Origin of the sequence: Ochrobactrum sp. Q0168 (assembly GCF_016427605.1) — a bacterium.
Classification (GTDB): Bacteria; Pseudomonadota; Alphaproteobacteria; order Rhizobiales; family Rhizobiaceae; genus Brucella.
In genome coordinates, this window is record NZ_JAELXQ010000019.1 from 1 (window position 1) to 57,083 (window position 57,083).

Genomic DNA, 57,083 nt, shown 5'->3' on the forward strand with positions numbered 1-57,083 from the left:
TCTATTCGAGCTTCCTGCGTCATGCGGAAAACGCCTCGAAGCTCTATGGCGTCGATACGCGTGAAATCCTCATCGAACTTGGCAAGCGCCGCATGGTCGGCGGCCAGGAAGACATGATCATCGACGTTGCGCTCGACATTCTCAAAAACAAGGCCGCGTAAAGCATTAAAGTGTCCAATGCTCGACTGAAAATAGGTAAACTACGGTGAAAGGAAACATATGGCAAAAGGGCGGGCATATGTCACTCCGATTGCTGAATGTCAGCTTTGCGCTTTATGTCGGACGTTCGAGCTGTCGAAAAGTTTGCTGAAAGCGGTGGTTTCTCTTTTCATATTACTAGCGACCGCGAAGGGGTGTAAAGCGGATAGCTTGCTCTTTAACTACCTATTCGAGAGCGGACGTCGCTTCGCGCTCGCCGTAGTTTAAAGGCATTGCTGCAGTCGGTTGTGGGGGGCGCCGCAAATCACATTCTGGCTGACAGCTTTGTACCCCATAGTTGCCGGACTGTAGCGGGCGAAAAGCTCGTCGACTAAGGGGATCCGATTAATACCACATGCAGACCTTCTGTTTTGATTGGCAGTTCATCCGAAGTAAGTTGGAATGCGCAGCAGAAGTGCTATCCGCGAACGGAAATAGAAATTGGAACGAACGGATTCTTTGACCCCGTTAACATCGCGGGTTGTCAAGATAATTGCCATGTCCTTTACGCCTAAAAAGGGTTGGATGTTCAAATATCCCTTCGAAAACTTAGTTGTCGCTTCGCTGAGAATGCTAGATCTGCGACTACCGGAAACATTCCACAGAATCTTTGGTGTTTTTTTAAATAACTATTTTAGATATATTTTAGAAACGATTAAGAATACGTTTTATTTGCAGATTTTAATTGGTATTATAGGGTTTTCGAATGGTTGATAAAAAAGTATTTCAATATATGATGAATAATAATTATCTAAATTCTGACAATTAACGTACTTAAGTCCGCTGATAATAATAGCTGCCAGAGGCTTATAGCTTTTGGATGGAGAAAAACCGCTGACTCCATGACAGTCGGCGGTTTTTCATTTCAAGAAACCCAAAGTGGCTTTTAAAGTCGATTATTTGTAAGCGGAAACCACGATCTCAATCAGCGTATCCCCACCCAGATCAGCAACGCCAACGGTTGCACGGGTTGGCAGCAGCGACGGGTCAATCCATTCTTTCCAGACCTTATCCATTTCAGGCTTCTTGTTGAGGTCTGTTACGAAGATGGTTGCTGCCAGAAGCTTGGTCTTGTCGGTGCCTGCCTGTGCCAGATAGCTGTCGAGCTTGGCGAGGATTTCGCGGGTCTGACCAGCCATATCCAGGCTTTCGTCATCACAGGTGGTTCCGCCGACATAGACAATGCCATTGTGCTCGACGACGCGATGCATGATCGGCGTCTGAATGAAACGCTCAGCCATAGTTTAATCCTTTCAGATGGTTGGGGAATTTCCCGGTTGCTCGCCGGTAACGGCCAAGACAGCATCGGGGGTTTGGGGTAGTGCTGCGATTTCGCCGAGCGGCACCGGTTTCACCGGCGCACGCAGACGATAGAAGCCGACTGTTTCCGGCGCGCGGTTTTGCACCTCGGCCAGAATTTCCGTGACGGTGGAACTGCACATGCGGCCCTGACAAGGCCCCATGCCACAGCGAAACATGGTTTTCAGCTGGTTTGGGCCGGCGATATTGCAGGCTGCCGCGTCGCGGATTGCACCCGCAGTCACTTCCTCGCAACGGCAGACGATCGTTTCCCGATCCGTTGGTGCGCGAAACGCCTGTGCAGGCAGGTAGAGCGCGTCGATAAAGGACCGACCACGTTCGAAGCGCCGCGCTTGCGCACGCAGCTTTGCGATTTTCGAACTCAACGTTGTGGCCAATGTCGGAAAGATATCCTGACAGGCCGCGAGCGCAGCGATACGCCCGCTCTGCTCGGCAACCAATGCACCACCAATGCCGCTGCCGTCACCAGCAATGTAGATGGACGGAACAGACGAACGACCATTGTCGTCGAGTTGCGGTTGAAAACATTTCTGATCGTCGTTCCAAACCAGAGCGCAGCCGGAAGCATTGGCGAGATTGTTGTTGGGGATCACACCCTGATGCAGGAAGACGCTATCGACAGCAAGCCTGTGAGTCTTGCCTTTGGCCGAAAAGTAGATCGCCTCGGCTTCGTCTTTTCCTTCAATGGCTATTTTGGTGACACCGGAATAAACCGGCACCGACTTGCGCACCTTCAACAGCAGGGAAAGCCCCTTCAAGGCATAGGGCGAGAAAAGGAATGAAAGCAGGTTCGGCGCAGATTTCAGGTAATTTGCGCCGGGCGTCGTATCGAGCAGTGCTGCAACCTTGCCGCCTGCCTGCAACAGCTGCGCGGCGAACATGTAGAGGAGCGGACCGGTTCCTGCCAGAACCACACTTCCGTTGGGCAGGAGGCCGGAAGCCTTCAACGCAATCTGTGCTGCGCCGATGGTCATAACACCCGGCAATGTCCAGCCCCTGACAGGCATCGGGCGCTCCATCGCGCCGGTCGCGAAGATCACACGGCGCGCGGAGACAATCCCGCTCTTGCCGCCCATGGACACGCGCAGCTCGACGCTGTTGCTGTCGTCGCCATCCTGTGGTTCCACACTCCAGACGAGCGCCTGCGGCACATAGGTGGCCTTGCTGGCGATAAATGCTTGCAGGACTTCTTTGCCCCGCCAGTAGTCGGTGCCGAGAAACGGTCTGCGGGCAGTCGTATTGTGTTCAATGCCACGGTAAATCTGGCCGCCGGCGGCGGGGTTCTCGTCGAACAGGACCACGTTAGCGCCAGCGGTACTGGCCTCTGCGGCTGCCGACATGCCTGCCGGTCCCGCGCCGATAATGGCAACGTCGTAGGCCGCGTCGAGCGCATGAATATCGGAAGTTCTTTTGAACATTGTCGTCATGGTTCCACCCGACGCGCGCCGGTCTGCGAAGAAATGACCATTCCATCGACCACAGGCGTCATGCAGCCTTGGCGGTTCTGAATACCATCAATAGTGACCAGACATTCAAAACAGATACCCATCAGGCAATAGGGCGCTCGCGGCTGATCACTAACGACGCTGTTTCTGAGCCGGGTGATGCCCTCTCCAAGCAGCGCTGCGGCGACAGTTACATTGGCAGGTACCGTCAAGGTGCGCGCATCGAATGTGATCGTCACGGTTTCCTCTGGTGTCTCAGTTTTCAGGAACATTTTAGGAGACATGAAACCTCCGGCCGGAGAACGCATCACCAGCAAGTTGTTTGGCATCGGCTGCTATTTCCTTAGCCACGATCAGGGCGTGGTTGGCTGCAAGCGTGACGCCGGAATGGCACATGACGGCGTAAGCGCCCTTGTGGCTTTCGGATTGTTCGTAGACAGGCATGCCGTCCGGTGTCTTAACCCGAAACCCGGCCCAACTGCGAATGACATTGACATTGGCCAGATGCGGAAATGTCCGCACTGCCCTATTGGCCAGAACCGCGCTGATATCTTGATTGGTGGCAATCCGGTCCGTATGGGTTTCCTGACTGTCGCCGATCATGACGCCGCCTTCATCCGCCTGCCGCAGCGTGGCAGCTGTATAGGGGAAGAAGGGCGCGCATTTCTCCGTTACAAGAATTTGACCTTTGCTGCGCACGACCGGCGCTTCAAGACCGACACTCTTGGCAAGCTCTGCATTGCCGTTGCCCGCAGCCAGAATGATGCGTTCGGCAAAGACCTCGCCCCATGGACCGCTTAACAGAAAGCCACCGTTTTGCGGGGTGATGGACGAGACTTCACAATGCGGTTCATAGGAAGCGCCGAGTTTGATCATGCCGGTATGCAAGGCGCGAAACAGGCGCAGTGAATTCACATCGCCGTCCATCGGCGAATAGATCGAGCCGATCACATCTCGCCCGATGGAGGGCACCATTCTGGCCGTTTCCTGATGGTCGAGCACGACATGTTCCGGGGCGTCATTGCCTAGTTCCCGCGCTACTGTCGCGACGTCTTCGGCAAACATTTGAAGCTCGCGCTCGTCGAGGCAGAAGGTAAAGGCACCGGTCTGTTTCAACGCCACATCAAGCCCGGTGACATCCCGCAATTCATCTGCAAAAGCCGGCCACAGGCGCGCAGATTGCATTGTCCAACGGGCATAGTGTGGTGCGCCTACGCCTTTGCCCTGTACCCAGATGAGCGCGAAATTGGCGCGGGATGCGCGCAGGGACAGGTCTTCCCCATCGAGAAGCATTGGACGCAGACCAGATCGGGCGAGACCCCAGGCGATGGCAGAGCCAACCAGTCCCGCTCCGATAATGACTATGTTTTGGTCCGGCAATCTGCGCATTCGTAAATTCAATCTGTTGTCACAGCGTCGTCAGGGTTGGGCCTGACGAGCGTCAGGCCCGATTGTGTTGGCTCAGTTTTGCGGGCTTACGTCCACCTTGAACCACTTCTCGGAAAGTTTTTTCACCGTGCCGTCGGCAATCGCGGCCTGAATGGCAGTATCGAAGCGACCCTTCAGGGCGGTATCTTCCTTGCGCAGACCGACACCGATCATGCCGAAGACCTTGCCCGAAAACAGCGGGCCAGCCAGCTTTGCGCCCTTCATGTCATCCTTTTCCAGCGCAGCCGCAAGAACTGTGGCATTGGCGACAACCGCATCCACGCGACCGCTGGTCAGGTCGAAATTGTGTTCTTCGGCGGTCTTGTACTCACGCACATCCGCGCCATCCTTGAAATACTGTTCCATGAAGGCGGAAGCGGTTGTGGAACCCTGAACGCCGACGGTCTTTCCGTTGATTTTCTTGGCGATTTCTTCGAGCACCGGCTTGGCCGCATCGGAATCGACATTCAGCGGTTTGCCGTCTTCCGGCAGATCGGCGAGGTCGCTGTCATCCATGACTGCGAAGGAGTTGATGGCTGCCGCATAAGGCGACGAAAAGGCAATCACTTCCTCACGCTTCGGCGTGATGCTCATACCCGCCATGATGGCATCATACTTGCCAGCAGTCAGCGATGGAATGATGCCGTCCCAGTTTTGAGCTGTGATTTCGCATTTCGCTTTCAGGCGTTCGCAAAGATCTTTGGCGAGATCGATCTCGAAGCCTTCCAGCACGCCGTTCGGGCCGGAAAAATTCCATGGCGCATAAGCACCTTCGGTCGCGATGCGCACAACATCTTCGGCATGCGCGGTTGGGGCAACGGCGAGAACGCCAAGGACGGAAAAGACGAATTTCAGTTTCATATGTTCACCTCTGTTAGAAAACCGATTGATCGGTTCATGCGTTTTGTTTGGAAATGAATTGCCGGAACCGTTCGCTTTTGGGGTTTCCAAAAACCTCGTCGGGCGTGCCTTCTTCTTCAATCACGCCCTGACGCAGAAACACCACACGGCTGGAAACATCGCGGGCGAAGCCCATCTCGTGGGTCACGACCAGCATGGTGCGCCCCTCTGCCGCCAGATCGCGCATGACCTTCAGCACCTCGGCCACCAGTTCGGGGTCAAGTGCGGAGGTTGGTTCATCGAACAGCATGATCTTCGGACGCATCGCTAGCGCGCGGGCAATCGCAGCGCGTTGCTGCTGGCCACCGGAAAGATGTGCGGGATAGAAGTTGCGCTTATCGGCTATGCCGACCCGCTCCAGCAGCGCTTCAGCCTCGGCAATGCACTCCGACCGGTTTCGCTTTTGCACATGGACAGGCGCTTCGATCAGATTTTCAAGGATGGTCAGGTGCGACCACAGATTGAACGACTGGAACACCATGGTGGCCTGACCGCGCAGGCGCTGAACCTGTTTCACATCGGCTGGACGAGGCGCGCGTCCCGGGTGTTGGTCGAGCTTATACGCCTCTCCATGAATAGCCACGCTACCCGCATCCGGCACTTCCAGCATATTAATGCAGCGCAGCAGTGTGGATTTGCCTGAACCTGATGCTCCCAAAATGGAGATGACTTCACCCTGGTGGGCCTGCAAGGAAACTGAATGCAGAACCTTGTGCGCGCCGTAGCATTTTTCGAGGTTCTTGATCTCGACCGCAGGCGTTTCGAAATGTTGCATTATGAGTCTCCTCCGGCGGCATGCACGATGACAGGCTGACGCTGGGCCGCCGACAGGCGGTATTCCAGCAATTTGAAGATCCTGGTGACCACGAAATTCAGGAGGAGATAAATCGCGCCTGCACAGATGAAGACTTCGACAGGGCGATAGGTGGCAGAAATCAGCTTGGCTGCCAGCCCTGTCACTTCCATCATGGTGATGGTTGATGCCAGCGCCGTGGATTTTACCATCAGGATGACTTCATTTGAATAGGCGGGTAGCATCTGCCGCAAGGCCTGCGGGGCCAGAATGCGACGGACGAGGGTGAAGCCGCTCATACCATAAGCGCGCGCTGCTTCGATCTGCCCGGTCGCGACCGACAGAACGCCGCCACGTATGATTTCGGCGCTATAGGCAGCTGTATTGAGCGCCAGAGCCAGCACCGCGCACCAATAGGGTTCGCGCAGAAATGGCCAGAGAAAGCTCCGGCGCAGTTCTGGAAACTGGCTGAGGCCGTAATAGATGATGTAGAGCTGGACCAGCAGCGGAGTGCCGCGCAGCACGAAGATGTAACCCCGTGCAATGAGATCCAGAATCAGATTGCCCGACAGACGCATCGTGGCCAGTATGGTCGCCAGCACGGCGCCACTGATAACCGACAGCGCCATCAGTTGAAGCGTCAGCGGGACACCCCGGCATAGCTGAACGAAACCGTCGAACATGAACGGTAGGTCGAGAAAGCTCATACCGCCCTCCGGATGCCGCGCATGGCGCGCTTTTCGGCATTCTTGAACAACACGCCCGATATGAATGTGATGCCGAGATAAAGCAGCCCGGCGGTCAGAAAGAAGGTGAAAGGCTTGCGGGTTGATCCAGCGCCGATTTGCGCCTGACGCATCAGTTCAACCAGTCCAACGACCGAGATCAGTGCGGATTCCTTCAAGACAAGCTGCCACACATTGCCGATGCCCGGAATGGCGAAGCGCGCCGCCTGCGGAACCATGATGCGGCGAAACAGCAGACGCGGCGGCATGCCATACGCTTTGGCAGCCTCGATTTCGCCTTTGGGGAGTGCAAGCACTGCGCCACGATAGACTTCGGCCTGATATGCGCCCGATACCACACCGATGGCCAGTGCACCGGTGATGAAGATTGGCGCACTGACGAAACCTTGTCCGCCGAACAACGCGCCAATTTGGCTCAACACAGCGCTGCTGCCGAAATAGAACAGATAAATGACCAGAAGATCGGGGATGCCGCGAAGCACAGTCGAATAGCCGTCAGCCACAATTCTGAGAATGCGCTGCGATGAGAATGAAGCGGCAGCGGCAATCATGCCGAACACTGTGCCTGCCGCGAAACCGCAAAAGGCTACCGCGAGTGTCATGCCAGTGGCCCGGAGCATATCGTAGCCCCAGCCGTCTTCGGCAAAACCCATCAAATCCAGATATGCGCTGACCGCACCCAACTGCCTAGTTCCCTTTTTATGTCCGGTGCTTTCACCGCGCCGATACGTTTATGGGAGTGGTTTGACAGCGGGGCTCAATACAGTCAAATTCGAAATGAAGCCTCAAGCATAACCAAATATTATGGTGAAACATGAACCTGCGTCAGGTCGAAGCGTTCCGAACCGTCATGCTGACTGGAAAAATGACGGCAGCAGCGGAACTGATGTCGATCACCCAGCCCGCTGTGAGCCGCCTGATCCGCGACTTTGAGATCGACACGAAACTCAAGCTCTTCAACCGTCGCGGAAACCAGTTGATCCCCACGCAGGCGGCCATGACGCTGTTGCAGGAGGTCGAGCGGGCCTATGTCGGGCTCAATCGCATCCGGAGTTTCGCAGACGAGATCAGCCGTCAGAATGCGGGCATGTTGCGGATCGCGGCCATGCCTGCGCTTGCAAACGGGATCATGCCGCGCTTCCTTGCGCGTTTTCTCAAGGAGCGGCCCAATATCCACGCCTCTCTCAACGGTATTCCTTCCGCGATGGTGGTCGAAGCCGTTGCATCTGGTCAGGTCGATTTAGGCTTTGCCGATGGTCCGCTCGACCGGCCCGGTTTCAATATTGAAACCCGTGCGATACCGGCGGTTGTCGCAGTCCCGCTGGGGCATCGTCTCGCGGACTATCCGGAGGTTTCACCGGATGATCTCGCCGATGAACGTATGATCACGCTGGAGCCGGGGTCGCTGTTTGCCATGCGTGTGGAAGTTGCGCTTGCGCGCATTCCACGGTCCGCCACCATTGAGACTCGCCTGTCGCACACGGCGCTGACGCTTGTGGCCGAAGGTGTTGGCATAACGATCATCGATCCGTCTTCGGCAACGGATTTTCGCGGACGCGGCGTGGCGATCCGGCCTTTCACGAGCTTCGTCGATGCTGGTTTTCTGGTCATTCGCCGCAGTAACGGCCCCGACAACAGTCTGGCGCAGCGCTTCATAGACGAGTTCTGGGCCTATCATGAAACGCTGCTTGCGCAGCCGTGAAGATAGGGGGGCTTTGGGGGGCTCAATCCTGGTAGATGCGCTCCTCAAGGGGCGTTGATGCAATGATAGATTTCAGTCCGGCTAGCATGGCCTTTTCCGCCTTGTTGAGGTTGGCTTCAGGATTGTGGATCAGGAAAACATCGATGGCTGGCGGGTTGTCGTAAGGCGGCAGACGCCAGAGAAGGCCATCATCAATCTCGCGCCGCGCGACGTGCAATGGAAGTGGGCCGATGCCAAGCCCGGTGATGATCATCCGGCGCACTTCCTCAAGGCTCGACGAGGTGCCGACAACATCAGGTGAAAGTCGCGCCTCACTGCGCAACAGGGCTACGGGTCGCAGCGCGTCTGCAATATGATCGGTCTGGAACGAAACCGATGGTTCTCCCCTCAGATCGGCAAGGGTCAGTCCGGACTGGCCGAACATCCGGTGCCGGGGCCCGCAGAAAAACCCGAAGAACTCGCGATAGACCATTGTGTAGTCGAGCGCGGGGTCGCGATTGCTCACCAGACCGAGGCCGAAGGAAGCGCGCTTCTCGCGCACAAGCCGCGCGACTTCCGTACTGGCGGATACGTTGATCGTCAGTGTCGCATTGGGATGCTGTTCATGAAACAGCGCGAGCGCCTGATCGAAGATCGGCGATATGATGTGGCTGGCGACAGAGATGGTGACATGGCCAGTCACATTGTCACCGACCCCGCGCACCAGTTGCGGCAGCTGTGAAATCGCGCCAAACACCTCGATACTTTGTTCGTAGAGCAGTTTGCCAACGTCCGTCAGCTCAAAATGGGTTGCGTCACGCTCCACCAGCCGCTGGCCGATGCGGTCTTCCAATCGGCGCAATGCATTGCTTACGCTTGGTTGTTTGAGGTTAAGGCGCTCTGCCGCGCGGGTAATGCTTTTGACCTCCGCGATTACCACAAAACTGCGCAGAAGGTTCCAGTCCAGATCCCAGACAAGGCGTTCAGGGCGATGCAGCGACATGGGTCATCCATTCATGAAATCTATGCAATCCATTCCCATTATCTATTTGCGAAATGCATCCATAAAAGCAATCATCAATATTGGAAGGCATCAAAAAGCTTCAAGAAAAACAAACAAAGGGAAGTCGGGAACAGCATGTTTAACAAATTCACGGGTTTCATTGCCGCAGCCGCAATTGCCGCCACTGCAGTTTTTGCGGTTGCGCCTGCACAGGCGGATGATCTTGAAAATATCAAGGCAGCGGGCGAGTTGAAGATCGCCATGAGCGGCCAGTACCCGCCGTTCAATTTCGTCAATGAGAAGAACGAAGTCGTGGGCTTCGACGCTTCGATCGGTTCGGCGATTGCCGAGCGCATGCAGCTCAAGCCACAGCTTATTACCACCGCATGGGATGGTATCGTCGCCGGCCTTCGGGCAGGTAAGTTCGACACGGTGGTTGGCTCCATGACGATTACGCCGGAACGCGAGAAGGCCGTGGATTTCGTGGGACCTTACTATCATGCGGGCCGCGCGGTTTTCGTGAAGGAAGACTCCGCAGTTCAAAAGCTCGACGATCTCAAAGGCAAGACACTGGGCGTCACGCTTGGTGAAACCCATGAAAAATGGGCGCGCGAACAGGGCGGCTGGACCATTCGCACCTATAAGGGGCTGCCGGAGCTGATGCTCGAACTGAATGCCGGTCGCGTCGACGCCATCGTCGTCGACAACATCCCGGTCATGGTGGCGATCAAGGAAACCGGCCAGAAGGTCCGTAGGCTCGATACGCCTGATATCGAAGGCGGCAGCGTCGCCATCGGCATCGCCATCCGCAAGAATAATCCAGAGCTGAAGGCTGCGATGCAGAAGGCTCTCGACGAGATCATGGCCGACGGCACCTATGAGAAGATCTCGATGCAATGGGTCGGCAGCGATATTCGCTGATACGTCATCCCGGCCTGGCATATGTCCGGGCCGGTTGAGAACCGATTGACCGGAGTTTTCCGATGGATTTTGCGTTGATGCAGCGCGTCCTCCCGTTTTTTCTGGAGGCGGCATGGGTGACTGTCAAAATTTCTGCTCTGGCCCTGGTGTTGGGTCTGGCCGTCGCGGCGGTCCTCGTTAACGGGCGTCTGTCCCGCTCGGTCATCCTGCGATGGATTGCGGCAGCCTATGTGAGCGTCTTTCGCGGCACACCTTGCCTTGTACAGCTCTTCATTCTCTATTTCGGCGGTCCACAGATTGGCATTAATCTGGAGCCGTTTGCCGCTGGTGTCATCGGACTGGGTCTGAATATCGGCGCATACATGTCGGAATCGATCCGCGGCGCAATTCAGAGCGTTGATCGCGGCCAGACGGAAGCCGCTCGTTCCATCGGCTTCGGGCGAGGGCAGACGATGCGGTTCGTCGTGCTGCCCCAGGCAGCCCGGCTGATGATCCGCCCTCTCGGTGTCAATACGATTGCGCTCCTGAAGGGCTCTGCGCTGGTTTCCACCATTTCAGTGGTTGAACTGACCTATACGGCGCAGCGTTTCATCGGTTCAACCTACAAACCGTTCGAGATTTTCGGCGTTGCAGCCGTTCTCTACATGATCATCATTTATGTCGTGGCGCGCGGGGTCGATCTGCTCGACAAGCGCTTCGCGGCGCAGTGAGGGGATGGGGATGCAAGCTCTCGATTTCAGCATCGTCGCTCCCTATACGAATCTGCTTTTGACCGGCCTTTGGTGGACGCTTGTTCTGACCGTTGTTTCGGCATTCTTCAGCTTCGTGTTCGGCATCGCGTTTGCGCTGGTGGTGCTTTATGCGCCCGCAATCCTCGCATGGCCGGTGCGGTTCTTCATGTGGCTGTTCATGGGAACGCCGCTTCTGTTGCAGCTGTTCCTGATTTATTTCGGGCTGGTGCAGGTCGGCATCGATATTCCCGCCCTGGGCGCGGGCATTATCGGCCTCAGTCTGCACTTTGCCGTCTACAACGCCGATATCATGCGGGCAGGTATCGTGGCGGTCGATCCTGGCCAGATGGAAGGCGCGCGTTCCATCGGCTTCAGCCATGGTCAGGCCTTGCGTTACATCGTCATTCCACAGGCGGTGCGCAATACGATCCCGCCGATCGGCAACAATATGATCGTTCTTCTGAAGGATACGTCGCTGGTTTCGATCATCGGCATTGCGGAACTAGTGCATAGTGCGCAGCTCGCAATCAGTGAAACTTTCAGCCCGTTTGAATTCTATATCACCGTCGCGGCCATTTATTACGTGGTCAATCTGGTTCTCGAAGCCAGCTTGCGACGCATTGAAAGAAAAGTGGAGGTCACGCGATGAGCCGCTCCCAATCGGCAAAACCGATGGTCGAAGTGAAAGGTGCCCGCAAAGCCTATGGCGCGCTGGAAGTGTTGAAGGGCATCGACCTTTCCGTATCGCGCGGCCAGATCGTCGCCATCATCGGCCCCAGCGGTTCCGGCAAGAGCACGCTTCTGCGCTCGATCAATCATCTGGAAACGCTGAATGGCGGTGAAGTGTGGCTGGACGGCGTGCAGGTCAATCAACCTCTTACCGGACAGGCGTTTGAAAAGCATATCAATGCGGTGCGCCAGCAGATGGGCATGGTGTTCCAGCACTTCAACCTGTTCCCACATCTGACCGTGCTGGAAAACATCACGCTCGGCCCCATCAAACTCAAGGGCATGACAAAGGACGCTGCTCGCGCGCTGGCGCTGGAGCTTTTGAAGAAGGTCGGGCTTGCCGACAAGATCGACGTCTACCCTTCGCGCCTGTCGGGCGGCCAGAAACAGCGCGTCGCCATTGCACGTGCGCTTGCCATGCAGCCCAAGGTGATGCTGTTCGACGAGGCGACGTCGGCGCTCGATCCCGAACTGGTGGACGAAGTCAATGCCGTCATGAAGCAGCTCGCCGCCGAACATATGACGATGCTGATCGTCACGCATGAGATGCGATTTGCGGGCGAGGTCGCCGACCACATCCTGTTCATGGATGGCGGTGTGGTCGTGGAAGAAGGGCCGCCGGACCAGATTTTGAGCAATCCGGTGCAGGAGCGTACCCGCTCCTTCCTCAAGAAATATCTGGCGGCATGAGGTGATGGCATGAACGAGAGAAACGCCAATGAGTTCGCCGATTTTGGGGAGTTTCCCGATTTCGGACTGACCCCGGCGCAGCGACGCGAAGCCGTGCTTGGCCATTATTATGAATATCCCGGCATGGACGGGCCGCGTGGCGAAATCTGGTGCTACACCGATGCCTATTCTTATCTGCCGGGCGCAACGGTTCATTTGCAGGTGAGTGCGACCGCGTCGCGTTTCGATATCGAAATCGTGCGCGATGGGGCGGTTGAAAAGCCTGTCTTCTCAAAGTGCGGCATAGACTGCAAATGGCAGGAAACGCCAGCGCAATGTTCTGTTGTGGGCTGCGGCTGGGAGACGACATTTTCGTTCAAGACGGACGAGAACTGGCCTTCCGGTGCTTATCGCATCACGCTGAAAGCCGAAGGCAATGACGGTCAGCTGATCCATTGCCACCATCTGTTCATCCTGCGACCAGCGGCAGGCCGTAAGCCGGGTCGTATCCTGCAGGTCGCTGCGACCGGCACGTGGACGGCTTATAATACCTGGGGCGGTTCCAACCACTATCAGGGCATTACAGGGCCGAATGGCGATCAATACGCGACGACGGTGAGCATCGAGCGTCCGTTCTGCCGTGGCTTTGCGCTGCTGCCGTCCAATGCGCCCCGCGTGCCGCTGGAGTTTGTGACTCCGCCTGCCGCCCCTCCACGCTATCCGCATATGGAATGGGCCTTTGCCAATGGTTATTCCAAGAAATATGCCTCATCCGGCTGGGCGAGTTATGACAGCCTGTTCTTCCGCTGGGCTGAACGGGAAGGCTTTGCGATTGATCTCGCCAGCCAACATGAGCTGCATTTCTCGCCGGAAATCCTCGACGGGTATGACTGTGTGGCCTTTGTTGGTCACGACGAATACTGGACATGGGAAATGCGCGATGCCGTCGATCATTATGTCGATGGCGGCGGTCGTGCGGCCCGTTTTGCGGGCAACTTCATGTGGCAGACGCGGCTTGAGGATGATGGCAAGCGCCAGACTTGCTACAAATATCGCGCCCGCGCCGAAGACCCGGTCTATCGCTCCGCCGATCCACGCCGCACCAGCGGTTGCTGGGAAGCGACGGAAGCCGGACGGCCTGCTGCCGAAACCTTCGGTCTCAATGCGCTGCGCGGACTTTATGTTGGCTGGGGCGGTTGTGCTCCACGCGGCGTGCGCGGCTTTCCGGTCTATCGCCCCGAACATTGGGCCTTTGCCGGAACCGGCATCTATTACGGTGATCTCCTGGGCGCTGACGGTCACGCCTTCGGCTATGAGGTCGACGGGCTCGACTATGTGATCCGGGGCGGTCTGCCTGAACCGGAGGAGGGCAGCGGCGCGCCCGATGGCCTACAGATTCTGGCGCTCGGCATGTCATCTCTCAAGGAAGAGGGCGCGGATATTCCGGCCGACGACCAGTTTCTTTCCGATGCCGATGCAAAATTCGTGGCCGATACGCTGATCGGCAACGATGGGGATGCAGCCGTGGAACGCATCAAGCGCGGCTGCGGCATGATCGTCAATTTTCCACGCGGCAAGGGCGAAGTGTTCCACGCCGGAAGCTGCGAATGGGTCGCGGCTCTCAAACGCGGCGACCGCATGGTCGAACGTGTGACCGCCAATGTTCTCAACCAATATCTCAAGCGCTGACAGAGTAACGCCATGCTCAACACAAAAGCACAGAATGAACGCCCGGTATCGCATCTTTTCTACCAGTCGCGCCTGCGCAGGCCGCTGGTGGATCGTGCCGAAGGTATCTACATCTGGGATCAGGATGGACGCCGGGTCATCGACGGCTCTAGCGGCGCGATGGTGGTCAATATCGGCCACGGCAATCGCAACGTGCTCGACGCCATGAAAGAGCAGATGGATCGCGTCACCTTCGCTTATCGTCTGCACTTCGAAAATGAACCGGCGGAAGATCTGGCGCGCATGGCCGCCGAGCGTATGCCGGAAGGGCTCGACAAGATTTTCTTTGTGTCCGGCGGTTCGGAAGCGGTGGAATCCTGCATCAAGCTTGCCCGCCAATGGGCGGTTGCGACCGGGCAAGGCACACGCTGGAAAGTGATTTCGCGGTTTCCGTCGTACCATGGCGGTGCGCTTGGGGCGCTGGCTGTCACCGGCTACGCGGCTTTGAGCGAGCCTTTCGCACCCATCATGCGCGAAATGCCGAAAGTCCCGGCACCGACCGCCTATCTCGACCGCGACAATCTCACGCTGGAACAGCGCGGCCAGAAATATGCCGACATGCTGGAGGAGAAGATTCAGGAAGAGGGGCCCGAAAGCGTACTCGCCTTCATCATGGAGCCGATCGGTGGAGCGTCGACCGGCGCGCTGGTCGCGCCCGACAGCTATTATCCGCGTATCCGCGAAATCTGCGACCGTTATGGCATCCTGCTCATCCACGACGAGGTGATGAGCGGTGCAGGACGTACCGGCAAGTTTCTGGGCGGCGACCACTGGAACTGCAAGCCCGATCTCATCGCGCTTTCGAAAGGGTTCGCTTCTGGCTATTGCCCGCTTGGCGCAATGGCTGCGCCCGGACGCATCGTGCAGCCGGTGCTGGATGCTGGCGGTTTCCTGCACGGCTTCACTTATGCGGGCAATCCGCTGGCTTGCGCGGCTGGCAAGGCGGTGCTTCAGGAGATTGACCGTCTCGATCTGGTCGGCAATGCCGCCCATATGGGCGATGCGCTGAAGGGCGAGCTGGAAGGACTGGCGAAGCGCTTCCCGTTCATCGGTGATGTGCGTGGCAAGGGGTTGTTGCTGGCAGCCGAATTCGTGTCAGATCCTGAAACCATGAAGCCGCTGCCGAAGGAGCTGAACGCTCATCAGCGCATGGTCGATCTTGCCTATGAGCGTGGTCTGATCATCTATTCGCGCCGCACGCGGGGTGGTGTTGAAGGCGATCACTTCCTCGTCTGTCCGCCGATGATCGTGAGCAGAGAACAAGTTGGCGAGATCACCGCGATCCTTGGCGATACGCTGGAGGTTCTGGCGCGTGAACTCAAGCTGCCCGTGAACGCATAAGGTAACCGGATCATGACCGAGAAGAAGAAAACACAGCGCAAGGTGATCATCACCTGCGCAGTGACGGGCTCCGTGCACACTCCAACCATGTCGCCGCACTTGCCGGTTACGCCGGAGGAGATCGCCAGCGAAGCCATTGCGGCGGCGGAAGCGGGCGCATCCATCCTGCATCTCCATGCCCGCGATCCGCGTGATGGCAGACCGTCCGCCAATCCGGACCTGTTCATGCAGTTCCTGCCCCGCATCAAGCAATCGACTGCGGCCGTGGTGAATATTTCCACTGGCGGGTCGTCATTGATGACGCTGGATGACCGGCTGGCCGCGCCGCTCAAGGCGCAACCGGAAATGTGTTCGCTCAATATGGGCTCGATGAATTTCGCACTGTTTCCAGCCCTCGATAAGCCACGCGAGTGGAAGCACGCATGGGAGCCGGAACTGTTGGAGGCAACGCGCCATTCGATTTTCAAGAACACTTTCGCGGATATGGAAGGCATTCTGACCAGTCTTGGTCAGGGCTGCGGCACACGCTTCGAGTTTGAATGCTACGATGTCGGCCATCTCTATTCACTGGCTTATTTTCGCGACCATGGGTTGGTTACCGGTCATCTGTTCATCCAGTTCGTCTTCGGTATTCTGGGCGGCATCGGCGCAGACCCGGAAAACCTCATGCATATGAAACGCATCGCCGACAAGCTTTTCGGCGACGACTATTCCTTCTCGGTTCTGGCAGCAGGCAGGCACCAGATTCCAATGATCACAATGGCGGCGGCCATGGGCGGCAATGTGCGTGTCGGCCTGGAAGACAGCCTCTACGACGGACGGGGAAAGCTGGCTAGGAGCAATGCCGATCAGGTGCGGCGCATTCGTAGCATTCTTGACGGCTTGTCGCTTGAAGTTGCCACACCCGAGGAGGCGCGCGACTATTTGGGCCTGAAGGGTGGAGACAGGGTGGCGTTCTGATGCCAAAGATTGTGTTGGATAGCAAAGCGGGCGTTGTGATCCGGGTCGCCGAGCCTGCCGATGCTGAACAGATTCACGAGGCGATCCGCGCGATGGGCGCGGGGCTGGGTGCTGCAGGCAAAGTCTCCAGTACGGTAGAAGACTTTCGCCGCCACGGCTTTGGTCCCAACGCGGCTTTTACCAGCCTGATCGCCGAGGTGGACGAGGTATTTGCAGGACTGGCGCTGTTCTTCCCGATTTTCTCGACATGGCTTGGGAAGCCTGGTGTCTTTGTGCAGGACCTCTATGTCGATGAAGGGTTTCGCGGTCGGCGGGTAGGCGAGATTTTGCTTCGCCATGTTGCATCATGGTCGATAGCACGCGGCGGCGTTTATCTGCGGCTGGTTGTGGATCGGGACAATGTTGCCGCGCAACGATTTTACCAAAGGCTGGGTATTGGCTGGATCGAAACCGACCTCGATCATGGCGCTTATGGCGAGGATTTTGCCCGTCTGGCGCGTATCAATGCAAACTAGGGAGCAGTCATGAAAGCCTTCTACGCTGTTGAGCAAAAGCGCCACGACCCGAAAGCCTTTCTTTCCAGCGGCGCGCCGAAGCCAAACCCCGAACAGCCAGAGCGCGTCGAACGTCTGCTTGCGGGTGCCAAGGCAGCAGGCTGCGAGATCATCCGCCCGCAAAATAACGGTCTAGCCCCGATTTCAGCTGTGCATACGCCGGAATATCTGGAGTTCTTACAGCATATCTATCCGCGTTGGCGGCGCATTGAGGAGGCTTCGGAAGAGGTCATCCCGAACATTCATCCGCTGGCGCGTGACGGCCGCTATCCGGCATCCGCCGTCGGGCAGGTTGGCTATCACATGGCCGATACGGCTTGCCCGATAGCCGAACACACATGGGAAAGCGTGTGCTGGAGTGCCTGGAGTGCGGTTGACGCCGCCGATGCGGTGCTTGCAGGCGAGGTGGCGGCCTATGCGCTCTGCCGTCCACCGGGGCATCACGCCTTTGCCGATGTTGCTGGCGGCTTTTGTTTCGTCAACAATTCGGCGGTTGCCGCGCAGCGGCTACGCTCGAAGGCCGAACGCGTCGCAATCCTCGATGTCGATCTGCATCACGGCAACGGCACGCAAGGCATTTTCTATGCGCGTCCCGATGTTTTGACAGTCTCGATTCACGCCGATCCGCTGCGCTTCTATCCATTTTTCTGGGGCCATGCCGATGAACGCGGTGAAGGGGCTGGTCTTGGCTACAACCTCAATCTGCCTCTGCCGCGTAAATCTGGCGATGACGAGTTCCTCGCGTCGCTCGATACGGCTTTTCGTCGTATCGAAGCCTTCGCGCCAGATGCGCTGGTGGTAGCACTTGGTCTTGACCCCTTCGAGGGTGATCCATTCGGCGGATTGTCGGTTACCACTGGCGGTTTCGGACGCATTGCCGAAGCAATTGCAAAGCTTCGACTACCAACCGTCATCGTGCAGGAAGGTGGTTATCTTTGCGATGCGCTGGGTGACAATCTCACCGCTTTCCTGGGCGGCTATCAGTCGGTAGCGCGATGAGCGGTCTTGTGACTTTTATCGGCGTAGTACATCCGTGGATGTGCGACGTCATGGGACATATGAATGTCCGGTATTATGCCGGGATGTTCGACGATGCGAGCTTTCTGCTACTGGGACACATAGCCGGGAAAATCCCGGATGAGGGTTTCGGTTGGGCGGATGTGCGCTCGACAATGGAATATAAAAAGGAAGTGCCCGCCGGGGACTTGATGACGATCCGCTCTCAGGTGCTGAACGTGGGGCGTTCATCAATCACGTTTCGCCAGATAATGGCTGGTTCGCTTGATGGGGACCTGCGCGCCATCAATGAGACAACGTCCGTCCGTTTCGACAAGATCGCGCGTCATTCACTCGAACTTGACCCAGCAATGCGAGTGCGAGCGGAAAGGCTCATGTAGGGCCACAATCTGATTGGCTAGCCGCAGGTCTGATCTGCTGCCGAATGGCAGCTAACTCCGCTCATAACGCATAAGCGGACGGTCAGCGTCTGGCCCCATTGCGGCGATTCAAAAGGATTAGTCATTGCGTTTTCAGATAATAGAAACTGCTTCACTTCTGACTAGTATTTTCTCTCTTTTGTAAACCAATAAAAGCTAATAGATCGCCGTATTTATAACGAATAGCTTTGACCACTTTTCGATAAGGTAAGTTCTCAATGTGCTGGAACCGCTAGTTAGCAAGGGTCTTTGGACTTAAACCTAAAACACCAGCAGCTTGCTCAGACGTCAGCAGATGGTCACGCTCATAGTTTGTTGAGGGCAGGGGATGTTCTCGAGCAATGTCAGTCTGCGTCGTGAGAAAGCTCAATGACATATTGTATTTTCGAACGAGGTGCTCGGTGAGGCTGAGATAGAGCTGCTCAAGGCTAGGCTGCTCATTTTTGTTATCAGGCTTTTTCGCCATTTATCTGAGCCCACCTAACATACATGGTGTCCGATTACGAAACGCGATGGACGTTGTTGTTAACATAACAACAAGAGTATTCGAGTTCGACAATACAGAAATATTGTAACGACGTGCAGCTCAGGCGGATTCTGTGTATTCCCGAACGTTTTTCCACCGGGATTTTATGCTGCTTCACATGGAAGTTTTGCAATGCAAATTATAAATAACGAAGGTGATTGCTATTTGATTGCTAGCATCAAAATGGTGAAAACGAAAACAAGTTAAATGCTTGATTTTATGGTGCCGCTTGCGTGACTCGAACACGCGACCCCATCATTACGAATGATGTGCTCTACCAACTGAGCTAAAGCGGCCTAGGAACCTTCGTTCCAACTCCCGTGGGAGATTCCATTCGTTTCCGTCTGGACGGTGCGCTGATAACCAAAAGCAGAACGGAAAGCAAGGCCGAAATCGAACAAACCGAAATATTGTTTCAAACCTTGTGAAAACAGGGCCTTCCATCGGAGAGGCCCTGTTCGAAGCGCGCTGGCAATATGCCTTATGCGCCAGCACAGAGTTGACTGCGCGCTTCCTTATATTCACGCTCTAGACGGTCAATCAGCGCTGCCGCCGGAGCGATTTCATGAATTGCGCCAACGCCCTGTCCGCAGCCCCAGATATCCTTCCAGGCTTTCGCACCATCCTTCTGAGCTTGTTCAAAATCCATCTTGGAAGGATCGGCTTCAGGCAGATTATCCGGGTCGAGGCCAGACTGGGCAATGGAAGGCTTGAGATAATTGCCTGCGATGCCGGTGAAATAGTTCGAGTAGACGATGTCGGAGGAGTTTGAATCGACAATCATCTGCTTATAGGCGTCGACTGCGCGGGCTTCCGTCGTCGCTATGAATGGCGAGCCAATATAGGCGAGGTCCGCACCCATGGCTTGTGCTGCGAGAATCGAGCGGCCGTTGGCGATCGCTCCGGAAAGAAGTAGCGGCCCGTCGAACCAAGCCCGGATTTCCTGCACCAGCGCGAAAGGGGATAGTGGACCAGCATGGCCGCCTGCGCCAGCTGCCACCGCGATCAAACCGTCCGCGCCTTTGCGAATGGCAGAATTGGCGTGGCGGTTGTTGATGACATCATGCAGCACCATGCCGCCATAGGAATGGATCGCGGCGTTCACCTCGGGCACTGCGCCGAGTGAGGAAATGACAATCGGCACTTTGTATTTCACACAAAGGCCGAGATCGTGCTCCAGCCGCTTGTTGGAACGGTGGACGATCTGATTGACTGCGAATGGCGCTGCCGGATGGTTTGGATTGGCCTTGTCGTGGGCGGCGAGCCCTTCTGTGATTTCCGCCAGCCATTCATCCAGCTGTGCTTCAGGGCGCGCATTGAGGGCAGGGAACGAACCAACGACGCCAGCCTTGCATTGCGCCATAACAAGCGCCGGATGCGAAATGATGAATAGGGGCGCGCCGACGACAGGAATGCGCAATCTGTTCTTCAAACTATCCGGCAAGGCCATATTATTCTCCTCAAAAAATTGACGTTTGCGTAAACGTAATATCTCTAGCATGCCTGCACAGAACGGCAATACGAAAGATTAAATGAGATTCGCTCGGAGAACCAAGCGAAAGCATTTTTAAAATGCGTGGCATGGGCAGTCCACCGATCGGTTCGGGACCAGCTGCAATGCATTAGATGATGATTCTGTTTCGGCATATTGATTTCGCGGTTCGATTTTGGCCTGGAGTGTCAGATACGAAGGCGCAACAGGCAGATAGGGAGCCCAGAATTCTGATGCGGAGACTATGAAACTGGCCGATATTTTGTGCTGCCAGGCGTCCTCGGATCGGGTTTCTGCATCAGATTCAATCTGCTAGGGTGAAGCGACGGGACCAAAGGTTCGGGGAAAAGCGCGTTGAAAGTCGATATTTGACGGCAAGGCGGGTCTTATCAGGTAGCCAAATCGGTTATTGAACGGCTAAATGCCTTGATTCAGACGTTAAATTCGCTGAGGCTTGTGAAAAGCTGCTTTCTGGAAGTCGGTTTTGAACTTTTGGAATGCACAAAAGGCGGGAAACGTGAACACGGGGACGAGCGGCCTTTGGATAGTATAGAACGCGCCATCAGAAACGCATTTGCCAAAGCGGATGCCTATAATCCTGCGACCCGCCAGCGTATCTACGAATCCGCATGGGGCGCCCATGAACGTGCGCTCGCTGCCAACACGGCGTTGAGCGACGCCCAAAAAGAACAGCGCCGTCAGAAGCTCAAAGATGCGATCTCCGATATCGAGCAGGAGTTCTCTGCGCCGCGCCAGAGTGGAGACTATGCGGAGCCATCGCTGGATGCGCCGCATCGCGATGATCCTGTCCTAGGTGGTGCCGCGGCAGCGAGCGGTGCTCCGGCGCTCGACACCAGTGATATTCGATCCCGTTCCACAAAGAAAAAGGGCACCAGTGCCGATCTTGGTTATGAAGGCGGAGTATCGCGTAAGGAAAAGCGTGGCAGGAAGAAGCGCCATTCGCCCTTTTATAGCTATGGTATTCCCGCGCTGGTGCTGCTTGTCGCCGTCATGATCGGCTATTCGCTTTACAGCAGCTTCACCGATCTGAGCCGTGGCCCTTCCAATAGTCCATTGCTTGGCGAAGGAGGCGGAGCGCCGCTGAAGGACGGTGAAGAGCCGGGCGGAGCCAAGTGGATTACCATTTTCCAGCCGTCCGAAGCGACGCGCATGTCGGTGCAGGGCAGCGCTACGGCTGAAATCTTGCGCGATGGCCCAAGCAGCTTTGCGCGCGTGAAATCTTCGGGTGAAGGCGATACCGTCAAATTCGACGTTGGCGAAGGCATTCTGGATCAGCTTGCGGGCAAGACGGCCACGTTCGATATCATCGCCAAGGCCGATGGCGGCAAGATCACGCAAATGTCGGTCAGCTGCGATTTTGCAGGCTTTGGCGATTGCGGGCGCAGACGGTATGACGTCGGTGAATCGCGGAACGATTTTCTGTTCGATCTGGATTTTGCAGGTGGCAGGAAAGCCGGTCGCGCCGGTGTCATCACGATCAATTCCGACCTGACCGGATCGGGGAAGCCGGTTGACATCTACGAAATCCGCGTTTCGGCGAATGCAAAATAGTCGTTGAAAAACAGAGGGCTACTGACTTTTCTTCTCCAGACTTGGAGGAGATTTAGCTGAGCAGCTTTTCCAGCGTTTCAAGCCGATCCGCTTCGCGAGGCGGCTTATCCCAGCGCAGCCGCGAGAAGCGCGGAAAGCGCATCGCGACACCGGATTTATGCCGTGTTGACCGGTTCAATCCTTCGAAGGCCACTTCCACCACGAGCCCATGATCAGGTTCTGCGCGCACCGAACGCACGGGACCAAAACGCTCGATGGTGTTTTCGCGAACAAATTTATCCAGCAATTTCAGTTCCTCATCGGTGAAGCCGAAATAGGCCTTGCCGACCGGCACCAAAACCGGCTCGTCCTCCGGTCCTGTCCAGACCGCGAAGGTGAAGTCGGAATAGTAGCTGGAGCGTTTGCCATGGCCGCGCTGGGCATAGACAACCACCGCATCCACCGTGAACGGATCGCGCTTCCACTTGAACCAAGGACCCTTTGGGCGGCCGGGAAGATAGGCGCTATCATGCCGTTTCAACATCACGCCTTCGATAACCGGGTGCGGTGGGTTGACGCGCAGGGCGGCGAGTTCGTCAAAATCGACGAAGGGCAGTACAGGGGACAGATCGAACCGGCGCGGGTCGAGTTTGCTGACGAAGGTTTGAAGCCGCCTGCGGCGCTCGACAAAGGGCAGGGCGCGCAAATCCTCACCAGATTGCTGGTTGCCGTCTTGCAATAGATCATAAGCGCGGATGAAAGCCGGATAATCGCGCAATTGTTTGACGCTGACGGTCTTGCGGTTCAACCGCTGTTGCAGGTCGGAGAAAGTGGCGGTTTCAATGCCGGTTTCACCATGATGCCCGACGAGAAGTTCGCCATCAATCGCGCCTTCAAAGTCCATCGCCTCCAGCACGTCTGGAAAAGCGCTGGAAATATCATCGCCGGTGCGGGAGTAGAGCTTGCGCACCCCGTTTTCCGAAACGGCTTGCACACGGATGCCGTCCCATTTCCATTCCACGCTGAAAGCGGCGGGATCGAGCGAGGGTATTTCCGCGTCATCCAGTGCAGTGGCCAGCATGACGGGGCGAAAGGGGGCATCGGCCGTCGCGGCTGGTTTGGGAGCAAGGCCCTCAAGCCAGGCAAAAAGCTCCGTATAGGGCAGTGACTGGCCATGCCAGAGTTCTTCGATCTCTGTCACCTCCACGCCGCCGAAATCGGCGAGCGCCTGTTTGGTAAGGCGTGCTGAAACGCCGATGCGCAAGCTGCCGGTCACAAGTTTCAGCAGGGCATAGCGTTCCGATATGCCGAGAAGATCGAGCCAGCCTGCAACCAGTAGGGGGCCTTCGCGGCGCGAGGCCCGTTGCAATTCATGCACCACCACGCCGAGCGACAGATTGGTGCCCGGCGAGGTCTCGCTGGGGCCGGGCCAGATCAGCGAAATGGTTTCAGCCAGATCGCCGACATAATCATAGGAATAGGCGAAAAGCGTCGGGTCTGTTCGTTCCGCGATCAGGGCGCGAAGCATGGCGGGTTTCACGCTTTGCAATTCCAGATCGCGCGTGATGGCGGCCAGCGCCAGTCCCCGGTCGGGATCGGGCCTGGTGCGGGAATAATCTGCAAGCAGGCGCAGCTTGCCATTACGCTGCGGGGTGAGAACCAGACGATCAAGAAGTTCGGCGAAAGCACGCATTAATCGGCCTCATCTTCATAGCCGATTAGATGCAGCGGCTTGGCGGGGATGTTCTGCAATTCGCACCAACGAACCAGAGCCTCCTCCCGCCCATGCGTGACCCAGACTTCGGCGGGCGCAAATTCCGATATTGTTTTCGTAAGCTCATCCCAGTCGCAATGGTCGGGGATGATCAGCGGCAGTTCGATGCCCTGTTGCTTGGCGCGTTGGCGGATGCGCATCCAGCCGGAGGCAAAGGCCGACACCGGATCGGGAAAACGCCGCGCCCAGCGGTCGGAAAAAGCGGACGGCGGGCCGACGATGATTTTGCCCGCAAAGTCAGGCTGTTTCTCACCGCGCTCCAATGTTGCGGGTTCGAGCGGGCCGAGATCGATACCGCGCATCTGGTAATAGTCGCACAATGTTTCCAGTGCGCCGTGAATATAGATCGGATCGCTATAGCCTGCATTGCGAATGAGCTTGATCACGCGCTGCGCCTTGCCGAGCGAATAAGCGCCGACCATATGTGCGCGCTCAGGAAAGAGCGTGAGGGATTTCAGAAGCTTTGCGACTTCATGCGACGCATCGGGATGACGAAACACCGGCAGCGCAAATGTCGCTTCGGTGATGAAGACATCGCATTTGATCGGCTCGAATGGCGCGCAGGTCGGGTCGGCAGAGCGCTTGTAGTCACCCGATGCAACAATGCGACACCCATTCTTCTCAACAGCGATCTGTGCTGAACCGAGCACATGGCCAGCGCCATGGAAACTGACGTGAACGCCATTGATCGTCAGCGTTTCACCAAGCCCAACCGGCTGCACGGTCTCGGCAAAACCCTCGCCATAGCGAAGGCGCATGATATCGAGGGTCTCCTGGGTGGCCAGAACATGGGTGTGTCCCGCGCGGGCATGATCGGAATGGCCATGGGTGATCAGCGCGCGCTCCACCGGACGCACCGGATCGATATAAAAATCGCCGGGCGGGCAATAAAGACCTTTTGGAGAGGAACATAAGAGCTGGTTGAAGCGCATAGGGCCTAGATAGGTCAGCAGCTTCGCGCTGAAAAGAGACGGGTGGCGTCATTGCTGACAAAATGAGAACAAAAGTGAACAAACATCTTGGCGCGGTGCCGCGCGGCTATTAGATTGGGGGCGTGAAACTGAATTTGAAACCCGCCGCCGCATCTGCCGCTTTTGCCCTGCCGGACCGTTTTGTCGAATGGTTCGGTTCCAAGGGCTGGTCGCCGCGCGCCCATCAGCTCGAACTCCTGGCGCGTGCGGAAGAGGGGCAATCAACCTTGCTGATCGCGCCGACCGGCGCAGGCAAGACGCTGGCCGGGTTTTTGCCCGCGCTGGTGGATCTTGAGCGGAAAGGCCGTAAAAGGCCGGGTATGGCGAAGCGGGGCGTTCATACGTTGTATATCTCGCCGTTGAAGGCGCTCGCTGTCGATATCCATCGCAACCTCACCGTGCCGGTGGAGGAAATGGGGCTCGATATCACCATAGAGACCCGCACCGGCGATACGCCTGCGCATAAGCGCCAGCGGCAGAAGCTGGCGCCGCCGGATATTCTGCTGACGACACCGGAACAGCTTGCCCTGCTGATCGCGTCCAAAGGGGCAGACCAGTTCTTCAAGGGGCTGCGCTATGTGGTGCTGGATGAGTTGCATTCGCTGGTGATTTCCAAGCGCGGCCATTTGCTGGCACTGGGGCTGGCGCGACTGCGCCGCCTGCAACCGCAATTGCAGACTATCGGGCTGTCCGCGACCGTTGCAGAACCAGACCAACTGCGCCGCTGGCTTGTCGACCAGGACGGCACCGATCCCAAAGCCGGTCTGGTGACGGTGGATGGTGGCGCGAAGCCCGAAATCTCCATTCTCGACTCCGAGGAACGGGTGCCCTGGGCCGGACATTCCGCGCGTTACGCCATTGCCGATGTTTATGAGGCGATCCGGACGCATCGGACCACGCTGCTTTTCGTCAATACGCGAAGTCAGGCGGAAATGCTGTTTCAGGAGCTGTGGCGCATCAATGAGGATACGCTGCCGATTGCTCTGCATCATGGCTCACTCGATGCCAGCCAGCGCCGCAAGGTCGAACAGGCCATGGCCGCCAATACGTTGCGGGCGGTTGTTGCGACGTCCACGCTCGATCTTGGTATCGACTGGGGCGATGTCGATCTCGTCATCCATGTCGGTGCGCCCAAGGGGGCAAGCCGTCTGGCGCAGCGTATCGGTCGCGCCAATCACCGTATGGACGAACCGAGCCGCGCCATTCTGGTGCCTGCCAACCGTTTCGAGGTGATGGAGTGTCGCGCCGCTCTCGACGCCAATTATCTCGGCGCGCAGGATACGCCGCCGCTGATCGACGGTGCGCTTGATGTGCTGGCGCAGCATGTGCTCGGCATGGCCTGCGCCGAACCGTTCAATGCCGACCAGCTTTTTGCCGAAGTGCGCAGTGCTGCACCTTACATGAACCTTTCGCGCCAAAGCTTTGATCGCATTCTGGATTTCGTCGCAACGGGCGGTTATGCACTCAAGACTTATGAGCGCTTTGCCAAAATCCGCAAGACGGCGGACGGCACGTGGCGTGTGTCCAATCCGCGGATCGCGCAGCAATATCGCCTGAACATCGGAACGATTGTCGAAGCGCCGGAACTGAACGTGCGGCTCACCCGCGGCGGCAAGAAAGCCAGCGCCTATGGTGGTCGGGTTTTGGGCCGGATCGAAGAATATTTTCTGGAAACGCTGACGCCGGGCGATACTTTCCTGTTCGCAGGCAAGGTGTTGCGTTTCGAAGGCATTCGCGAAAACGAATGCATCGCCACCAGTGCGGCCGGGCAGGACGCAAAAATTCCCGTTTATGCGGGCGGAAAGTTCCCGCTGTCGACCTATCTCGCCTCGCAAGTGCGCGCCATGCTGGCCGATCGCACCCGTTGGCAGTTTCTGCCCGAACAGGTGCGCGAGTGGCTGGAGGTACAGGAATTCAAATCCGTGCTGCCGCGCACCGATGAATTGCTGATCGAGACGTTTCCGCGTGGCGGTCGGTTCTATATGGTAGCCTATCCCTTTGAGGGCAGGCTTGCCCATCAGACGCTCGGCATGTTGCTGACGCGCCGTCTGGAGCGGATGGGCGCACATCCGCTGGGCTTTGTCGCCACCGATTATTCACTGGGCCTCTGGGGGCTGAAGGATATGGGTGCGATGATACGCTCCGGTTCACTCAATCTCACACGCCTGTTCGATGAGGATATGCTGGGCGACGATCTCGAAGCATGGCTCGACGAAAGCTATCTTTTAAAGCGCACTTTCCGCAATTGCGCCGTGATTTCCGGTTTGATCGAGCGGCGTCATCCGGGGTTGGAAAAAACCGGGCGGCAGGTGACGGTATCCACCGATCTGATCTATGACGTGCTGCGCAGCCACGAGCCGGATCATATTCTGTTGCAGGCGACGCGGGCGGATGCCGCGACGGGACTTCTCGATATCAAGCGCCTCGGCGACATGCTGGCGCGCGTGAAAGGACATATCTTGCACAAGCCGCTTGAACATATTTCGCCGCTGGCCCTGCCGGTGATGCTGGAAATCGGGCGCGAGCGTGTGGCAGGCGAGGGCGATGAAATGCTGCTTGAGGAAACGGCTGACGATCTCATCCGCGAGGCGATGGAATAAGAATTGGGAATGAGTGTTTCGGAATGAGAACGGCTGTCTGGAGCAATGGTGAGGCCTATAGTCTCGCGCACACGCAAGTGCGCGGTATCGCCGCCGTCTGCGATCCTTCCGGGGCACTTTTTCTGCCCGATCTCGCCATGCTGGTCGTGTCCGACCTGCATCTGGAAAAGGGTTCATCCTTCGCCCGGCGCGGGCAGCTCATTCCGCCCTATGATACGGCGGCAACGCTCGATATGCTGGCCGCGGCGGTTGCCCGTTACCAGCCCAAAGCGATCATCAGTCTTGGCGACAGTTTTCATGATCCGAAAGCGAGCGAGCGCCTGCCGTCGCTTTATGCCATCCGACTGAAGTCGCTGATGGAACACCGCGACTGGTTCTGGATCACCGGCAATCACGATCCCGAACGTCCGGTCGATCTGCCGGGCGATTGCGTGGAGGAACTGGCGGTCGGACCGCTGGTGTTTCGGCACGAACCCTCGCGCAAGCTTGGGCAGGGCGAGATTGCGGGCCATCTTCATCCGGCTGCGCGCATCGTGCGGCGCGGGCGCTCCGTGCGCCGCCCCTGTTTCGTCAGCGACGGCGAAAGGCTGATCATGCCCGCCTTTGGCGCCTATACCGGCGCGCTCAACGTGCTGGATCGCGCCTTTCGCGGCCTTTTTGTCGATGAAACACTGCGCGCCTATATGTTGGGGCAGGGCAAGGTTTATCCGATTGCCCGTGGCGCGCTGCACGGCGGGTGATTAGTCCTTCCGGAACAGGATACGTCCGAACCAGCCGGTGAAGACCGCCAGAAAAACCGCGAACAGACCATAGAGCAGGCTATATTGGTGGGCGGCGTTATAGACGCTTTGCTCCAGACCGGCTTTGACGATTTCGAGGCTGGCATTGGCCTCTCGCAAAAATACACCGTTGCGAAACAAAAGTGCGCGCGCCTTGTGTCGTCCGACCGGCACATTGGCTGGCAGGTTGAGCGTCGCGCGAAACAGAGTGCGGGACACGAATTCCACGCCGCCGATGCGCTGGCTGTAAAGCCCCTGCCGGATTTTCATCTCGCGAAGCTCGTTGCCGAATTTCGGAATGTTGCCGGAGAGGCTCGCAGGATCTTCCGGGTTCAAATAGAAATTGCGAACGCCGACCGAAAGCTGACGGTAGATCTTCTCATCCGCAATATCCTGCAGATTGCGCGTCGAGGCGAGCGAATAGGACAGTGGAACGCCGAGAAAAGTTTCCGAGCTGGCGTTGATCCAGACGCCCAGATAACGCTCTTTCTTGCGCACCACCAGATTGCGCTCCGGTCCCTGCAAAACCACGACGATATCGTAACGCCCCTGCCGCTGGATCATCGGATCGGCATTGTCCAACGCGCCAAAAATGGTCAGGTCGGTGCCGCCGAAATTGGAGGTGATGGCGATGGTCTCGGTTGAAAGGCCAATATCGATGGTTTCTTCCGCAGGCGTCTGCAATTGCGGGACCGTATTGCCATCACCGCTGGCGTTGACCTGTGCAAAAGCTGCGCTCGCGATCAGCGACAGAGCCATTGCCGAGGTGAGAGCAGCGGCCCGCATCTCAAAAATCCGCTATCGTGATGGAGAAAAGATTGTCGGGCCGCACGAACAGGCCAAAGGCCAGGCGCAAAGCAACGGCCAACACCAGCAGAGCCAGCAAGAGCCGCAACTGCTCACCGCGCAGTTTTTGGCCGGCACGCGCGCCATATTGGGCGCCGATCACGCCGCCGACCATCAGCAGGAAAGCCAGCACGATATCGATGGACTGGTTTGTCGTCGCCTGCATGACTGTCGTGAAGGCCGTCACGAACGTGATCTGGAAGAGCGAAGTGCCCACGACCACATTGGTCGGCACATGCAGCAGATAGATCAGCGCGGGCACCATGATGAAGCCGCCGCCAACACCCATGACCGATGATAGAAGGCCGATGAAAAATCCGATGCCGAGAACCGGGATAATGCTGACATAGATGGTCGAGGCGCGGAACCGCATCTTTAACGGCAGCTTGTGGATCCATGTGTGCTGGCCGGGGCGGCGCACCGCACCGCCTTTCTTGACTCGCCGCAAGGCGCGCAGGCTTTCCACCAGCATCAGTCCGCCGACACTGCCAAGGAAAAACACATAGAGGATGGATACGATTAGATCGAGCTGGCCCAGCTCGCGCAGCCATGAGAAGACGAAAATACCGAGCAGAGATCCGCCAATACCGCCTGCAACGAGAAACAGGCCGAGCTTGATATCAAGCGTGCGCCGCTTGAAATGGACAAGCGCGCCGGAAACAGACGAGGCGATAACCTGATTGGCGCCGGTGGCAACGGCAATGGCAGGCGGAATGTTGTAGAAGATCAGCAGTGGCGTGATCAGAAAGCCACCGCCGACACCGAATAGCCCGGAAAGAAAGCCAACCGCAGCGCCCATGCTGAGCAGAACCAGCATGTTGACCGATAATTCCGCAATGGGAAGATAAATACCCAATTCCGAACCCGGCTCTCACGGACGCATACGCTTCTCCGGCCCGCTGCGGTCGCGCAATTCCGCGAGGCCTGTTCGCCTACCGTCTTGCGCTGCCGGGACGTTTAAGTCAAACGCCGATTGTCATTACGGTTACCTTGCGTCGGACGTGTTACTTTCCTGCAATGGTTGGCCGCCTCTGGCGACAGATATTACGTGTTCTTCTGCAACAACAGCTGAACCAGCTTCTGATCGACATTGCCGGTCGGCTGCAGACCATTGGCCTTCTGGAACGAGGCAATGGCCGTGCGGGTCTTGCCGCCCATCACGCCGTCGGCGGTGCCGACATCATAGCCGTTCTTCTGAAGGATGAGCTGGATGTTACGAACCGCCTTCTTCATATCGACCGAGCCGGTGGTGGTCGGCTTGGCTTCCGTCCAGGCATCCGGCACGTCAATGGAATTGGTGGCTTCGTTCAGCGGCTTCGCCTTCCAGGACTGGACCGCGGCCTTTGCCTTTTCCAGCTGTTCCGGCTTAAGCGCTTCGGCGATCTGGTCGCGCTTTTGGGCCGCGTCCTTGTCACCGGAATTGGCGGCCAAGGCAAACCACTTGTAGCTCTCTTCCAGATTGACCGGAATGCCGAGACCCTTGGCGGCGAGAATGCCAAGATTGAACTGGCTGTCCTTCACGCCGAGATCGGCAGCTTCAGTAAACCAGCGAGCGGCGGAGGCATTGTCCGGGGCGCCGTTTGCGCCGGTTGCGAACAGAACGGCGAGATTGTGCATCGCGCTTGCATTGCCTTGCTGCGCCGAGAGCTGATACCAGGTCTTGGCCTTGTCCAGATCGCGCGGCATGCCGAGGCCCTTTTCATTGAAATTGCCAAGGCGATATTGTGCCGGGGCAAAGCCCTGACCGGCGGAAATGTCGTACCATTGCGCGGCTTTGGTAAAGTCGGCGGTGACACCGCGACCTTCCATATAGCGATTGCCGATTTCGAACAGGGCGCGTGCATCGCCCTTGGCCGCTGCCTCGCGCAATGCAGCGGGACCTGCTTCTTCCGGAATGGCCGGAATAGCGACTTGAACCGGTGCGGAAGGTGACACAGCCTCTTCAGGTGTGGAGGCTTCGACCGGCGTGGTGGGTGCGCTGGCGATGACCGTTTCAATGGTGGGCGAAGGCTCGGATGCAGCAGGCGCTTGGGCTTTTTCCTGACGCGGCTCAACAACTTGCGGTGTCTCGGCTTGGACCGGTGCTTCAGCCTGTACCGGAGCCTGCGGTGTTGCCGGCGTTTCGACAACAGGTGCTTCCGGCTGAGGCGCGAGATCGACGGTCATGTCGGTCGGTTCGTCACGGGTGAGGAAGGCGCTGCCAACTTGCAGGCCCGCCATGGCGATCATGATAGCGCCGATGGCCATCAGGATCGGCTTACGCTGGCGCTGCATAATGTCGCCAACGGACTTTTTCTTCTTGCCTGCGCCCTTGGCTGAACCCTTCTGAAGCTGTTCGGATTCAGCGGCTGCAAGCTGTGCGGCGCGGCGGGCGGCGGTGATGAAATCGACCTTGCCATTCGCTGCAAGAGCGGCATCGGCTGCATCTTCGCGCTGGCGGCGTTCTTCACGCACGCGCTTCATGATGGAGTTGAGGTCCGGCATATGATCGCCGCCGAACCGGGCGTCCGGTTCGTTCTCGATGATTGGCTCAACGGCGGCCATTCCGCTTTCGAAAGCCGGGGCGTCGCTTTTGTCGAAGCCTTCGGCCTTGAGATCGTTGTCGGTATTGATGCTGTTTTTCTCGGCGCGACGTCCGCGCATTGCTTTCGCAAGGCCACCGAACAGCGACGACTTGCCGGACGCTTCGCCAGCCGGTGCGGTCACGACAGCGGTTTCGCCTTGAATGGTGGCAAAAGCTGCTTCCGCAGCAGCAGTCGCAGGCGAGCGGGGGATGTTCAGGCGCGGGGCGCTGGCTTCCGGAGCGGAAAACCGGCGTGCGGGTTCCTCGGCCAAAGCCATGGCCGGGCGTGCATCGTTCTCATGCGTATCGAGGCTGCGATTGGCGACGCTTGCAGCGCCCTGACTGCCCATATCCTGTTCGAGACGCGACAGGCGATCCACGATCTTGACCAGCGTGTCGTGTACGGCTTCAAAGGTCTTGCTGTTGCGCTCGTCGGTGTTGCGCGCCAGCATTTCCAACGACTTCATATCGTCTGCCAGCTGGCGGGCAATGGCCGTATCGCCCTGAGAACCATGCTGGAGAACACGCGCAACCGCGCTTTCCGCAGCTTCGCGTGCGGCGTCGAGAACGGTTTCGCGGTTCGTTTCAAGTGAGCGCTCGATGGAATCGAGGCGCGGCTTGATCTGGGCGAGTTCGGCCACCGGCTGGGCCAGATGATGGGCGATGTTTGCAATCTGGTCTTCCAGATTGCGGATCGCTTCACTGTCTGCCAGATTCGGCATTTCATATTGCGGTGCTTGCAGCAATCCGAGCGAAATCTGCTGCGAAATATCGTCAAGACGGCCTTCGAGCGTATGGATGGCGTCGCTGTCGATGGAGCGATTGCCATATTGCGCATCCAGGCGCTCCGTCAGTTCTGCGAAACGACGGTCGATGGTGTCGAGAACGGCAGGGTCCGGCTCGTGGCTACGGCGTTCAGCATTTTCCAACTTCTGACCGATGGCTTCGAGGCGCGCTTCCACGCTGCGATAGTCGGATTGGCTCAGATTTTCCGTAACCTTGGCGACCTGATTGGCCAGAAGGTTGATCTGATGGGCGAGCTGCTCTGCCATCCGGTCGGGAAGGGCCTGTCCGCTTGAGAGCACATCGATGCGCTGCGAAAGCTCGCTCAGCTTCTGGAACAAGACATCGGAGTTCTGGCGGGAAGCCGAGCCGTCGATCTGGTCTGCAAGCTCGGCGAGACGCTTCTCGATACGCTCCAGTCGGCGGGCATCTTCCTGATCGGGGCGTTGCGCGCGGCTGGTCGCGATGATCGCGCGACTGATTTCATCCAGCCGGGTGTCGATCTGGTTCAGCATATCCTGTTCGAAAGGAGCTGCATTTTGCGGGTTCAAAGCGTCTTCGATGGAGTGCGCCAGCCGACCAATCCGCTCTTCAATGGCGCTGAACGCATGGGACTGCGGCAACGTGCCGATGGCTTCGCGCATCTGTTCAAGGCGCGAGCCGATGGCGTTCAAAGCCGGATTGACGGCATCGTGCCGCTTCTCGAAAGCTTGCATCTGCTCGTCGAAGCGGTCCCAACGATTGTCGAGACGGCGCAGGGTTTCTTCACGGGCAAGTGTGTGGACAGTGCGGTTCAATTCGTCGAACTGACGCCGCAGAGCCTGTGCATTGGCCTCGCTGCTGCGCTCGGCAAGCAGGCGCACGCTTTCGCTGAGGCGCTCAAAATCGTCGCTCATGCGCTGCGAAAAACCTTCTTCGCTGGCAGCGCGCTGCATGCGCGTCATTTCGCGGCTGGCGTCGCTGATTTCGGTGCTGGAAGCAAAGCTCGGCTGCGCCTGATGCTGGCGCTGACTGTCACGGCGGCGGCGCAGATTGTCGGCGATTTCTGCGAGACCGGCTGCGGTCTCGTCCGTATAGCGGGGAGCGGCAAAGGAAGGCGCGTTCGGCTGCGGTGCTGCGGGGGCGTCCTGTTCCAGCTCCATCAGCCGGCGCTCCAGGCCGGCGAGCGTGCGATCAAGCTCCTGCATTGCTACGGATGCGGGGCGGCGCTCGCGATGTGCGTTCAATTCATCAATTCTGGAACGCGAACCGGAAGCTAGCTCTGGATTTGCCATGAGAAATTCACTTTTCCAAATGATAAGGGTCGCCGGACGCAAATTCGGGAACGCAGAACCGCATAAACTTGCTGCACCTACATTTGTACAAACGTAGTAAACAAGTCGTTAATATGCGGGTTTTCAGCTTGTTTTTGAACGCAATTTGTCCGGTCAGAAGGCCTGTGCAGGTGTGGTAGGCGCCAAATTGCCCAGGTTCGGAAGTGGCCGGGTCTGTCATGACAGTATGGACAACCAGAATCGACGGGCTGGCCCGGTCATTTATGGCCGAAGTTTATCCCTTAGTCGGTTCTCAACGAGGTTCCATCGCGCTCCGGCGCGGTGGACGGGCGTTTCCGGGGGCGGAAACAGGGATGACTATGATTGAAAAGGCCATTGAGCCTGTGACGATAGCGGAGCTCCTGACTGGGAGCAGCTTGAAGGTCGGAGAAGATAACCAGCAACGCGGCCCATTGTTCAGGATCGGCGATCTGGCGCACGAATTCGGGCTGTCGCTGCGGGCATTGCGTTTCTACGAGGATAAGGGATTGTTGAGCCCAAGGCGGGCTGGAGTCACGCGTCTTTATGACCGTGAAGACCACACACGCCTGCGTCTCATTTTGTTCGGTCGCCAGATCGGCTTTACGCTCGCAGAGACGAAACAGCTTATCGATCTGTGGAAAGAAGGCGCAAGCGATCTGAGCCAGCTCAACGACTTGCGGGCTACCCTTTCCGCAAAGCTCGCCGAACTTGAGAAGAAGAAGCTTGAGATCGATCGCTCGATCGAAGAGCTGAAAGCACTTCTGAAAAGACTGATTACGCCATCGGCGTGAGTGCTTAAGAACAAACAGCCTTTTCGCGGGGGCGAAAAGGCTGTTGTTGTCTTTTATGCGATATCTTCGACCTGATCGAGATAATCGCCATAGCCTGCCGCTTCCATTTCCGCTTTTGGAATGAAGCGCAGGGCGGCTGAGTTTATACAATAACGCAGGCCGCCCCGATCAACCGGCCCGTCCGGGAAGACATGGCCAAGATGGCTGTCGCCATGGGTGGACCGCACTTCGGTGCGAACCATACCATGCGAAACATCATTCAACTCGCTGACATTGGCCGGTTCAATCGGCTTGGTGAAGCTTGGCCAGCCGCAATGGGAATCGTATTTGTCGCTGGACGCAAAGAGCGGTTCGCCGGACACGATATCGACGTAAATACCGGCTTCCTTATTATAGAGATATTCGCCTGTTCCGGGGCGCTCGGTGCCGCTTTCCTGCGTTACGCGGTATTGCTCCGGCGACAGCTTGGCGATGGCCTCTGGATTCTTGCTGTAAGTCATGGGTGGGCTCCCTGTCATTCGGCATAAATCTAGGCCCACTGCGGCAACTATTCCAGAGCGCGGCACGGGAATTTGATCTGTTCAGCTTTCCTGCGCGACCAGTGCGGTTTCAGCGGTGCGGGTCACTTCCTGCAGCACGAAAAGCGCATTTTCCAGCGACTGCCGGTCGATCTTTTCGAGAAGCTCGGCGCGAATATGATGAGTTAATTCCTGAAGTTCGCGCACCTGTTCCTGCCCTTCCGCGGTCAGCTCGATGCGCTTTGCGCGACGGTCGCCTTCCACCGGAACACGGCGAATAAGCTCCTGTTTTTCAAGGCCGTCCAGCAGGCGAACAACCGACGGATGCTCGATTTCCAGTGCATCGGCCAGTTCGCGCTGGTTCCAGTCACGGTCCTGCGCAAGCAAGAGCATCACGCGTGCACGCGACAGCGTCAGACCGAGCGCCCGGACGCGGGAATCGAAAAGGTTGCGCATTTTTCGGGCCGCAGTGGATAGGCCCATGGTGAACGCGGCGTGCAGTTCCTGTTTTGGGTCGTACATTACTTAGCAATCTAAAATATGGGGGTGCTATACATATAGCGTTCTGAGGTCTGATCGCAAGGGCGCTGCCGGTTCATTGCAACTTTTGGGAACCGTGAAATGACAACGTTTGCACAATTTTGCTTTACGTACCTCAAAACGAAAGTTAAGCTTCCGGTTGTGAGGCTTTGGGAGGAGTTCACGTGCGATCTGATTATCAGGATCATTGGCGGGAAGGCTGTGCCCGCGAACGCGGCGCATCGAATGGTGCGAGCTTATGATTGCGGCTGTAACACCCGATAAAGCAGCGCTTCTTGAAGCCCGATCGCTGTCGAAATCTTTCGGCCCTGTGCAGGTGCTGAAGAATATCAATCTACAGATTTACGGTGGCGAAGTTCACGCGATCATCGGCGAAAATGGCGCCGGAAAATCGACGCTGATGAAGCTTCTTGCGGGCAATGAACGCCCGACGTCTGGTGAAATCCGCATTGACGGCAGGCCGATTTCCTTTGCCAATCCGGTTGAAGCCGAAGCGCAGGGCATCGTTCTGGTGCATCAGGAAATATTGCTCGCGCCGGATCTGACGGTTGCGCAGAACATTTATCTCGGTCGAGAGCTGGCGAATGGCATTACGGTCAACGACCGCTTGATGCGTGAGGGTGCGCGCAAGGCGATACTCGATCTCGGCACCGATATTGATCCGGACGCGGTGGTGGGCAGCCTGTCGATAGCGCAGCGCCAGCTTGTGCAGATTGCGCGTGTTTTGCTGGTGCCGCATCGCGTGGTGATTTTCGATGAGCCGACGGCCTCGCTGACGCCTGTCGAAACGGAAGCCTTGTTGAAGGTTATTCGCGATATACGCGCCAAGGGCGTTGCGGTTCTCTACATCTCGCATCGTTTGCCTGAGGTGAAGGAAATATCCGACCGGTTGACGGTGTTGCGTGACGGAACGCTCGTTTCTGCGCATCTGGCGTCTGAGCTTCAGCCCGCCGACATGGCGCGTCTGATGGTCGGGCGCGATGTGGCGAAGCTCTATCCCGACCGCGCAACGCAGCATGGCGGCGAAGCCGTTCTGGAAGTCAGCGGCTTTTCGGTGCCGGGCCATGTCAAGGAAGCGAGCTTTCGCCTCAACAGAGGCGAAATACTGGGTTTTGCAGGGCTGGTCGGCGCGGGGCGTACTGAGCTGATGGAAGGTGTCGTGGGCCTGCGTCCCGGGAAAGGTGAGGTGCGCCATAACGGTCGGCCAGCGCATTTCCGCGATGCCCATGACAGTCTGACGGCGGGCATCGCCTATCTGAGCGAAGACCGCAAGGGCAAGGGGCTGTTGCTGACCAAGGATCTTGGTATCAACCTCACTCTGGCCTCCTTGAAAAAATTCATCAGCCGCTTCCAGATTGACCGCAACAAGGAGCGGGCGGCGCTGGACGATGCGATCCGCGATTTCGACATTCGCACGGGGAACAAGGATATTCTGGCCGGGCAATTGTCCGGCGGTAACCAGCAGAAGCTGCTTCTGGCCAAGATGATGATGCTCGACCCCTCCATCGTGATCATCGACGAGCCGACCCGCGGCATTGATGTCGGGACCAAGGAACAGATTTATCAGTTCATCGCCAATCTGGCCGACGAGGGCCGTTCGATCATCGTCGTGTCATCGGAAATGCCCGAACTGATCGGTATCTGCGACCGTATCGTCGTGATGCGTGAAGGGCGGATTGCCGGAGAGGTCACAGGCGAGCGGATGACGGAACATGACATCGTGGTTCTGGCGACCGGCGTTGACGCGGCGGAAGCAGCCTGAACGGCAATACATAGAAAAAGACGATGAGTGGGAATTCAATGACACAGGTTGCGACTGACAAAAGCCGGGCGCCGAAGACGTCCAAAGACTGGGATCTGAGAGCCATCGCGCCGTTCATCGCGCTCGCTCTTCTGCTGGTTCTTGGGACAATCGCCAATCCCAATTTCATCGGTATCGACAATCTGCTGAATGTCGCTACGCGCAGCGCTTTCATCGCCATTATCGCGCTTGGTGCGACCTATGTGATCTCGTCGGGGGGGCTCGATCTTTCCGTCGGCGCGATGGTCGCCTTTGTGGCCAGCATCATGATCCTGTTCATGAATAGCGGCGTCATTGCCGATCCGGTGCTGATGCTTATCGCCGCCGTCATGCTTGCGGTCATAGTGGGCGCTGCCTGTGGTCTCCTGAACGGACTGATCACAACGGTTGGCGGGATTGAACCCTTCATCGCGACGCTCGGTACGATGGGCATCTATCGCGGCCTGACGACATGGCTGTCGCAGGGCGGCGCGATCACGCTTCGAAATCCGGAGATACAGTCGCTCTATCGTCCCGCCTATTTCGGCACGGTTCTGGGGGTTCCGGTGCCAGTGATCGCGATTTTCGTCACGGCGGCGATTGCTGCCTTCGTCCTCTATCGCACGCGCTATGGGCGGCATGTGATTGCGGTCGGCTCCAGCGAGGATGTAGCCCGTTATTCCGGCATTTCGGTCAAGCGCGTGCGCACGATAGCTTATGTGGTTCAGGGGCTTTGCGTGGCCGTGGCCGTGCTGCTCTACGTACCTCGTCTGGGGTCTACATCGGCGACGACCGGCATCCTTTGGGAATTGCAGGCCATTACGGCTGTTGTGGTCGGCGGAACGGCGCTGCGCGGCGGCGTCGCCCGGGTTTGGGGCACCATCTGCGGTGCGTTCATTCTGGAGATCGTCGGCAACATTATGCTGCTGTCGAACTTCGTCAGCGAATATCTGATCGGGGCCATTCAGGGCGCGATCATCATCATCGCCATGCTGGTGCAGCGGTCACTGTCACGACGATGATATGCAGGAATTGGCGGGATTGCAGGGGCGATTCCGGCAAAAGGGGTATGTCTCCCGCAACCGGATACGGTGCCGGGAACCAGGCATGCATCCATTGAAAGAGACAAGCCCCGTTTTTTGGGAGGAAAACATGCGAAGGAAATTTTTGGGCGTTGCTTTCGCCGCTTTGGCTGCAAGCGCCATGGCATTTACCGGTGTCGCCAGCGCACAGGACAAGAAGGTCACCATCGGCGTTTCAATTCCGGCTGCCGACCATGGTTGGACCGCCGGTGTCGTCTATCACGCCGAGCGCGTGGCAAAGCTTTTGATGCAGGAGCATCCCGGTCTGAACGTGATCGTCAAGACCTCGCCGGATGCGGCTAATCAGGCCAATGCGTTGCAGGATCTGGCGGTACAGGGCCTTGATGCGCTGGTCGTGCTGCCGTCCGATCCGGACCCGCTTGTCAACGCGATCAAGGAAATCAAGGACAAGGGCACATTCGTCGCCCTGGTCGACCGTGCGCCGAGCAACAACGACAACTCGATCCGCGATCTTTATGTCGCCGGTAACAATCCGGCGCTCGGTCAGGTTGCAGGTGAATATATCAAGAAGACCACACCGGATGCGCAGGTTGTCGTCATTCGCGGCATGCCGATCCCGATCGACCAGCAGCGTCAGGACGGTTTCGACAAGGGCATTGAGGGCTCCAACGTCAAGGTTCTCGACCGTCAGTACGGCAACTGGAACCGCGACGACGCCTTCCGCGTGATGCAGGACTTCCTGACCAAATATCCGAAGATCGACGTGGTCTGGTGTCAGGACGACGACATGGCTGTCGGTGTGCTCGAAGCAATCAAGCAGGCCAATCGCAGCGATATCCAGTACATCGTTGCAGGTGCCGGTTCCAAGGACATGATCAAGAAGGTCATGGACGGCGACAAGCTTGTGCCGGTCGATGTGCTTTATCCACCAGCGATGGTGGCGACGGCCATGCAGCTCACGGCAGGTCATTTCTATGACCAGATCCCGGTCAGCGGCAATTACATCCTCGATGCAACGCTCGTCACGAAAGACAATGCGGAGCAGTTCTACTTCCCGGATTCGCCATTCTGATCCGTTTGCGTGCGCCCGCCTTTTGGCGGGCGCATTTTCATTTTATTCTGGAGGAGTTTCGATGAAGACGATCAAGGGGCCGGGGATTTTCCTTGGGCAGTTTGCGGGCGATGCAGCGCCGTTCAACACATGGGACGGCATTACCAAATGGGCTGCCGAGAAAGGCTATGTCGGCGTGCAGGTGCCCACCTGGGCAAGCCAGCTGATCGATCTTAAAAAAGCGTCCGAATCCAAGGACTATTGCGACGAATTCGCCGGTGTGGCGAAGGAAAACGGCGTGGTCGTCACCGAGCTTTCTACCCATCTGCAGGGACAGCTCGTCGCGGTTCATCCAGCCTATGATGAAGCTTTTGACGGCTTTGCCGTGCCGGAAGTGCGCGGCAATCCTAAGGCGCGGCAGGCCTGGGCCGTCGAGCAGGTCAAGATGGCGATCAAGGCTTCGCGCAATCTCGGCATTGGCGCGCATGCGACCTTTTCCGGCGCGCTTGCATGGCCGTTTGTCTATCCATGGCCGCAGCGGCCTGCCGGTCTCGTGGAGACGGCGTTCGATGAACTTGCGCGCCGCTGGACACCGATTCTCGATCATGCTGACGAGCATGGCGTCGATATCTGCTACGAAATTCATCCGGGCGAAGACCTGCATGACGGCGTGACATTCGAGATGTTTCTGGAGCGTGTGAAGAACCACCCGCGCGCCAACATGCTCTATGACCCGTCGCATTATGTGCTGCAATGTCTCGATTATCTCGACAATATCGACATTTACCAAGACCGGATCAGGATGTTCCACGTCAAGGATGCCGAGTTCAATCCGACCGGGCGACAGGGCGTTTATGGCGGCTATCAGGGCTGGGTCAATCGCGCCGGTCGTTTCCGTTCACTCGGCGACGGGCAGGTTGATTTCGGCGCGGTCTTCTCGAAAATGGCCGCGAACGATTTCAACGGCTGGGCCGTGGTCGAATGGGAATGCGCCTTGAAGCACCCGGAAGACGGCGCGCGCGAAGGCGCAGAATTCGTGAAGGCGCATATCATACGCGTCACCGACAAGGCGTTCGACGATTTCGCATCCGGCGGCACCGATGACGCTGCCAATCGCCGTATGCTGGGTCTTTGAGACGAAACGAGGAATCCATGACGATTGAAGCCAAAACCAAGGAAACTGCAACCCCGCGCATCCGTCTCGGCATGGTTGGCGGCGGGGCAGGGGCGTTTATTGGCGGCGTGCACCGCATGGCGTCGCGGCTCGACAACCGTTTTGAACTGGTTGCGGGCGCGCTGTCGTCCTCGCCGGAAAAAGCACAGGCTTCTGGACGTGAACTGGGGCTGGCGTCGGACCGCATCTATTCGGATTTCCGCGAAATGGCGATCCGCGAAGCGCGGTTGAAAAACGGTATTGAAGCCGTTTCCATCGTGACGCCCAACCATGTTCACTATGAAGCTGCGAAAGAGTTTTTGAAGCGCGGAATCCATGTCATTTGTGACAAGCCGCTGACCTCCACGCTGACAGATGCCAAGAAGCTTAAAAAAGCTGCGGATGAGAGCGGCGCGCTGTTCGTGTTGACCCACAACTATACCGGTTATCCGATGGTGCGGCAGGCCCGCGCCATGGTGGCCAGCGGCGAACTGGGCGATCTGCGTGTCGCGCAGGTGGAATATGCGCAGGACTGGCTGACGGAAGCCGTCGAAGCTACCGGCGCGAAGGGCGCAATCTGGCGCACCGACCCGGCGCAGTCCGGCCTTGGCGGCGCTACTGGGGACATTGGCACCCACGCCTTCAATCTGGCGTCCTTTGTGACCGGCCTGACATTGGATAGTCTGGCTGCCGATCTTGACAGTTTTGTCGAGGGGCGGCGTCTTGATGATAATGCGCATGTCATGCTGCGTTTTGCTGGCGGCGCGAAAGGCATGCTCTGGTGCAGTCAGGTTGCTCCCGGCAACGAAAATGCGCTTCGTCTGCGTGTCTATGGCACAAAGGGCGGGATTGAATGGGCGCAGGAAGACCCGAACCGGTTGTGGTTTACACCATTTGGCAGTGAGAAGCGGCTTATCACGCGTGGCGGCGCGGGTGCTGGTCCAGAGGCTGCACGGGTAACGCGTGTGCCAGCAGGCCATCCGGAAGGCTATCTCGAAGCTTTTGCGACGATCTATACCGAAGCGGCCAATGCCATTGAAGCACATCGCGAAGGCAAAAAGCCGGATAGTGCGGTGCTTTATCCGACTGTTGACGATGGACTGCTGGGTGTGAGCTTTATTGACGCCTGCGTACGCTCGTCAAAAAGAAACGGCGCCTGGGTCAGCCTTTGATCCCACGCAAAAAATTATGTGGGGCGACCGCGTTACGGTCGCTCCGCCGTAGAAAAACCATTATATTTGCATGTTTCTAAGCAAACGCTTGCAAAGGCGTATTGGTCATATAGATCTGCCAGCGTCGCGGGCAGATCTCGCAAAGAGCCGCTTGAGACATACGCCATGCAAAAATTTCGTCCCACCATCGCCAGCGGCCCATTGTGCCTTCTGACGGTGCTTTACGTCTTTATCTTCACCAACGCTTCATTCTGGAACGCAATCGGTGCTTACTATGCCGATGCACCGTGGAAACTCGTGGGCATAGCGGCGGCACTTCTACTGTTGCATACGGCGCTGCTGCTGGCGTTTTCGGCGAAGTATGTCATCAAACCGATCCTGATCCTGTTTGTTCTGATCGCGGCTGGTGGCTCCTATTTCACCGATACATTCGGGACGATTATCGACAAATATGTGGTCGAGGCCGCGCTGACGACAACGCAGGCTGAATCCGGTGCGCTGCTGACACCAAGCTTTGCCTGGCATATGCTGCTGTTCGGCGTTGTGCCATCCTTGCTGATTGCCTGGGTGCGGATCAAACACCGGCCCTTGCTGGGCAAGTTGGCAGTTAATACCGGCATCATCTTCGCCTGCTTGCTGGCGACGATTGCCATACTGGGCGTGAATTATGCGGCCTATTCATCGATGTTTCGCGAGCATAATGCAGACATCATGCAGAAGCTGATGCCGGGAACGCCGATCACCAGCACGGTTCAATATGTAGCGCATGTGGTCAAGAACCGGGACATACCGATGGAGCCACTTGGGCTTGATGCCAAGCAGACCATGGCGAAACTGCCCGCGGATAAGAAGCTGCTGACGGTTGTGGTGGTCGGCGAGACTGCACGCGCACAAAATTTCAGTCTCAACGGCTATTCGCGGGAAACCAATCCGGAATTGAAGCAGCGCAATGTCGTTGCCTTCACCGACACGACCAGCTGCGGGACAGAAACCTCGGTTTCGGTACCCTGCATGTTCTCGCCTTTCACGCGGGAAGAATTTTCCAATACCAAGTTCCGTGGATCGGAAAATCTGATGGACGTGCTGCAACATGCGGGCGTGCAGGTGGCGTGGTATGAGAACAATACCGGTAGCAAGGGCGTTGCAGACCGCATCAAGACGATCGATCTGCAAAACGCCAAGGACACGCGTTACTGTGAGGGCGGCGAATGTATCGACCAGATTCTATTCGATAGTTTGAGCAAGGAACTGAAAGAGCTGTCAGGCAATGCTACCATCGTCCTACATATGACAGGCAGCCACGGCCCGGCCTATTATCGCCGTTACCCGGAAGAATTTGCCAAGTTCAAGCCGGATTGCCGCTCCAACGATTTCGCCAAGTGCTCGCATGACGAGATCGTCAATGCCTATGACAATTCTATCCTTTATACGGATCACATCCTGTCGGAGGTCATAGATTTGCTGAAAGCGCATGAAGACAAATTTGCTTCATCGATGATTTACATGTCCGACCATGGCGAGTCTCTTGGCGAGGATGGTCTCTATCTTCATGCCGCGCCGTATTTCATTGCGCCGTCACAGCAGACCCATGTGCCGTTCATCACGTGGTTTGCGCCGGAATATGCATTGGATACGGGGCTTGATGTCGATTGCCTGAAGAAGACCGTTGCCGAGCCCTCTTCACATGACAATCTGTTTCATACGGTGCTTGGAATGATGCAAATCAAGACAACGGTTTACGATCAAAAGCTCGACCGTTTTGCCGCCTGTCGCACAACGCATCACGTTGCGTTGAATTAAATCAAGCATGCAAAACCCCGCCCGGAAGGCGGGGTTTTGTTTGGTTTTGTCGGATCAAACGTAGCGATTGATCACGTTTTCCAGATATTCCTGACGACCTGATTTCGGGCGTGGATTGATATTCTGCCCTTCTACGGCAGCGGTAATCTCTTCGAGAGACAGACCGCCCAGAAGCTTCTTGCCGAAGTCGCCGTTCCAGCCTGCATAACGCTCTTCCAGCGGCTTTGAAAGCGCACCATCTTCCAACATTTGCGCCGCAGCCTTGAGGCCGCGCGCGCAGCAATCCATGCCGCCGATATGCCCGATCAGCAGGTCCTGCGCGTCCAACGACTGGCGGCGCAGCTTGGCGTCGAAATTCGTGCCGCCCGTTTTGAAACCGCCGCCCAAAAGCACCTGATAATAGGCGAGCGCCATTTCCGGCACATTGTTGGGGAACTGATCCGTGTCCCAACCGGACTGATAATCATTGCGGTTCATGTCGATAGAGCCGAGGATGCCGAGCGTGCGCGCCAGCGCCAGCTCATGCTCGAACGAGTGCCCGGCAAGAATGGCGTGCCCCTGTTCGATGTTCAGCTTCACTTCGTTTTCGAGGCCATAGCGTTTCAGGAAGCCATAGACAGTCGCAACATCGTAATCATACTGATGCTTGGTTGGTTCTTGCGGCTTTGGTTCAATCAGGATCGTGCCCTTGAAACCGATCTTGTGCTTGTACTCGACAACCAGATTGAGAAAACGCCCCATATGGTCGAGTTCGCGTGACAGGTCGGTGTTGAGCAGGGTTTCATAGCCCTCACGACCGCCCCAAAGCACGTAATTCTGGCCGCCGAGCCGCATCGTGGCATCGATACAGGTCTTGACCGTGGCTGCGGCAAAGGCAAAAGCTTCCGGATCGGGATTGGTCGCCGCACCCGACATATATCGACGATGCGAAAATAGATTGGCAGTTCCCCAGAGCAGATTTATGCCAGTCTCTGCCTGCTTTTTCTCAAAAATATCAACAATTTGGTTGAGGTTTCTGGTGTTCTCCGCGAAGTCCTTGCCTTCCGGACGCACATCGGCGTCGTGGAAGCAGTAGAACGGCGCGCCAAGCAGGGAAAAGAACTCGAAGGCGACGTCTGCTTTCAGCTTGGCCGCGTCCATATCGTTGGAATACCAGGGACGCTCGAATGTGCGCCCGCCAAACGGGTCTCCGCCTTCCCAAGCGAAGGTGTGCCAATAGGCAACCGCGAAACGCAGGTGATCTTCCATGCGTTTCCCAAGCACGATTTCGTCGGGATTGTAGTGACGAAATGCCAGCGGGTTATCGCTGTCAGGACCTTCAAAGCGAACTTTTTCTATGTCACCGAAAAATCCGGTTGCCATGTTCATCCTCCCATTGTGTTGGATATTTAACCGGCCAGCGAATGTAGAGCCGGGTACATTGCGTGGTAGCGCTGATAGGCCTCGTCGTAAGCGGAGAGAAGCGCCTGTTCGGGTTCGATAGTGCGCGCGGTACGCGGTGGCGTGCAGATCGCAAACGGATCGGCACCGCTGGCCGCGATCAGTCCTAGACGCGCTGCGCCGAAGGCTGCGCCGAAGTCGCCTTCTTCCGGCAGCGAAACAGGCGTGTTCAGCGCCGTTGCTATGGATTTCAGCCAATAAGCCGAGCGGGACCCGCCACCGACCGCGATGAGCGAATGGATTTCAGTGCCCGCCGATTGAAGGGCCACGAGACTGTCGCGAAGGGCGAAGGCGACACCCTCCAGAACGGCCTGTGTCATGGCCCTGCGGTCGGTTTCATGCTCCAGACCGGAGAAGCTACCGCGAATTTTCGCGTCATTGTAAGGCGTGCGCTCGCCGGACAGATAAGGCAGAAACGTTACGCCGCCGGGAGCCGTGACGGTTTCGCCCAGTTCCTGATCAAGTACATGCGGCGTTGCACCAACAACACGCGCGAACCAGTCAAGCGCGCTTGCCGCCGAAAGAATGACGCCCATCTGGTGCCATGTGCCGGGCAGTGCGTGGCAAAAGGCATGGACCGCGCTTTCCGGCTTCGGCTGATAAGCGCCGTTGGCGGCAAACAGGACGCCGGAAGTGCCGAGCGACACGAAGGCATGGCCGGACTTCACCGTTCCCATGCCGCAGGCCGATGCGGCATTATCACCTGCGCCGCCAGCGACCACTGGGCGACCGTCGATACCCCAACGCGCAGCGAGTTCGGCACGCAGTTGTCCCGTGGCGTCGCTGCCTTCCGCAAGGCGCGGCATATGGCTTTCGGTCAGTCCCGTCTTTGCAAGCAATTCGGACGACCAGTGACGCCCGCCGGTATCGAGCCAGCTGGTTCCGGCGGAATCTGACATGTCCGAAACGTGCTCGCCCGTCAACCAGAGGCGCAGATAATCCTTGGGCAACAGGACCTTACGCGTCTTAGTGAAGTTTTCAGGTTCATTGCGCGCGACCCACACCAGTTTGGGCGCGGTAAAGCCCGGAAAGACGATATTGCCCGTAATAGTGCGGAAGGCCGGGTCGGCATCAAGCTCGGCGGCCTCGCGATAGCTCCGCGTGTCGTTCCAGAGGATGCAGGGGCGAAGCACCTGATCTGCATCGTCCAGCAATGTCGCGCCGTGCATCTGGCCAGAAAGGCCGATGCCTTTGGTGGCAGCAAATTCCGTCGGACGGGCTTGCCGCAGGGCGTCTATGGCCGTTTCAGTGGCGCTGATCCATTGGGCGGGGTCCTGCTCGCTCCAGCCCGCAAGCGGGCGCGATACATCCAATTCACCATGTGCAGAACCAATAAGTCGCTGATTGTCATCGATCAGAAGCGCTTTTACGCCGGATGTTCCAAGATCGAGGCCGAGATACATAGTGGCTCCTGTCGGAATTTCATGAGGGCCGGCGGTTCAGCAGAACTGCGGCAGGTTGTCTTTGAGAAAGATTTCGATGCGGATATGTTCTTGCCCCGCAATGATCGGCAGCCGATCAGAGGAGGCTTTCAGGATACGAATGGCGCTGCGAATTTCATGCCCTGCATCCTGCGCAAGAACGCCGTGGATCAGCCCTTGTTCGAGCGCCTGAGAGGTCGCGTCATCGCGCTCATGGGCTATGACCAGCGGGCGCTTTCCCTCATGGGCGGCAAGCGCGCGAAGCAAGCCGCCATTGCCAGCCCCGAGGCTGTAAATGCCCGCGATATCGTTCCGCTCGCGAAGCAGCGTGCTTACCAGATTTTCCACGCGCGCGTCTTCATCAAGGCCTTCAAGCGCGGGGAGGATAGCGCGTGCGGGAAAATCGCTTCGCATCGCTGAGGTAAAACCATCGAAACGTTCGCGGTGATCGCGCACTTTCAGCGAACCGGTGAGAATGGCAATGACGCCTTCGGTCCCGTTCGCGAAAAGGCCGAGAAGGCGCGCCGCCGTGCGCCCGGCCGCAGCATTGTCCACGCCGATATAATGTTCGCGGGCAGACTGGCCGAGATCGGAAACCAGTGTGACGGCGTGCACGCCGCTTGCGCACAGCCGGTCGCAGGCAGCGCGAACAGGGTCCGTGTCGAGCGCGACGAAAGCCACGCCGTCTGGCTTGCGAAGGGCGCTGGCGTCAAGGGCGGCGACCAGCGCAGCCTCATCGAATGCGGGAACGAGAATGAGATTAATCGAAACACGCTCCGCCAGAACGCGTTCGGTTGCCATAGCGATCTCTTCGCGAAGGCTCAGCATGAAGGTATTGTCATTGTCGGGCACAATGAAATCGAACTGATAAAGCCGGCTGCGGGCCAGATTGGCCGCCCCCACGTCGCGGACATAGCCAAGCACATTCATGGCATCCATCACCCGCTCGCGGGTTTTGGACCGGACGCCCGGACGGTCGTTCAAAACGCGATCAACCGTGGCAAGGCTCACGCCCGCAGTGCGCGCTATATCATGAACGGTGGGTTTCATTCCTGCTCCTCCATGCAAACCATAGGAGCAAAAATGAGGTACGTAAATCAAAAAATTTTACTTTTGATTTTTGTAGCAATATCAATAGGGTTTGGCAGAGAAACTCGCGTTGTGCGAAGCAGAATCAGCGAAGCGTGGGAATGCAAATACTAAAGGAAAGGGCGACCCTGGCCGCCCGATCCGGTTTCTTGAAATCAGTCCCAATCGGGACGCGGTCTGTGACGCGGTGGTCCGTCGCGATATTCGTCCCGCCAATGATGGCGACGCCAGTCTCTCGGCGGCGGTCCCCAACCCCAGCGTGGTGGCCGCGGTGGTCCCCAACCCCAACCCGGAGGAGGAGGTGGTGGTCCCCATCCCCAACCGGGTGGCGGGGGCGGGCGGCGATAACCGGGAACGCATACACCGTCATAGTTCATGAACCAGCCGCGACCGCACCCGTCACGTGCTTTCTGAACGAGCCCCGACTGCACTGTTGGTTGCATATTGCCGACAGGACTGGCCTCGGCATGAAAGGCGAAGGTCGCCAGTGCCGCAGCTAAAGAAAGTACCGACACTCTCATGTCGTTTCTCCATCTCGTTTAACGGCACCAGTCTGATCTTCCATTTGGAACTATTCGCGGCAGCGAAAATCAATTTGCCTGTACGGCGGATATATTCGCGCTACCATTGAGCCGCACCATTATTGACCGCCCAATCGTTTCATCGTCTTCTTCAAAGTCGAAACGCTCTGATAGCCCGCTTCGACGCTGGCGATGGCGAGCGGGATCCCTTCCGCCTTTTTGCGCATGACATGGGACACGCGCAGGCGCTGCCGCCATTCGACAAAACTCATACCTGTCTGGAGACGGAACTTGCGCGTCATGGTGCGGCGGCTCATGCCGACTTCATCCGCCCAATCGTCAATGGTGAGATCAAGACCGGGATTGTCCAAAAGGCTGCGGCAAAGCCTGCGCAATTGCTTGTCGGTCGGCAGCGAGACGACATAGGGCTGTTCTTTCGCCGAGCGAACCTCGTCCAGAATAAGTGCGGTCAGATGCTGGGCGCGCCCGCTTTCATCATAGAGCACCGGTTCTTCGGCCAGTGCCTGCACGCTGGCGTCCAACAAGGGAGAAACTTTGAGAACGCGCGTCGGCTCCCAATGATCGTGCAGGACCGATTCTTCGATAAAGACGGCATGCATTTCCACTGCGCCATAAATATCGACGCTGTGTGGCACATCGGGCGGCAGAAGCACGGCGTAACCACTCGGCAGCATGAAAGCGCCATCTTCGGTCTGCGCCGTCATATAGCCGCTGTTGCTATAGAGAAGTTCGCCGCGCCGGTGACTGTGCCAGCCGGACGAAGCGCTTTTCTTATAGTCGCGCCGCATCACCGCCAGAGGGCGTGCAATGTCCTGATAGTCGATGGCGTGTTTCGGTCGCGTGCGAATTTCCATTTTGGCCCAATTTGACTGAAATTGTCATATTTAAATGGAATTGCAAAATTTTGACCCGAATGCAACCAAGATTGGCCTGACTCACCAAACGGTCCTGAATATATTCGCTCGCGCAACGCATTGATATGTGTGAGTAAATTAGAATTATTCTGAATTCTGGACTTGCGCAACAATAAAAAATAATCGCTACAGCCGCTGCTTTGACCGGCGGCGGGCATCAGCTGTTTTGCAGGAAACGGCAGGAGAACAAAGTTGAAGACGAGCAGGGACACCGTGCGCAACACAGATCGCATTCACAACAGCAGACGCGCCGGGTCGCTGCTCAAAACCGTGCTGCTTGGAGGCGTGGCTCTATGCGCCGTTGCCGTTCCGGCGATGGCACAGGATACGGGCGTCATCCAGCTTAACACGATCGAAGTGCAGACCTCCGGCGACAAGGGGCCTCGCGTTCCGGTGAAGGGCTACATCGCCGAATATAGCCGCGCAGCCACCAAGAGCGACACGCCGATCCGCGAAACACCGCAATCGATTTCCATCGTCACGCGCGACAACATGAATGATCGCGCTGTTTCGTCGGTCAGTGAAGCGCTGCTTTATAGCGCCAATGTGAACGGTCAGCGTTATGGCGCGGATGTGCGCTCGGATTACTATACGATCCGCGGCTTTCCGGCTGATCTCTATCTGGACGGCATTCGCATTCCGCAGATCGCCAACCAGACCGGCGGTTATTCAGGTTTCGTGGTTGAACCCTATTCGCTCGAAAGCGTGGAAGTTCTGCGCGGTCCAAGTTCCGCTTTGTTCGGTCAGAGCAATGTGGGCGGCATCGTCAACATGGTCAGCAAGCAGCCGCAAGCCGAAGCGTCCAATGAAGCCTATCTGCGGGGCGGCAGTTTCCAGCGCAAGGAGTTCGGATTCGATCTGACAGGACCGATCAACAACGATCCGCGTTTCACCTATCGGCTGAACGGTATGATCCGCGACGCCGATACGTCCTACGATCTGGGCAAGAACAACCGTATTGCCATCAATCCGAGCTTCGCCTGGCGTCCGGATGCGGATACCAGCCTGATCGTATCCGGCGGTTATCTCAAGGATGATCTGGGGCAGGCGGGTGTGATCGTACCGGCCTATGGCAGCGTGCTGCCGAACCCGACCGGGCAGAGCATTCCGCGCGACTTCACCGATGGTGATCCGCGTATTGCGACCTATAAGAAGGAAATCGGTTACGTTGGCTATCAGTTCGAGCATCGCTTCAACGATACTTTCACGCTGCGTCAGAACTTCCGCTATTCGCATCTGAAGACCGATTATCGCAACCTGTTTGCAGGCGTGCTGCCAACCAGTGGCTGGAACGGTAGAACGCTGCCGCGCACCAATTATCTGGCACAGCCGGAGCTTGATGCCATCGCCTTCGATACGCAGCTTGAATCGCGCTTTGATACGGGTCCGCTGGAACACACTTTGCTGGTCGGCGTCGACCAGCAATGGCAGCGTCTCGACAATTACACGGGCTCGGCGACCGGTCCGTCGCAGGACTTGTTCAACCCGACCTTCAATCAGCCGCTGACACCGGTCAAGGCCACGACGCGCCTTCTCCAGAATCAGTATCAGACCGGCATTTATGTGCAGGATCAGATCGAAGCGGGCAATCTGCGCGTGACGCTCGGTGGACGCAAGGACTTCGTCCGGGTTGATTCCGAGCAGACGACGCTCTCAACGGGTCGCACCGTCGATTACGAGCAGGACCCGGAAAAGTTTACGGGTCGTGCAGGTGTTGCCTATGTGTTCGACAGCGGCTTTGTGCCTTATGCGCTTTACTCGACGTCGTTCCTGCCGACGCTGACACTGGCGGATACGCCGCTCAAGCCGACCACCGGTACGTTGAAGGAAGTGGGCCTCAAATACGCCCCGGAAGGCGCGAATTACAGCGTGACGCTTTCGGCCTTTGAGGCTGAACAGCAGAATGTCGTCAATCGTATTTCCGGCGTCTACTATCAGACGGACGAAGTGCGGGTGCGCGGCGTCGAGCTGGAAAGTACGGCCCAATTGTGGGATCGCCTGAACCTGACGGCTGCCATGAGCTTCCAGGACCCGGAAGTGAGCGAAAGCCAGACCCCGGCACAAATTGGCAAAATGCCTTACACCGTACCGAAGGACCAGCAGTCGCTGTTCGTCAGCTATAACGTGCCGCTGCCGGACAATCTCAAGGGTGATCTCGTTTTGGGCGGCGGTGTGCGTCGCATCGGCAAGACCGCTGGCGACACGCTGAATACGTTTTTCGTGCCGTCCTATACGTTGGTTGATGCCTTCCTGCGCTATGATCTTGGCAACTACAGCCTGCAAGTGAATGCTACTAATCTCGGTGACAAGAAATATGTGGCGGGCTGTAATTCGACCAGCCAATGCTATTACGGTCAGGGCCGTTCCATCGTGGCAACAACGAGTGTGAAATGGTAGTGAGTCTCTCACGACGAGAATTTCTTGTGGGGGCGGCTTTTGCCGCCCTTACGTCTTCTGTTCGGGCCGAAGCGCCGCGCAAGATCGTAACCCTTGAATGGGCGGAAACGGAAATTGCGCTTTCGCTCGGCATTCGCCCGTTGGGCGTCGCCGATCTGGCGGGCTATCGGCAGTGGGTCAATATCGAGAATGACGGCCTCGCCGATGCAGCCGATGTTGGCGGGCGGCAACAGCCGAGCCTTGAAGCGCTTACGCGGCTGAAGCCGGACTTGATCCTGACCTCCGCACTGCGCCATAAGGCGATTGCCGAGCGACTCATAGCCATCGCGCCGACCGTGCTGCTTGACGGCGCGTCGGATAGCGCCGATCTCTTTCAGGATATGAAATCAAATCTTGCTGCCGCTGCAACCGCGCTCGAACGCGAGGCGGAGGGCAGGGCCGAATGGCAGACTTTCGAAGATGGTCTATCAGCAGCGCGGGCAAAACTATCCGGTTCGTTGCCCGTGGCGATTGCGCAGCCCTTGCCGGGTGTGGCGCGGCTGAGAATATTCACGACCAATTCTGCGGTGATGAAAACGCTGGTGCAGGCTGGTTTCTCCGAAGCAGTCGACCGTGGCGTGCAGCCCTTTGGTTTTACGACATTCGGGCTGGAAGAGCTTGCCGCTCTCGGTCCGGAAACACGGCTTTGCCTGCTGGATGATACGACGCCGAAGGAACTGACGGAAAGCGCCATCTGGCCAGTTCTGCCCGTGGTCAGTGCTGGTCATATCTATCATCTTGGAAGCGATATCTGGCCCTTCGGCTCAACGCGCTCGATGACGCGGCTGGTCGAGCGGACGTTATCGGCGCTCACTGCCTGACATACTAGAAAAGCCCCGGCTGAACCGGGGCTTTGTTGTTTCAGGCAACGGCGCGGGCGCATTCGCCTAGAATACGCAGCACTTCGGCACGCTCTTCAATTTGCGGCATATGTCCGCAACGCTGGAAGATATGCACACCAACTTTTCCGGGCAGGCCATGAGCATGGCTGACGGGAATGACCCGATCTTCCGCACCGAAGATCAGCCGCACAGGGATCGGCAATCCAGCGACGGTTGAACGCAGATCGAAGGTCTGTGTGCCATCGGTGAAGAACCGTTCCGCAATCGCGCTTTGCGCGGCGCGCAATTCCATATCGGCGGCCTGAGCGACCGTAGCATTGATGAAAGGCCGCGTGAGCAGTTTCTCATCGCTGACCAGCAATTTCAACCATGGGACGATGCTCGCCTCGCTTTTGGCGGCGATCAGGCCTTTGGTGAAGGCGCCGTTGATTTCGGGGCCGAGACCGGCAGACGAAATCAGCACCAGCGAACGCACATCGACGATGCCACGTGCGGCAACGACTGCAGCAACAGCGCCGCCAAACGAATGGCCGCCGAGCAGGCAGGCATTTACGCCGAAGGCTGCAAGTGTGGCTTCGACGGCTTCGGCAATTGCATCGACGCTGTCCGGCACCACCCGCGGGGAAGCACCGTGTCCGGGAAGATCAAGCCCCAGAACCGGATGGCCAAGCGTCGCCCCTGCAAACAGCCCCCGCCACGAATTGAGGTCGGCAGCAAAGCCGTGGATCAGGACAACCGGCAGTTTTCCAGCTTCACCCTCACGTAGCCAGACGGCATTGAGCGGTGCAGCGGAACCGGACGCAGCAGGTCTTTGTGCCGGGGCGGCAGCCGATGGGCTTAAAGCCACAGCGGGGGCGTAGCCGATCTTCGCCTCGACATCCTTTTTTTGCACGCGGCCCTTGGGGCCGGAACCGGCAATCGCCTCCAGATCGATACCGGCTTCGCGGGCCAGCCGGCGTGCAAGCGGCGTTGCACGCACGGCAGCTTCCTGAGCGGCAAGGCCTCGGGAGGCAGAAACGACCGGTTCGAAAGGTGGGGGGCCATCCTCCCGAACCGGCACGGGCGCGCTCTGCGGGGGCGCAGGCTGCGCATTGGCGGTGAGCTCAACGGATGGTGGTGCTTTGCGCTCTTCGCCTTCTTCGTAAATCCAGGCAACGGCCTGACCGACTGGCACAACAGTACCTTCGGCGGCAGTCACGTCAGCGAGAGTGCCGCTGGCCGGTGCGTCCACTTCCATGGCCGCCTTGTCCGTTTCGATCTCGAAAAGGAGCTGGCCCTTCGTGACGGTATCGCCATCCTTGGCGTACCAGCGCGAAATCTGGCCGGTCTCCATATCCATATCGACTTTCGGCAGGATGACTTCAACCGCCATGGTCAGCGCACTCCCCTGGCAAGATCGCGGGCGCTCTTGAAAATGTCAGGCACCTGCGGCACGGTCGCGCGTTCCAGATCCGGGTTGTACGGGATTGGCGTTTCTGCGCCACCAAGGCGGACGATCGGGGCATCAAGATAATCGAAAGCATCGCTTTCGGCGACGATGGCCGAGATTTCCGCGCCGATACCGAGCGTTTTCACGGCTTCATAGACGCAAAGCAGCTTTGAGGTCTTCTTGACGCTTTTGATGATCGTGTCGCGATCAATCGGGCGCACTGTGCGCAGATCAATGACTTCCACGTCGATGCCTTCCTTGGCCAGTTCTGCCGCAGCATCCAGCGCCTTATGCACCATGATCGCGGTCGCGACGATGGTGAGATCGCGGCCCTCGCGCACCACTTCGGCCTTGCCGATGGGAACGGTATAATAGCCTTCCGGCACTGGGCCTTTCATTTTGTAGAGCAGCTTGTGCTCGAAGATCATGACAGGATCGGGGTCTTCAACGGCTGCAAGCAGCATGCCCTTGACGTCATGCGGCGTGGATGGCTGCAAGACCTTCAGTCCGGGCACATGACCGAGCCAGGCTTCGAGGCTCTGGCTGTGCTGTGCAGCGGCACCCGTGCCGGAACCGGCCGGAAAGCGCATGACCAGCGGCACCGAAACCGCGCCGCCCAGCATATAACGGATTTTTGCGGCCTGATTGACGATCTGCTCCATGGCGAGCGCGGCAAAGTCGGAGAACTGGAATTCGAAGATCGGGCGCATGCCGGTGAGCGCCGCGCCGACGGCGACGCCAGCGCCGCCCAGTTCGGAAATTGGCGTATCCATGACGCGGTCTTCACCGAAGCGATGCACGAGATCGCCGGTAACCTGAAACGCGCCGCCATAGACGCCGATGTCCTCGCCCATCAGGAAAACGCGCTCATCGCGCTCCATGGCAATCGCCATGGCTTCCTGAACGGCCTGCGAATAGCTCAACTCGCGGATTGTGGTGTCCATGATCAGATTTCGTCCGTATATACGTCGCGGGTCAGGTTGGTGAGGTCGGGAGAAGGGCTGTTCTTCGCGAATTCAATCGCCTCGGCGATTTCCTTCTCGACATTGGCCCGAATGGCTTCGATCTCCTTATCGTCGATCACGCCATAAGCCTTCAGATCAGCCTCGAAATGCGCGATGGGATCGCGATTGTTCGCCCAATCCTCGATCTCTTCCTTGGTGCGATAGCGGTTGCGGTCGCTCTTCGAATGACCGCGCAGTCGGTAGGTCTTGTTTTCGATCAGCGAAGGGCCTTCGCCGTGCCGTGCGCGTTCCACCGCCTCGCTGATGGCTTCCGCCACGTCGGAGAGGTTGTTGCCGTCCACGACCTTGCCCGGCATGTTGTAGGCCGAAGCGCGATCCGCAACATTGGCCACCGCCGTTGAACGCTTGGTTGAAGTGGACATGCCATAACCATTGTTTTCGCAGACAAAAACGACCGGCAGTTTCCAGACGGAAGCCATATTGAGCGCTTCATGGAAAGCGCCTTCATTATTGGCGCCGTCGCCGAAAAACGACACGACAACCTTGTTGTTCTTCTGCTTCTTGGCGGAAAGCGCAGCGCCGACAGCAATCGGAATGCCGCCGCCAACGATGCCATTGGCGCCGAGATTGCCCTTGGACACATCGGCAATATGCATGGAACCGCCGCGGCCCTTGCAATAACCGGTTTCCTTGCCGAAGAATTCGGCAAACATACGCTTCACATCGGCACCTTTGGCGATGCAATGACCATGGCCGCGATGGGTCGAGGTGATCATGTCATCGTCTGTCAGCGGCAGGCAGGAACCCATGGCGCTTGCTTCCTGTCCGATGGACAGGTGCATCGTCCCGTGAATAAACCCCCGCGTGTAGCTTTCCTCCGCGCCTTCTTCGAAGCGGCGGATGAGATACATCTTGTGCAGAGCTTCCTTCAGCTGTTCAGGCGAATAGGTGCGAAAAGCGAAGGGCAGGTTGTGGCGATCTGCGGCCTGCGCATGAATCTTTCTGGCTTGAACCATGGTGCGGCTCCTTATGCTCCGTAAACGAGCTTGTCCTGGCGAGCGCGCAGTTCGGCAATCTTCGAACCCGGCGCGACGGCTGCATTGTCATAGGTGATGAGTTCACCCTTCTTGATCGGCTTCGTCACGCTGCCGTCCTGAAGAAGGCCGCACGGGATGGCATGCGCGGTACGCGCTTCGCCAGACGTCATGATCCAGGCGCGGTAGCAATATTCGCCAATGGCATCGAGCTTTTCGCCTGGCTGCATGTCCTTCTTAGCGACAGCACATACTTCGGCCACGGGCTTTGCCAGCGGCACCATATCCGGCTTGCCGTAGAGCACGACGCGGGCGCAGGTCAGCGGAACTTCCAGCGAGGTCAGGTGATATGGACGGTGGAAGGTGAAATATGGACCCTTGCCCATTTTCAGATCTTCCATGCGTTCGGAAACGCGCGGATGCGACATGTCGGCCACGACGAAGACGCCGGGCGCAACACCCTTGCCGATGGAATAATCCACCACGCCGACCTTCGACAGCACGCCGCCGTCCTTTTCCGGAATCAGCGTCTTGTTGAGCTGGTCAAGCGTTGCGGCAGGGCCGTGCATGCCCGCCTTGTCCGGCACGAGGCCGGTGGCATTCGCGATGGCTGCCATTTCAACCATGGTCTTGGAACCATCGACGAACTCAACCAGCATACGCACATTCATGTTGCGGCGCTTGGCTTCTTCCAGATAATCATCGGGGATGGCGTCGATGTTGAGCGGGTTGTTCTTGCCCTTGCCCGCAGCAACGATGGGGTGACCCATGGCGGAAACGAATTCGATCAGTTCCATGCAGGAAGACGGTTCGTCGCCAGCGCCGAGGGAATAGGTGACGCCCAGACGGTCCGCTTCCGCCTTGAGGTAAGCGCCGATGGTGACGTCTGCTTCGACATTCATCATAACGAGATGCTTGCCATGTTCCATGGCGCGCAGGCCAATTTCCGCGCCGACAGCCGGAACGCCGGTGGCGTCGATTACCACATCGATCAGATCGTTTTCGAGGATCAGGCTGGCATTGTCGGTTACGGCGACCTTGCCGCCTTCCATGGCCGAGGTCAGATCGGAGGCGTTCGAAACCTCCTTGCCGTGACCTTCTTCCTGATAGGCGATGTCGACTGCTTTCAAAGCGTTCGGAACACGCAGTTCGGAAATGGCGCCAATTTCGATGCCGGGCATATGCGCCACGCGCGTCACGATATCGGTGCCCATCTCGCCGGAGCCGATCAGCCCGATGCGGATTGGCCGCCCGCTGTCCGCACGCGCCTGCATATCACGTGCCAAGCCCGTCAACGCCACATTCGTCGCCATCTTTTCCTCCTGATGTTCCTCCAGGCGCCTTCGCGCCTCTCTTCCTT

49 protein-coding genes, 1 tRNA gene and 1 pseudogene are annotated in these 57,083 nt (G+C 57.7%); 24 read left to right on the forward strand and 27 right to left on the reverse strand.

The features are described from left to right. Window positions 1–161 (forward strand): annotated as a pseudogene (locus JAU75_RS20930) (4-hydroxy-2-oxovalerate aldolase); the annotation flags it as partial. Between the two features lie 933 nt (window positions 162–1,094). On the opposite strand, the gene JAU75_RS20935 reads toward JAU75_RS20930, so the two are convergent. The 8 genes from JAU75_RS20935 to JAU75_RS20970 all read right to left on the reverse strand — a co-directional run bounded on the left by JAU75_RS20935 (window position 1,095) and on the right by JAU75_RS20970 (window position 7,483). After that, the gene (locus JAU75_RS20935; protein WP_061345658.1) at window positions 1,095–1,439 is read right to left on the reverse strand and encodes a RidA family protein; all 345 of its coding nucleotides are present in this window, start codon (window positions 1,437–1,439) and stop codon (window positions 1,095–1,097) included. A 12-nt stretch (window positions 1,440–1,451) separates the two neighbouring features. Further along, window positions 1,452–2,945, reverse strand: coding sequence for an NAD(P)/FAD-dependent oxidoreductase (locus tag JAU75_RS20940; protein ID WP_199058438.1), 1,494 nt, complete (start codon window positions 2,943–2,945; stop codon window positions 1,452–1,454). Further along, the gene (locus tag JAU75_RS20945; RefSeq protein WP_199058490.1) at window positions 2,942–3,235 is read right to left on the reverse strand and encodes a (2Fe-2S)-binding protein; all 294 of its coding nucleotides are present in this window, start codon (window positions 3,233–3,235) and stop codon (window positions 2,942–2,944) included. Before JAU75_RS20945 ends, JAU75_RS20940 begins: the two co-directional genes overlap by 4 nt. 1 nt (window position 3,236) lies before the next feature. Next, the gene (locus tag JAU75_RS20950; RefSeq protein WP_199058439.1) at window positions 3,237–4,352 is read right to left on the reverse strand and encodes an FAD-dependent oxidoreductase; all 1,116 of its coding nucleotides are present in this window, start codon (window positions 4,350–4,352) and stop codon (window positions 3,237–3,239) included. Between the two features lie 72 nt (window positions 4,353–4,424). Continuing rightward, complete coding sequence (locus JAU75_RS20955) at window positions 4,425–5,252, reverse strand: lysine/arginine/ornithine ABC transporter substrate-binding protein (RefSeq protein WP_199058440.1); 828 nt, start codon at window positions 5,250–5,252, stop codon at window positions 4,425–4,427. 34 nt (window positions 5,253–5,286) lie between these two features. Continuing rightward, the gene (locus tag JAU75_RS20960) at window positions 5,287–6,066 is read right to left on the reverse strand and encodes an ATP-binding cassette domain-containing protein (RefSeq protein WP_199058441.1); all 780 of its coding nucleotides are present in this window, start codon (window positions 6,064–6,066) and stop codon (window positions 5,287–5,289) included. Beyond that, window positions 6,066–6,791 carry an ABC transporter permease gene (locus tag JAU75_RS20965; protein ID WP_199058442.1) on the reverse strand — a complete coding sequence of 242 codons (726 nt, stop codon included), beginning with the start codon at window positions 6,789–6,791 and terminating at the stop codon, window positions 6,066–6,068. Before JAU75_RS20965 ends, JAU75_RS20960 begins: the two co-directional genes overlap by 1 nt. Beyond that, the gene (locus JAU75_RS20970) at window positions 6,788–7,483 is read right to left on the reverse strand and encodes an ABC transporter permease subunit (protein ID WP_199058491.1); all 696 of its coding nucleotides are present in this window, start codon (window positions 7,481–7,483) and stop codon (window positions 6,788–6,790) included. Before JAU75_RS20970 ends, JAU75_RS20965 begins: the two co-directional genes overlap by 4 nt. A gap of 161 nt (window positions 7,484–7,644) precedes the next feature. Here JAU75_RS20970 and JAU75_RS20975 point away from each other — a divergent pair, with 161 nt between their 5' ends. Further along, entirely contained in the window at window positions 7,645–8,532 is an 888-nt protein-coding gene (locus tag JAU75_RS20975) for a LysR substrate-binding domain-containing protein (protein ID WP_078340561.1), read from the forward strand. 22 nt (window positions 8,533–8,554) lie between these two features. On the opposite strand, the gene JAU75_RS20980 is transcribed toward JAU75_RS20975, so the two are convergent. Next, window positions 8,555–9,514 (reverse strand): LysR family transcriptional regulator, encoded by a 960-nt coding sequence (locus JAU75_RS20980; RefSeq protein WP_199058443.1) that lies wholly within the window; start codon window positions 9,512–9,514, stop codon window positions 8,555–8,557. Between the two features lie 135 nt (window positions 9,515–9,649). Here JAU75_RS20980 and JAU75_RS20985 point away from each other — a divergent pair, with 135 nt between their 5' ends. The 10 genes from JAU75_RS20985 to JAU75_RS21030 all read left to right on the forward strand — a co-directional run bounded on the left by JAU75_RS20985 (window position 9,650) and on the right by JAU75_RS21030 (window position 18,544). Beyond that, window positions 9,650–10,435 (forward strand): ABC transporter substrate-binding protein, encoded by a 786-nt coding sequence (locus JAU75_RS20985; RefSeq protein WP_199058444.1) that lies wholly within the window; start codon window positions 9,650–9,652, stop codon window positions 10,433–10,435. A gap of 62 nt (window positions 10,436–10,497) precedes the next feature. Beyond that, on the forward strand, window positions 10,498–11,145 hold the full coding sequence (locus JAU75_RS20990; RefSeq protein WP_199058445.1) for an amino acid ABC transporter permease: 648 nt from the start codon (window positions 10,498–10,500) through the stop codon (window positions 11,143–11,145). Between the two features lie 10 nt (window positions 11,146–11,155). After that, the gene (locus JAU75_RS20995) at window positions 11,156–11,815 is read left to right on the forward strand and encodes an amino acid ABC transporter permease (protein WP_199058446.1); all 660 of its coding nucleotides are present in this window, start codon (window positions 11,156–11,158) and stop codon (window positions 11,813–11,815) included. Then, the gene (locus JAU75_RS21000) at window positions 11,812–12,585 is read left to right on the forward strand and encodes an amino acid ABC transporter ATP-binding protein (RefSeq protein WP_371836221.1); all 774 of its coding nucleotides are present in this window, start codon (window positions 11,812–11,814) and stop codon (window positions 12,583–12,585) included. The genes JAU75_RS20995 and JAU75_RS21000 overlap by 4 nt, the downstream gene beginning before the upstream one ends. Window positions 12,586–12,594: 9 nt before the next feature. Continuing rightward, window positions 12,595–14,253, forward strand: coding sequence for a N,N-dimethylformamidase beta subunit family domain-containing protein (locus tag JAU75_RS21005; RefSeq protein WP_199058447.1), 1,659 nt, complete (start codon window positions 12,595–12,597; stop codon window positions 14,251–14,253). Between the two features lie 12 nt (window positions 14,254–14,265). Continuing rightward, entirely contained in the window at window positions 14,266–15,633 is a 1,368-nt protein-coding gene (locus tag JAU75_RS21010; RefSeq protein ID WP_199058448.1) for an aspartate aminotransferase family protein, read from the forward strand. A 12-nt stretch (window positions 15,634–15,645) separates the two neighbouring features. Beyond that, window positions 15,646–16,593: a 3-keto-5-aminohexanoate cleavage protein gene (locus JAU75_RS21015; protein WP_199058449.1), complete on the forward strand. Its 948-nt coding sequence runs from the start codon at window positions 15,646–15,648 to the stop codon at window positions 16,591–16,593. Further along, entirely contained in the window at window positions 16,593–17,108 is a 516-nt protein-coding gene (locus tag JAU75_RS21020; RefSeq protein ID WP_199058450.1) for a GNAT family N-acetyltransferase, read from the forward strand. Before JAU75_RS21015 ends, JAU75_RS21020 begins: the two co-directional genes overlap by 1 nt. Window positions 17,109–17,117: 9 nt before the next feature. Next, on the forward strand, window positions 17,118–18,146 hold the full coding sequence (locus JAU75_RS21025; protein ID WP_199058451.1) for a histone deacetylase family protein: 1,029 nt from the start codon (window positions 17,118–17,120) through the stop codon (window positions 18,144–18,146). Next, window positions 18,143–18,544: an acyl-CoA thioesterase gene (locus tag JAU75_RS21030; protein WP_199058452.1), complete on the forward strand. Its 402-nt coding sequence runs from the start codon at window positions 18,143–18,145 to the stop codon at window positions 18,542–18,544. The genes JAU75_RS21025 and JAU75_RS21030 overlap by 4 nt, the downstream gene beginning before the upstream one ends. Window positions 18,545–18,815: 271 nt before the next feature. Here JAU75_RS21030 and JAU75_RS21035 read toward each other — a convergent pair whose 3' ends face one another. The 3 genes from JAU75_RS21035 to JAU75_RS21045 form a co-directional block, all read right to left on the reverse strand. After that, window positions 18,816–19,049, reverse strand: coding sequence for a hypothetical protein (locus JAU75_RS21035; protein ID WP_199058453.1), 234 nt, complete (start codon window positions 19,047–19,049; stop codon window positions 18,816–18,818). 280 nt (window positions 19,050–19,329) lie between these two features. After that, window positions 19,330–19,405, reverse strand: a tRNA-Thr gene (locus JAU75_RS21040). A 185-nt stretch (window positions 19,406–19,590) separates the two neighbouring features. Next, on the reverse strand, window positions 19,591–20,559 hold the full coding sequence (locus JAU75_RS21045) for a nitronate monooxygenase family protein (protein WP_199058454.1): 969 nt from the start codon (window positions 20,557–20,559) through the stop codon (window positions 19,591–19,593). Window positions 20,560–21,141: 582 nt separating this feature from the next. Between JAU75_RS21045 and JAU75_RS21050 the strand changes: the two genes are divergently transcribed. Next, the gene (locus JAU75_RS21050; protein WP_199058455.1) at window positions 21,142–22,173 is read left to right on the forward strand and encodes a hypothetical protein; all 1,032 of its coding nucleotides are present in this window, start codon (window positions 21,142–21,144) and stop codon (window positions 22,171–22,173) included. Between the two features lie 52 nt (window positions 22,174–22,225). Here JAU75_RS21050 and JAU75_RS21055 read toward each other — a convergent pair whose 3' ends face one another. Together JAU75_RS21055 and JAU75_RS21060 are read right to left on the reverse strand one after the other, a co-directional pair. Continuing rightward, window positions 22,226–23,845 carry a cisplatin damage response ATP-dependent DNA ligase gene (locus tag JAU75_RS21055; protein ID WP_199058456.1) on the reverse strand — a complete coding sequence of 540 codons (1,620 nt, stop codon included), beginning with the start codon at window positions 23,843–23,845 and terminating at the stop codon, window positions 22,226–22,228. Next, window positions 23,845–24,858, reverse strand: coding sequence for a ligase-associated DNA damage response exonuclease (locus JAU75_RS21060; RefSeq protein WP_199058457.1), 1,014 nt, complete (start codon window positions 24,856–24,858; stop codon window positions 23,845–23,847). Before JAU75_RS21060 ends, JAU75_RS21055 begins: the two co-directional genes overlap by 1 nt. 122 nt (window positions 24,859–24,980) lie before the next feature. On the opposite strand from JAU75_RS21060, the gene JAU75_RS21065 reads away from it, so the two are divergent. Both JAU75_RS21065 and pdeM read left to right on the forward strand, forming a co-directional pair. Continuing rightward, window positions 24,981–27,497, forward strand: a complete 2,517-nt coding sequence (locus JAU75_RS21065) for a ligase-associated DNA damage response DEXH box helicase (protein WP_199058458.1) — start codon at window positions 24,981–24,983, stop codon at window positions 27,495–27,497. 23 nt (window positions 27,498–27,520) lie between these two features. Then, on the forward strand, window positions 27,521–28,237 hold the full coding sequence (gene pdeM / locus JAU75_RS21070; protein ID WP_199058459.1) for a ligase-associated DNA damage response endonuclease PdeM: 717 nt from the start codon (window positions 27,521–27,523) through the stop codon (window positions 28,235–28,237). Here pdeM and JAU75_RS21075 read toward each other — a convergent pair whose 3' ends face one another. From JAU75_RS21075 to JAU75_RS21085, 3 genes are all read right to left on the reverse strand, one after another. After that, a complete protein-coding gene (locus JAU75_RS21075; RefSeq protein WP_199058460.1) occupies window positions 28,238–29,062 on the reverse strand; it encodes a TIGR02186 family protein in 825 nt (274 codons plus the stop codon). 1 nt (window position 29,063) lies between these two features. Continuing rightward, the gene (locus JAU75_RS21080; RefSeq protein ID WP_247880575.1) at window positions 29,064–29,939 is read right to left on the reverse strand and encodes a sulfite exporter TauE/SafE family protein; all 876 of its coding nucleotides are present in this window, start codon (window positions 29,937–29,939) and stop codon (window positions 29,064–29,066) included. 227 nt (window positions 29,940–30,166) lie between these two features. Beyond that, a complete protein-coding gene (locus JAU75_RS21085) occupies window positions 30,167–33,403 on the reverse strand; it encodes a peptidoglycan-binding protein (RefSeq protein ID WP_371836223.1) in 3,237 nt (1,078 codons plus the stop codon). A 698-nt stretch (window positions 33,404–34,101) separates the two neighbouring features. On the opposite strand from JAU75_RS21085, the gene JAU75_RS21090 reads away from it, so the two are divergent. Then, a complete protein-coding gene (locus tag JAU75_RS21090; protein ID WP_199058493.1) occupies window positions 34,102–34,554 on the forward strand; it encodes a MerR family DNA-binding transcriptional regulator in 453 nt (150 codons plus the stop codon). Window positions 34,555–34,607: 53 nt separating this feature from the next. Here the strand turns inward: JAU75_RS21090 and msrB are convergent, their stop codons facing one another. Together msrB and JAU75_RS21100 are read right to left on the reverse strand one after the other, a co-directional pair. Further along, window positions 34,608–35,054 carry a peptide-methionine (R)-S-oxide reductase MsrB gene (gene msrB / locus JAU75_RS21095; RefSeq protein WP_199058463.1) on the reverse strand — a complete coding sequence of 149 codons (447 nt, stop codon included), beginning with the start codon at window positions 35,052–35,054 and terminating at the stop codon, window positions 34,608–34,610. A gap of 81 nt (window positions 35,055–35,135) precedes the next feature. Then, a complete protein-coding gene (locus JAU75_RS21100) occupies window positions 35,136–35,594 on the reverse strand; it encodes a MarR family transcriptional regulator (protein ID WP_247880573.1) in 459 nt (152 codons plus the stop codon). Between the two features lie 256 nt (window positions 35,595–35,850). Between JAU75_RS21100 and JAU75_RS21105 the strand changes: the two genes are divergently transcribed. From JAU75_RS21105 to JAU75_RS21130, 6 genes are all read left to right on the forward strand, one after another. Next, window positions 35,851–37,374 (forward strand): sugar ABC transporter ATP-binding protein, encoded by a 1,524-nt coding sequence (locus tag JAU75_RS21105; protein WP_199058464.1) that lies wholly within the window; start codon window positions 35,851–35,853, stop codon window positions 37,372–37,374. Window positions 37,375–37,412: 38 nt separating this feature from the next. Then, window positions 37,413–38,414, forward strand: coding sequence for an ABC transporter permease (locus tag JAU75_RS21110; RefSeq protein ID WP_199058495.1), 1,002 nt, complete (start codon window positions 37,413–37,415; stop codon window positions 38,412–38,414). Between the two features lie 130 nt (window positions 38,415–38,544). Then, window positions 38,545–39,507: a substrate-binding domain-containing protein gene (locus JAU75_RS21115; protein ID WP_199058465.1), complete on the forward strand. Its 963-nt coding sequence runs from the start codon at window positions 38,545–38,547 to the stop codon at window positions 39,505–39,507. Window positions 39,508–39,568: 61 nt separating this feature from the next. After that, the gene (locus JAU75_RS21120; RefSeq protein ID WP_199058466.1) at window positions 39,569–40,621 is read left to right on the forward strand and encodes a sugar phosphate isomerase/epimerase; all 1,053 of its coding nucleotides are present in this window, start codon (window positions 39,569–39,571) and stop codon (window positions 40,619–40,621) included. 17 nt (window positions 40,622–40,638) lie between these two features. Next, window positions 40,639–41,811 (forward strand): Gfo/Idh/MocA family protein, encoded by a 1,173-nt coding sequence (locus JAU75_RS21125; protein ID WP_199058467.1) that lies wholly within the window; start codon window positions 40,639–40,641, stop codon window positions 41,809–41,811. Window positions 41,812–41,976: 165 nt separating this feature from the next. Beyond that, a complete protein-coding gene (locus tag JAU75_RS21130) occupies window positions 41,977–43,611 on the forward strand; it encodes a phosphoethanolamine--lipid A transferase (RefSeq protein ID WP_199058468.1) in 1,635 nt (544 codons plus the stop codon). Between the two features lie 54 nt (window positions 43,612–43,665). Here JAU75_RS21130 and xylA read toward each other — a convergent pair whose 3' ends face one another. The 4 genes from xylA to JAU75_RS21150 all read right to left on the reverse strand — a co-directional run bounded on the left by xylA (window position 43,666) and on the right by JAU75_RS21150 (window position 48,957). After that, window positions 43,666–44,973, reverse strand: a complete 1,308-nt coding sequence (xylA, locus tag JAU75_RS21135; RefSeq protein ID WP_199058469.1) for a xylose isomerase — start codon at window positions 44,971–44,973, stop codon at window positions 43,666–43,668. A gap of 26 nt (window positions 44,974–44,999) precedes the next feature. Then, window positions 45,000–46,454: a xylulokinase gene (gene xylB, locus JAU75_RS21140; protein ID WP_199058470.1), complete on the reverse strand. Its 1,455-nt coding sequence runs from the start codon at window positions 46,452–46,454 to the stop codon at window positions 45,000–45,002. Window positions 46,455–46,490: 36 nt separating this feature from the next. Next, on the reverse strand, window positions 46,491–47,522 hold the full coding sequence (locus JAU75_RS21145; protein ID WP_199058471.1) for a LacI family DNA-binding transcriptional regulator: 1,032 nt from the start codon (window positions 47,520–47,522) through the stop codon (window positions 46,491–46,493). 679 nt (window positions 47,523–48,201) lie between these two features. After that, window positions 48,202–48,957, reverse strand: a complete 756-nt coding sequence (locus JAU75_RS21150) for a helix-turn-helix domain-containing protein (protein WP_199058472.1) — start codon at window positions 48,955–48,957, stop codon at window positions 48,202–48,204. A gap of 252 nt (window positions 48,958–49,209) precedes the next feature. On the opposite strand from JAU75_RS21150, the gene JAU75_RS21155 reads away from it, so the two are divergent. After that, window positions 49,210–51,414, forward strand: coding sequence for a TonB-dependent siderophore receptor (locus tag JAU75_RS21155; protein WP_371836222.1), 2,205 nt, complete (start codon window positions 49,210–49,212; stop codon window positions 51,412–51,414). After that, window positions 51,408–52,274: an iron-siderophore ABC transporter substrate-binding protein gene (locus JAU75_RS21160; RefSeq protein WP_247880574.1), complete on the forward strand. Its 867-nt coding sequence runs from the start codon at window positions 51,408–51,410 to the stop codon at window positions 52,272–52,274. The genes JAU75_RS21155 and JAU75_RS21160 overlap by 7 nt, the downstream gene beginning before the upstream one ends. Window positions 52,275–52,314: 40 nt before the next feature. Here the strand turns inward: JAU75_RS21160 and JAU75_RS21165 are convergent, their stop codons facing one another. From JAU75_RS21165 to JAU75_RS21180, 4 genes are read right to left on the reverse strand one after another with little or no spacing between them, the layout of a single operon-like run. After that, on the reverse strand, window positions 52,315–53,667 hold the full coding sequence (locus JAU75_RS21165) for an acetoin dehydrogenase dihydrolipoyllysine-residue acetyltransferase subunit (protein WP_199058474.1): 1,353 nt from the start codon (window positions 53,665–53,667) through the stop codon (window positions 52,315–52,317). 2 nt (window positions 53,668–53,669) lie between these two features. Next, a complete protein-coding gene (locus JAU75_RS21170) occupies window positions 53,670–54,668 on the reverse strand; it encodes an alpha-ketoacid dehydrogenase subunit beta (RefSeq protein WP_199058475.1) in 999 nt (332 codons plus the stop codon). Window positions 54,669–54,670: 2 nt separating this feature from the next. Continuing rightward, complete coding sequence (locus JAU75_RS21175; protein WP_199058476.1) at window positions 54,671–55,705, reverse strand: thiamine pyrophosphate-dependent dehydrogenase E1 component subunit alpha; 1,035 nt, start codon at window positions 55,703–55,705, stop codon at window positions 54,671–54,673. 11 nt (window positions 55,706–55,716) lie between these two features. Then, a complete protein-coding gene (locus tag JAU75_RS21180; RefSeq protein ID WP_199058477.1) occupies window positions 55,717–57,036 on the reverse strand; it encodes an NAD(P)H-dependent oxidoreductase in 1,320 nt (439 codons plus the stop codon). Window positions 57,037–57,083 lie beyond the last annotated feature (47 nt).

What these genes read in the sequence shown, in the direction of transcription:
- JAU75_RS20935 (WP_061345658.1), bottom strand. Translation starts at nt 1,439, where the DNA reads ATGGCTGAGCGTTTCATTCAGACGCCGATCATGCATCGCGTCGTCGAG.
- JAU75_RS20940 (WP_199058438.1), bottom strand. Translation starts at nt 2,945, where the DNA reads ATGACGACAATGTTCAAAAGAACTTCCGATATTCATGCGCTCGACGCG.
- JAU75_RS20945 (WP_199058490.1), bottom strand. Translation starts at nt 3,235, where the DNA reads ATGTTCCTGAAAACTGAGACACCAGAGGAAACCGTGACGATCACATTC.
- JAU75_RS20950 (WP_199058439.1), bottom strand. Translation starts at nt 4,352, where the DNA reads ATGCGCAGATTGCCGGACCAAAACATAGTCATTATCGGAGCGGGACTG.
- JAU75_RS20955 (WP_199058440.1), bottom strand. Translation starts at nt 5,252, where the DNA reads ATGAAACTGAAATTCGTCTTTTCCGTCCTTGGCGTTCTCGCCGTTGCC.
- JAU75_RS20960 (WP_199058441.1), bottom strand. Translation starts at nt 6,066, where the DNA reads ATGCAACATTTCGAAACGCCTGCGGTCGAGATCAAGAACCTCGAAAAA.
- JAU75_RS20965 (WP_199058442.1), bottom strand. Translation starts at nt 6,791, where the DNA reads ATGAGCTTTCTCGACCTACCGTTCATGTTCGACGGTTTCGTTCAGCTA.
- JAU75_RS20970 (WP_199058491.1), bottom strand. Translation starts at nt 7,483, where the DNA reads ATGGGTTTTGCCGAAGACGGCTGGGGCTACGATATGCTCCGGGCCACT.
- JAU75_RS20975 (WP_078340561.1), top strand. Translation starts at nt 7,645, where the DNA reads ATGAACCTGCGTCAGGTCGAAGCGTTCCGAACCGTCATGCTGACTGGA.
- JAU75_RS20980 (WP_199058443.1), bottom strand. Translation starts at nt 9,514, where the DNA reads ATGTCGCTGCATCGCCCTGAACGCCTTGTCTGGGATCTGGACTGGAAC.
- JAU75_RS20985 (WP_199058444.1), top strand. Translation starts at nt 9,650, where the DNA reads ATGTTTAACAAATTCACGGGTTTCATTGCCGCAGCCGCAATTGCCGCC.
- JAU75_RS20990 (WP_199058445.1), top strand. Translation starts at nt 10,498, where the DNA reads ATGGATTTTGCGTTGATGCAGCGCGTCCTCCCGTTTTTTCTGGAGGCG.
- JAU75_RS20995 (WP_199058446.1), top strand. Translation starts at nt 11,156, where the DNA reads ATGCAAGCTCTCGATTTCAGCATCGTCGCTCCCTATACGAATCTGCTT.
- JAU75_RS21000 (WP_371836221.1), top strand. Translation starts at nt 11,812, where the DNA reads ATGAGCCGCTCCCAATCGGCAAAACCGATGGTCGAAGTGAAAGGTGCC.
- JAU75_RS21005 (WP_199058447.1), top strand. Translation starts at nt 12,595, where the DNA reads ATGAACGAGAGAAACGCCAATGAGTTCGCCGATTTTGGGGAGTTTCCC.
- JAU75_RS21010 (WP_199058448.1), top strand. Translation starts at nt 14,266, where the DNA reads ATGCTCAACACAAAAGCACAGAATGAACGCCCGGTATCGCATCTTTTC.
- JAU75_RS21015 (WP_199058449.1), top strand. Translation starts at nt 15,646, where the DNA reads ATGACCGAGAAGAAGAAAACACAGCGCAAGGTGATCATCACCTGCGCA.
- JAU75_RS21020 (WP_199058450.1), top strand. Translation starts at nt 16,593, where the DNA reads ATGCCAAAGATTGTGTTGGATAGCAAAGCGGGCGTTGTGATCCGGGTC.
- JAU75_RS21025 (WP_199058451.1), top strand. Translation starts at nt 17,118, where the DNA reads ATGAAAGCCTTCTACGCTGTTGAGCAAAAGCGCCACGACCCGAAAGCC.
- JAU75_RS21030 (WP_199058452.1), top strand. Translation starts at nt 18,143, where the DNA reads ATGAGCGGTCTTGTGACTTTTATCGGCGTAGTACATCCGTGGATGTGC.
- JAU75_RS21035 (WP_199058453.1), bottom strand. Translation starts at nt 19,049, where the DNA reads ATGGCGAAAAAGCCTGATAACAAAAATGAGCAGCCTAGCCTTGAGCAG.
- JAU75_RS21045 (WP_199058454.1), bottom strand. Translation starts at nt 20,559, where the DNA reads ATGGCCTTGCCGGATAGTTTGAAGAACAGATTGCGCATTCCTGTCGTC.
- JAU75_RS21055 (WP_199058456.1), bottom strand. Translation starts at nt 23,845, where the DNA reads ATGCGTGCTTTCGCCGAACTTCTTGATCGTCTGGTTCTCACCCCGCAG.
- JAU75_RS21060 (WP_199058457.1), bottom strand. Translation starts at nt 24,858, where the DNA reads ATGCGCTTCAACCAGCTCTTATGTTCCTCTCCAAAAGGTCTTTATTGC.
- pdeM (WP_199058459.1), top strand. Translation starts at nt 27,521, where the DNA reads ATGAGAACGGCTGTCTGGAGCAATGGTGAGGCCTATAGTCTCGCGCAC.
- JAU75_RS21075 (WP_199058460.1), bottom strand. Translation starts at nt 29,062, where the DNA reads ATGCGGGCCGCTGCTCTCACCTCGGCAATGGCTCTGTCGCTGATCGCG.
- JAU75_RS21080 (WP_247880575.1), bottom strand. Translation starts at nt 29,939, where the DNA reads ATGCTGGTTCTGCTCAGCATGGGCGCTGCGGTTGGCTTTCTTTCCGGG.
- JAU75_RS21085 (WP_371836223.1), bottom strand. Translation starts at nt 33,403, where the DNA reads ATGCAGCGCGCTGCCAGCGAAGAAGGTTTTTCGCAGCGCATGAGCGAC.
- JAU75_RS21090 (WP_199058493.1), top strand. Translation starts at nt 34,102, where the DNA reads ATGATTGAAAAGGCCATTGAGCCTGTGACGATAGCGGAGCTCCTGACT.
- msrB (WP_199058463.1), bottom strand. Translation starts at nt 35,054, where the DNA reads ATGACTTACAGCAAGAATCCAGAGGCCATCGCCAAGCTGTCGCCGGAG.
- JAU75_RS21100 (WP_247880573.1), bottom strand. Translation starts at nt 35,594, where the DNA reads ATGTACGACCCAAAACAGGAACTGCACGCCGCGTTCACCATGGGCCTA.
- JAU75_RS21105 (WP_199058464.1), top strand. Translation starts at nt 35,851, where the DNA reads ATGATTGCGGCTGTAACACCCGATAAAGCAGCGCTTCTTGAAGCCCGA.
- JAU75_RS21110 (WP_199058495.1), top strand. Translation starts at nt 37,413, where the DNA reads ATGACACAGGTTGCGACTGACAAAAGCCGGGCGCCGAAGACGTCCAAA.
- JAU75_RS21115 (WP_199058465.1), top strand. Translation starts at nt 38,545, where the DNA reads ATGCGAAGGAAATTTTTGGGCGTTGCTTTCGCCGCTTTGGCTGCAAGC.
- JAU75_RS21120 (WP_199058466.1), top strand. Translation starts at nt 39,569, where the DNA reads ATGAAGACGATCAAGGGGCCGGGGATTTTCCTTGGGCAGTTTGCGGGC.
- JAU75_RS21125 (WP_199058467.1), top strand. Translation starts at nt 40,639, where the DNA reads ATGACGATTGAAGCCAAAACCAAGGAAACTGCAACCCCGCGCATCCGT.
- JAU75_RS21130 (WP_199058468.1), top strand. Translation starts at nt 41,977, where the DNA reads ATGCAAAAATTTCGTCCCACCATCGCCAGCGGCCCATTGTGCCTTCTG.
- xylA (WP_199058469.1), bottom strand. Translation starts at nt 44,973, where the DNA reads ATGGCAACCGGATTTTTCGGTGACATAGAAAAAGTTCGCTTTGAAGGT.
- xylB (WP_199058470.1), bottom strand. Translation starts at nt 46,454, where the DNA reads ATGTATCTCGGCCTCGATCTTGGAACATCCGGCGTAAAAGCGCTTCTG.
- JAU75_RS21145 (WP_199058471.1), bottom strand. Translation starts at nt 47,522, where the DNA reads ATGAAACCCACCGTTCATGATATAGCGCGCACTGCGGGCGTGAGCCTT.
- JAU75_RS21150 (WP_199058472.1), bottom strand. Translation starts at nt 48,957, where the DNA reads ATGGAAATTCGCACGCGACCGAAACACGCCATCGACTATCAGGACATT.
- JAU75_RS21160 (WP_247880574.1), top strand. Translation starts at nt 51,408, where the DNA reads ATGGTAGTGAGTCTCTCACGACGAGAATTTCTTGTGGGGGCGGCTTTT.
- JAU75_RS21165 (WP_199058474.1), bottom strand. Translation starts at nt 53,667, where the DNA reads ATGGCGGTTGAAGTCATCCTGCCGAAAGTCGATATGGATATGGAGACC.
- JAU75_RS21170 (WP_199058475.1), bottom strand. Translation starts at nt 54,668, where the DNA reads ATGGACACCACAATCCGCGAGTTGAGCTATTCGCAGGCCGTTCAGGAA.
- JAU75_RS21175 (WP_199058476.1), bottom strand. Translation starts at nt 55,705, where the DNA reads ATGGTTCAAGCCAGAAAGATTCATGCGCAGGCCGCAGATCGCCACAAC.
- JAU75_RS21180 (WP_199058477.1), bottom strand. Translation starts at nt 57,036, where the DNA reads ATGGCGACGAATGTGGCGTTGACGGGCTTGGCACGTGATATGCAGGCG.